Below are 57,671 nucleotides of genomic sequence, written 5' to 3'. Positions count from 1 at the left end.
CAGCGCGGCCAACGTCGGCTGGCTGAACAGCGTCCGCGCGTCGACATGCAGCCCGGCCAGACGCATACGCGCCACCAGACTGACCGCCAACAGCGAATGCCCGCCCAGCTCGAAGAAGTTGTCGTGCCGGCCCACCTGCTCGACCTTGAGCACCTGCGCCCAGATCTGCGCCAAGGCCGTTTCCACGTCACCCTCAGGTGCCTCGTAAGGACGGCTGAGCAGCGCCTCCGCCCCCGGTTCCGGCAAGGCCTTGCGGTCGATTTTGTCGTTAGGCGTCAACGGCAATGCGGCCAGCATCACGTAGGCACCGGGCACCATGAATTCCGGTAACTGCGCCAGTACATGCGCTCGCAAGGCCTCAAGCGTCGGTGCAGTCAGCCCGGTACGCACGCTGTAATACGCCACCAGTCGCTCATCGCGCACCAGCACCACGGCCTCGCGAATGGCCGGGTGTTCCAGCAGGCGCGCTTCAATCTCGCCCAGCTCAAGGCGCACCCCGCGCAGCTTGACCTGAAAGTCGTTGCGACCGAGGAATTCGAGGTTGCCATCGGCGCCGTAACGCACCAGATCACCGGTGCGATACAAGCGATCAGCGGCCACGAACGGGCTGTCGATAAAGCGTTCGGCCTGCAATTGCGGCAGTCCCAAATAGCCCCGCGCCACGCCCACCCCGCCAATGTGCAAATGCCCGCTCACGCCAAGCGGCACTGGCTGATCGCATGCATCAAGGACATACAACCGCGTGTTGCTCAGCGCCTTGCCGATCGGCACCAGTGTCGGCGGCACCGGATCGCCGGGTTGCAGCGTCCAGCCGCTGCTGTCGACCGTGGTTTCGGTCGGCCCATAGACGTTGTGCAGGCGCACCCACGGCAGGCGCTCGCGGACTTGCCGGGCCAGGGCGACGGTCAACTCGCCGCCACCGTTAAGCACGTCGGTGAGGCTGGTGCACTGGCTGACGTCGTCCTGTTCGATGAACTGCTGCAACAACGCCGGCACGAACTTGACCACGGTAATGTTCTGCTCGCGAATCACTCGCGTGACATAAGCCGAATCGCGGTTGCCATCGGCCCGCGCCAGCACCAGGCGCATGCCCGAGCAGAGCGGCCAGAAGATTTCCCATACCGAACTGTCGAAACTGTACGGGGCCTTTTGCAGCAACGCCCCGTGTTCGCCGGGTGGCGCCAACTCCGAGCCCCAGTGCACCATGTTGCAGGCGCTGCGGTGCTCGATCATCACACCCTTCGGCGTGCCGGTAGAGCCGGAGGTGTAGATCATGTAGGCCAGATTCGCCGCGCCGAGATCCGGCACCTGCAGATTGTCGTGCGACTGGTTCTGCCAGGCGCCGAGGTCGAGATCGATCAGCGGCACGCCGGGTTCGCCAAGCAGGTCGCGCGTCGCGGCGTGCACCAGCAGCGCGACCGGTGCGCTGTCCTGCAACATGTAATTCAGCCGTTGCAGCGGGTAATCCGGATCGAGCGGCACATAAGCACCGCCAGCCTTGAGTATGCCCAGCAGACCGATCACCAGTTCAGGCCCGCGCTCGACACAAATCGCTACCCGCGAATCCGGCTGCACGCCCAGCCCGCGCAGATGATGAGCCAAGCGGTTGGCCTGCTCGTTCAGCTCGCGATAAGTCAGGCGCTGTTCGGCGAATTGCACGGCGACGGCATTCGGTTTGCGCTGCACCTGTTGTTCGAACAGTGTGTGAAGCGGCTGGTCCAGCGGGCAGTCGACCATCGTATCGTTGAACTCGATCAGCAGCCGTTGCAGTTCTTCCTGCGGTAACAGCAGCAGGCTATTCAGCGGCCGCTGAGGCTCGGTCTCCAGCGCCGCGACCAAGCCATTCAGGGCCGCTTGCACGTAAGCGCCAATCCGCTGCGCGCCGATGTTCGACAAGGTTCTGGTGGTCAGACGCAAGCCTGTGCCGAAGTCATCGACACTCAGGGTAAACGGGTAATTGGTGCGCTCCTCGTTGGCCAGGGTTTCGATGCCCTGCCAGGTTTGCCGGGAGGTTTTTTGCTCGACATCATCGCTGTGCCGATAGTTGAGCAAGGCGCTGAACAGCGGCGCTGGCGCAGCAACGCCACTGCACCGCTGGGCCAGCGCCAGGGACGCGTGTTCATGGGCGAGCAAAGCGGTCAGGCGCGCATGAGTGGATTTCACCGCTGCGCGCGCGCCTTCGCCGACATCGACGCGCAGCGGCAAGGTGTTGATGAACACCCCCAACGCCCGGTCGGCACCCGCGCCGCCCTGCATGCGCCCCATCAACACTGTGCCGAACACCACGCTTTGCTGGCCGGATGTCGCCGCCAGCACCTGCGCCCAGGCGAGGTGAATCAGGCTGGCGACACTCACGCCGGCCAGGCGTGCCTGCTGCTGCAGGCGCTGATAGAGACCGGGCGCCACGGCTTGCTCGGCTTCTTCGATGTTGCTGCCGTCGCCCTGTACGTTCTGCAAAGCGAACGGCAAGGTCGGCTCGTCGATGTCGCCGAGCATCTGCCGGAAGAACGCTTCATGCTCCTGCTCGCTGACGCCGAATCGCGTCTGCGCCACATAGTTGCGGTACGGCACCGGTGCCGCCAGCGGTTCGCCGTGCCCGGACAGGCTGGCGTGAATTTCTTCGCGCATCGCCTCCAGCGCAATGTGGTCCATCGCCAAATGATGGAACAACAAGATGCCGACCACCCGGTTATGCGCCGGGTCTCGGGAATACATCAGGCGCAGCAGCGGCGCCTGACTGATGTCGAGGCGATAACGCCGCGCATCGAAGCGCTCGTGCAACTGATCGATGATTGCGCCGCCAGCAGGGTCAAGTTCGACTTCCTGCACCGGCAAAATGGCCTCGCGCCAAACGACCTGAACCGGTGACGTCAGCCCCTCCCAGACCACCGCCGTGCGCAAGATGTCATGCCGCGCCATGACCTGACGCAGCGCAGCGGCGAAGGCCTCGACCCGCTCGAAACTGTCGAACGCCAGCAGCGATTGCAGCAGGTATGGATCACCCTGCGCGGCAGTGATGTGGTGATAGAGAATGCCTTCCTGCAACGGCGCCAAGGGGTAGATATCCTGCACATTGGCGGCACCACCCGGCACCGTCGCAACGATACGCTCGATCATCGCCTGATCCAGTTGCACCAGTGGCAACAGGTCCGGCGTGATGTGCGTACAATCGGCGGCAATGCGGTTGGCCGGCACTTCGACTTCGCGGCCACTGCCCTCCGCCGCTGCCAGCGCCGCCAGGGTCGGTTGGCTGAACAGCACGCGAACATCGCTGCTCATGCCAATCTGACGCATGCGTTCGATCAGTCCGACGGCCAACAACGAATGGCCGCCCAGTTCGAAAAAGTGGTCGTGACGCCCGACCCGTTCGACTTGCAAGACCTCGGCCCAGATCTGCGCCAAAGCGATTTCGACGTCACCTTGTGGCGCCTCGTATTGACGACGGATCAACGCATCCGGCCCCGGCGCCGGCAACGCCTGGCGATCAAGCTTGCCGTTGGCCGTCAGCGGCAAACTCGCCAGACGGACGTAAGCGGCGGGCAACAGGGCGGCCGGCAAACGCGCTGTCAGGTGCGCGTGCAGTTGCAGGATGTCCAGCGCTTCGCGCTCGGTGAACCATGCCAGCAGTTGACCGTCGCGCACCAGCACCACGGCTTCCCGCACCGCATCATGGCTGGCGAGCGCGGCTTCGATTTCGCCCGGTTCAACACGCACGCCGCGAACTTTCACCTGGTCATCATTACGACCGATGTACTCAAGATTGCCGTCGGTGCGCCACCGTGCGAGATCGCCGGTGCGATACATGCGCGCATCCGGCTGCGCACTGAACGGGTCGTCGAGGAAGCGTTCTGCGGTCAATTCCGGGCGATTCAGATAGCCCCGGGCAACCCCGGCGCCGCCGACATACAACTCGCCGATGATGCCGATCGGCACCGGCCGCTGCTGATCATCGAGCAGGTAAGCGGTGGCATTGCTCACCGGTTTGCCGATGTGCAACGCCTGCCCCGGAAGGATCAAACCTGAGGTGGCGACCACCGTGGCTTCGGTCGGGCCATAGTTGTTGATCACCGCAAAACTCTGCGCACGATTGAACTGGCGCAGACGATCACCGCCGATCAGCAAGGTACGCAAGGTCGGGTGATCGAGTTGTTGGCTGAAGGCGTATTCGGCAATCGGCGTTGGCAAGAAGCTGACGTCCAGCGGCTGCGCCCGCCACCACGTCAGCAGCGCATCGATGTCTTCGTTGCCTTCGCTCGCGGGTGACAAATGCAACGTCGCTCCGGCACACAACGCCGGCCAGACCTCCCACGCCATCGCGTCAAAACCGAAGCCGGCCAGGCTCGACGTGTGCTGGCCAGGGCCGAGAGCGAATGCCGCGCAGTGCCAGTCGAGCAGATTGCCCAAGGTGCGGTGTTCAACCATCACGCCTTTGGGCAACCCGGTCGAGCCGGAGGTGTAAATCACATAGGCGAGGTGGCTGGTGTTCAACCCCGGCACGTCGGGATCGGTCACGTTGTCGAGCGACCATTCTCGGCGATCAAGCTCGATCACTGGCAGCGCTGTGGCGGGCAAGCGATCACGCAGATCACTTTGCGTCAGTATCGCCACCGGAGCGCTGTCGCCGAGCAAGTAACTCAGGCGCTCGGGCGGATGCGCCGGATCAATCGGCACATAAGCGGCGCCAGCCTTGAGAACCGCCAGCAGCCCGACCAGCGTTTCCAGGCCGCGGCGGGCAACGATTGCAACCCGGTCATCCGGCCGCACACCGAGGCCCAGCAGATGATGGGCCAACGCATTGGCTTGCCGGTTCAGCTCGGCATAACCAAGGGTTCGTCCCTGATACGTCGCGACCACGGCGTCCGGTTGTTCGGCCACTCGCGATTCGAATCGCTGATGAATCAGTTGCCCTTGCGGATAACTGACGCGAGTGTCGTTCCACTGATTGAGCCGGGCCAGTTCTGCCGGGCTATTAAGGTTGAAATCGGCGATCGCCAGTTCCGGACATTCCAGCCCTTGCTCCAGTATCAGCACCAAGCGCTCGGTCAACGCCGCGATCTCGTCAGCCGTGAAATAGGCCGGCGAATACACCAGATGCAACCAGGCCTTGTCGTTGTAACGGTTGCTGCGCAGGTGAATGGCCAGCGGTGTCGCCTCGTGCTGGTTGGAGACTTTGACCACGTGCCCCGGTGCCTCAGCGTAACGGTAGTCATGGTCGTCCTGCTCGTAGGACACCGACAGCTCGAACAGTTGCGAGCGATCTTCGCGTAACAGACCCAGCGCGCGGTTCATCTCGCTCAGCGGGTAGCGTTGGTGGCGGAAGTCCTGTTTGAGGCCATCGCCGATCGCCTTGATCAAGTCAGCGAATGACAGCTCACGGCCAAAGTCCATGCGCATCGCACTGACCTGGGTGAACAAGCCCAAGGTGCTTTTGAAACGGGCACCGGAGCGATTGAGAATCGGCAAGCCGACAACCCACTCATCACGCTGGGCGGTACGACTGAAATACACGTGCAGCGCCGCCAACAATACGTGAAAGGCCGAACCGCCGAGGTGTCGCGCGGTGTCTTTCATGCGCTCGTGCAGCAGGGCCGGAAAAGCCTCGACGTGGATGCAACTCGGCGCCGCTTCAGGGTCAAGGGGTTCGCGATGACGGGGAATCAACAAGGGTTCGGGAAGGCTGCGGTATTTGTCCAGCCAGTAGCGCTGATCGAGTTCATAGCGTGATGACTTGTGGTAGCGCGCGTCATCTTCGATAAAGGCGACATAGGACTGTGCCGCCACATCTGGACGCTCGCCACGGGACAACGCGCTGTAAATGTCGCCCACCGATTTGAACAGCAGACCAAAACCCCAACCATCGATAATCAAATGGTGGGCCTGCGCCGCAAGCCAGTGGCGGTGCTGATCGAGGCGAATGAGACAGAAGCGGAACAGCGCTTGCCCGCTCATCACATAAGCCTGGGCCATTTGCTCTTCGACCAGCGCCCGAGCTGCCGACTGGGGATCGGGGTGCCCGCTGAAATCAAACAGCGGCATGGGCACCGGCAACGTCTGTGCAAACCCTTGCAACGGCAGCCCGTCGTGACCGACGTCCGCCAGCAGCACAATGCGCAAGGCGTCGTTCGCCGCAACCAGGCATTCGAGTGCCGATTGCAGCAATGCCGGATCCAGCGGCCCGCTCAGTTCGACGTAACCGCCAATGTTGTACAGCGGCGAATCTCCGCGGCTCAGTTGGTCCAGCCAGATATCCCGCTGAGCGGCAGTCAGCGCGAATGTCTCGACAGGCACGGACAGATCGCCCGCCACGTTGGCAGAAGTAGGCTGCATAAGGTCCTTCTCATGAAATTTTGCCGGTATTCAAGCATCGGCCCCGCCACCGACATGACACCTGAAACCCGGACAACCACCACCCTGGTACGCGCTATGGGCGTGGTTATCGCAGGCACTGTCTAAAAATTCGGAGAGGAAAGACTGAAAAGTTTGTAGGAAAAAAACCACATACCAGCGCCGCCATTTACCCGAGCGCTGCCGATCAGAATTCATCATCGCCCGGTTTCCGGGGCTTGAGCGTGACTGAACAGTCACTCTCGCCGTTACAGCCGGTGTTCAACAGCGTCAGAACCCCGGCGCCAATATTCAGAAATAGTGGCACTTTGTGTCCCTGTTTTCCCCTACAGACGTAGGACAAATCCATAGGCTTAAATCCCGCTCCAGATCATGTTCAAGGAGAAATGACTGCGTGGGCGGCTTTTACAGAGACGGCAGACGATTCAGTGATGGCTCTGAACCAAGGATGAAGGATATGAATCTGACCGGCAGCATTCGTAATATGGAAAACCCGCACTTCTACTGGCAACTGGGTGAGTTGATAGCCAGCACCGGCGATGATCACTTCGCCACGAACATGTTCCAGTTGGTCGACACGCTGGTGCCGGTCAACCGGGTAGATCTCAGTGAGTGGACGCTGGATGAGCGTCAGGCCAGCGTGGTCGACATCAAACCGTTGGGCAGCGCCGGTTTGGCGCAGACCTGTGCCGCGCCCGATCCGCTGGAGAGCCCCGACGATCATCCGCTGCTGCAGAAGATGATCGAGATGAACGACTCGCTGCTGATTCAACTGAAAGCCTCGCTCCAGCCTCGCCATCCGCAACACAGCGCACATCAATGCAATCTGGTTTCGCGCACGTCCAATCGCCGTTGCGTGATCTCGTTTTACCGACCGCATACCCAACGGGTGTTTTCCCTGCCGGAACTGTCGTTTCTCAAGCGCCTGTCCGACACCTTGCTGCCACTGATCGAACGCCACGCGCAGATCAGCCGGCAAATCCTCGCCAGACAACCGCGCCAGCCCCTGGCCGAACTGGATCAGGCACCGTTGGCGCAGGTGTTCGATGAACGCCTGGCGATCAGCGACATCGCCCTGTCAGTGCGCGAAAAAGAAGTCTGTCTGGGCCTGTTGACCGGCGGCACCGTGCCGCAAATGGCCGAACAACTGCGAGTCAAAAACAGCTCGATCGAGACATATCTGAAACGCGCCACGGCCAAACTCGGGGTCAGTGGTCGCCATGGTCTGGCGAAATGGATGGCCGGGGCCTGAGCACAACGCTCTTTTAATGCATGAGGCAGTTCGATGTTGACGTTGCGACTTTCCCTGCTGTCCATGGCGATGCTGATGGGCGGTTGTTCATTGATTCCCGAGTACCAGCGCCCCGCTTCACCCACTGCCGCGCAGTATCCCGCAGCCACGCAGCCAGCCACGAGCAGCGAGGACTGGCGCACGCTGTTCACTGATCCGGCGCTGCAACAGTTGATCGAAAGCGCGCTGGTCAACAACCGCGACCTGCGCGTGGCGGCACTCAACGTCGAAGCGTTCCAGGCGCAATACCGCATTCAGCGCGCCGACCTGCTCCCGGCGGTGTCGGCCAACGCCAACGAGTTACGCCAGCGGATGCCGCCGAGCGTGACCCAGGGCAAAGCGCTGATCAATTCGACGTACTCGGTCAACCTCGGCATCAGCGCTTATGAGCTGGACTTCTTCGGTCGCGTGCGCAGCCTCAGCGAGGAGGCCTTGCAGACCTGGCTCTCGACTGAAGAAGCGCGGCGCAGTGCCGAGCTGAGCCTGGTGGCCAACGTCGCCAACGCCTACCTGACCTGGCGCGCCGATCAGGAGTTGCTGGAGCTGACCCGCGACACCCTCGCCGCCGATGAACAGAGCCTGCACCTGACCACCCGTAATCGCGAGGCCGGCAAATCGTCGGCGCTGGAACAGGCGCAAGCGAAGACCAGCGTCGACAGCTCTCGGGCCAATCTGGCGCGCTACCAGCGCCAGGTCGCCCAGGACTTGAACAGCCTGACCTTGCTGGTTGGCGCGCCGGTGCCAGTGACCCTGCCCGCCCGTCCGTTGGCCAGCGATCTGGTGCAACAACTGCCCGCCGGGTTGCCCTCGGATCTGCTGCAGCGTCGGCCGGACATCCTTCAGGCGGAGTACAAACTGAAAGCGGCCAACGCCAATATCGGTGCGGCGCGGGCGGCGTTTTTCCCCAGTGTCAGCCTGACGGCGAATGCCGGCACGTCGAGTCGCGATCTGTCCGGACTGTTCGGCGCCGGTTCCGGGGCCTGGACCTTTCAGCCGCAGATCAACCTGCCGATTTTCAACGCCGGCAGCCTGCGCGCCAGTCTTGATTATTCGAAATTACAGAAAGATGTGGCGGTGGCCGAATACGAAAAATCGATTCAAACCGCGTTTCAGGAAGTCGCCGACGGCCTCGCCGCGCGCAGCACCTATCAGCAACAATTGCAGGCGCAGCGAGATCTCGTCGCAGCCACGCAGACGTATTACAACCTGGCGCAGAACCGCTATCAGAATGGCGTCGACAGCAGCCTGACGTTCCTCGATGCGCAGCGTTCGCTGTTCAGTTCGCAGCAAGGCCTGATCACCGATCGCCTCGCGCAATTGGTCGCCGAGGTCAATCTGTACACCGCGCTGGGCGGCAGCTGGAGCGCCGCTGAATCACGCGTGCAGTAAGCTGTGGTCACTTTTTCTTACACCTTTTGTCGCTCGATCCTGCGCCGTGCGGCGATCCGTGGCCGGCCTCTGCCCTCAGTTTGGTATCATGCGCCGCTTTTACGGTTAACCCCCCGCCAGTCCTGCTGACTGACGGGCTGCAAAAGGCGGTATTAGATGACGGCTTTGTTGACTCGCCGCAAGGTGCTTGCGGGAATGGGCGTGCTCGGGCTAGGCCTGCTCGCCGGCTGCGACACCCGTGGCCAACTGTCGTACAAGTACGGCAAGGATCTGAGTAACAAGATCATGGGGCGCACCTTCAAACTGAAGAACACCGATGGCGAAACCATGACGCTGTCGAGCTTTCGCGGCATGATGCCGATGGTCTTCTTCGGCTTCACCCAGTGCCCGGCAGTCTGCCCGACCACCCTCGCCCGCGCGGCGAAAATCAAAAAGCTGATGGGCGCCGATGGCGATCGCTTGCAGGTGATTTTCATCACCCTCGATCCCGAGCGCGACACCCCGGAAATCCTCGACGCCTACATGAAAGCCTTCGACCCGACGTTCGTTGCGCTGTACGGCACGCTTGAGGAAACCGCGGCCACGGCCAAGGAATTCGACGTGTTCTACGAGAAAGTCCCGGCCGGCGACACCTATACCATCTCGCACACTGCCACCAGTTACGTTTACGACTCCAACGGCGGCTTGCGCCTGGGTCTGTCCACGTCGCTTTCGGCAGAACAATGTACGGAAGATTTGCTTACTGTTATGGAGGTTTGCTGATGCAACCTGTTCTGAACCACCTCAAACGCGCTGTCATCGGTTTTTCTCTGCTGGGTCTGGCATTCCAGGCGACCGCAGCGACCAAAGTCGACGATGCCTGGGTCCGTGCCACCGTGCCGACCCAGTCCGCCAGCGGCGCGTTCATGACCCTCACCGCCGACAGCGACAGCAAGTTGCTCAGCGTCGCGACGCCAGCGGCCAAAGACGTGCAGATCCACGAAATGACCATGAAGAACGACGTCATGAGCATGGGCCCGGTGAAGTTTGTCGAGCTGCCGGCCGGCAAAGCCGTCAAGCTTGATCCGAACGGCTACCACGTGATGCTGATGGGCCTGACCGCTCAGTTGAAGGAAGGCGAAACTGTGCCGCTGACCCTGATCGTGGAAAACGCCAAGGGTGATAAAGAAACCCTCGAGGTTAAAGTGCCGGTTCGCGCGCTGACCAACATGGAAGGTCACGATCACAGCAAAATGCATTGATCTGACTGAGCAGCAATAAAAAAGGGGCGGCCTGATCGATGATCAGGCCGCCCCTTTTTTTGTTTTTGCTGTGCGCCACATTAATGCCTGCGGGCCAATGCCTTGCGTACGCTTTCCCGTGACATCCCCGAGCCGGAACGGGGCACGGCTTTATCTACGGGCGCCTTGGCCAACTGTTTCTTGCGCTTTTCCACCTCACGCCACTGGTAACCGAGATATCCGCCTGCCACCACAATCCCCAGCCAACCGAACACCGAACTGACGAAGAACCACAACCCGAGGGTGATCCACACGGTTTTCGAGGTGAATAACTTCAAGCTGTTATCGGCAGGCACCGGTTCAACCGGTTCAACCGCTGCCTGCTGCGTCACCGGTACTCTATGCACCCCATCCAGATCAAAGCGCAAAGCGAAGTCCGCCCCGGCCACCGGAACATCTAGCTGATTGCCTTCAGCACGATGCACCCGAATTTCGCTATCGACGAGCGACGTGGAGCTGAAACTGATCCGGGTTTCATAGCGAATCTCGCCGTTGACCTGGGTCACGATCGTTCGTTTTTGGTCAATCGGGGTGTCGCGCATATCGATTCCTTGAGCGTTCCACGTCGGACGACGTGCGAAGGGATAATCCGTTGGGCTCGAATGCTACTGAGTGGCTATTACGCTGTCCAGAAAGTGTGCTTTTAAGCTACTGACCTAGGCGAAATCCTCGGGCATGAGTCTGTTCGAGGCTACCAGCCATGATGGAAAGCGTGCTTTACATCGGATAAATCTTCGGCGACCATGTAAAGGGTCTTTTACATAGGAAGTGAAGAATGAACCGGTACTACCTCGAATTGGGCGCAGCATTAATCATCTACATGCTGGTCCTGACAGCCTCATTGATTGCCTCGCAATACCTGATGGATGCCCCCATCGTGCTGCGCTCGGCCGTCGCACTGACGCCGATCGTTCCGGCGGGACTGATGTGCTGGGCCATCGTGCGCAATATGCGGCGCATGGATGAAATGCATCTGCGCATCCAGTTCGAAGCCTTGGGTTTTGCCTTTGCCGCCTCGGCACTGCTGACGTTCAGCTACGGTTTTCTGGAAAACGTCGGCGCTCCGCACATTCCGTGGACGTGCGTGTGGCCGGTGATGGGTCTGATGTGGATTGTCGGCCTGCACATTGCGCGACGCCGTTACCAATGAAAAACCGCCTCAAGGAATTGCGCGCCGAGCGCAAATGGTCGCAGGTCGATCTGGCTGAACGCCTGAGCGTGTCGCGTCAGACGATTAACGCTATAGAAAACGAACGCTACGACCCGAGTCTGCCACTGGCCTTTCAGATTGCCCGGGCATTCGGGTTATCAATCGAAAGCATTTTTGATGATGGCATGAACTGAAACGCTCCCCTCGCGTCCTCGCTACTTGCAAAAACGGACTACGCTCGGAGACACCACGGCATTGCGTGGCATCCGTTTTTCTATTGTCAGCGAGGACGACAACATGAGTCCCTTTGGCCCGGTTTTGAGCTTTCGCGGTATTCAGAATCAGAAATACTGTGTATCTGCCCTGCTGGTGCAAGACCTCAACGCGCCGGCACCCACTACGCAGGTCGCGCAGGCACACAATCCGACGATCAAACGGATTGCCCGGATTCCTTTGATCAAACCGCGCATGGCCGTCTGGCGACTGGACATGCAGATCCAGCAAAGTAAAACGCAGTTGAAGATCGACTATGACTTGGGAGATGTGTCGGGCTCATTTCACGTCCCGCCTCTGGATCAGGCGCCCCGCATCGCTTACACCTCCTGCAACGGTGTGTCGGATGTCAAATACCTCAATTCGTTGGCAGATCGTTATGCCGAACGCTGGAGTCATCTCGCGCAGACCCACAAACAAGCCGAGTACCATCTGTTGGTCATGGGAGGCGATCAGATTTACAGCGATGAACTGTTGCAGACTCAAGGCCCCTTGAATGAATGGTACAAACAGTTCTCCTGGAATCGCGATGACACTCTGTGGACTGAAGAAATGGAGATTCAGGCAGACGAGTTTTTCGCCAGTGTTTATCCGCGATACTGGGCCCGACCACAGATACTGAACATGCTCAGCTGCGTTCCGACCCTGATGATGTGGGACGATCACGACATCATTGACGGTTGGGGTTCCTATCCTCAAGCCCTGCATGAAAGTCCCGTACACCAGGGGCTGTTCCGCATTGCCAGTTATTATTTTCGACTCTACCAATTACAGGTTGACGAAACCGAGAGCCGCCCGGGAGCAATTACTCGTCAAGGGCATACCTTCGCTTTTGAAGGCCTCGGTGGCCTCGCCATTGTCGTTCCCGACCTCAGGTCTGAACGCGCGCCCGACATCAAAGGCAGAAACGGCCAGCTCAAACAGCCCACGCAAATCATGTCGCAAAAAAGCATCTCGCAGATGTTTACCTGGATCAAAAGCCTGACGGTCAGCAAACCTTCACACCTGCTGTTCATCTCCAGCGTTCCGGTATCGTTCGTTAACCTTGCGCTGCTTGAGGCCCTGATCGGATGGATTCCAGGGGAGATCGGGCCGGAGGATGATTTCCGGGACCACTGGCGCCATCAGCCGCACAAAAACGAGCGTAAGCAACTGATCAATGGATTGCTCGATTTTGCCAAGTTGGCGAAATGCAAAGTCACCATTGTCTCCGGGGATGTGCATGTAGCCGCCGCCAGCGTCATTCGTTCGGCCAACCCCCGACATATCGACAATGGTGCAGAAGTCATCCATCAGTTGATTTCAACCGGCATCGTCCATCCTCCTCTGCCTGTGCTGACGATCAGAAGCCTGGAAACGATCACCGGTACCCGGGAAAAGATCGACACCGACCTTACTGCCGAAATGCAAGCCATTGGATACGATGGAAATTGCCTGATTGCCAGTCGTAACTGGCTGTCCATCGAGCCAGATAAAAGTTCCGACGGACGCAATCGGTTGTGGGTGAAATGGCACGTCGAGGGGCACGATCACCCCATTACGCGACTGATCGAGCCTGCCGGTTGAGTTCCGGAAATCCCCTGCACCGGGCCGGGTTCTTCAGCTACCGGCCCCACCATGCGCCTCTTCAAAGAAGTAATCCTTCCAACTGTCGGCCTTGTTCTTCAGCACGCCCAGCTCCTGCAATTTCTCGGCGTAGATGAACGTACGCTGCGGCACCACAGTGAAATCGATTTCCGGATCCTTGACGATTTGCTCGACCAGAGCCAGCGGCAGTTTCGACTGCTCGACACGAATGTACGCCTGAGCCGCCGCCGGCTTATCAGCCTTGATGATCTTCTCGGCCTCGGCCAACGCGTCATAGAACGCCTTGTAGGTTTTCGGGTTTTCGTCGTGGAATTTTTCTGTGGTGTAGAGCACGTTGAACGTCGCCTGCCCACCGAGCACATCATAAGAGCTCAGCACTTTGTGCACGTTGGGATTCTGCAGGGCCTGGTACTGGAACGGCGGGCTGGAGAAGTGCGAGTTGATTTCCGAGCCGCCGGCGATCAGCGCGGCCGTCGCATCGGGGTGCGGCAGGCTGACTGAAATGTCGTCGAATTTCTTGTACTGCGCGTCACCGAACTCCTTGGCGGTTTCGATCTGCAAAGTGCGCGACTGGAAGCCGACGCCGGCGGCCGGCACGGCAATCCGGTCCTTGTCGGTGAAGTCCTTGAGCGTTTTGATGTTCGGATTGTTGGTCAGCAGATAGTTGGGCATCGAGCCCAGTGCGGCGATGGCTTTGACATTCTGTTTACCCTTGGTGCGATCCCACACGGTGAGCATTGGCGGCACGCCGGCGGAAACCACGTCGAGCGATCCGGTGAGCAACGCTTCGTTCATCGCGGTGGCGCCGGAGATGCTGTTCCAGTCGACCTTGATGTCGAGGCCCTGTTCCTTACCGTGTTTTTCGATGAGGTTCTGATCGCGCACCACATCGAGAATCAGGTAACCGATGCCGAATTGCTGGGCGATGCTGATCTTGCCTTCGGCCTGAGCGCCGGTGCTGAACAACGCACTCGCGACCAGAGAAGCGGCCAACAGAGTCAGTGCGGGACGTTTGAACGGTGTGGCCATGACAACCTCGCAGCATGGGGGTGGTTTGCTGAAAGGCCTGACTTTATCGCTATAAAAAATAGAAATTAAATATCTTTATCGCATATCGATAGCACGGGTTGTTGAGCGAAATCGGGCTGCGCGCTTTTGATTGTGAGGTTTAAAACGATCGCAGCGTTGCACAGCTCCTACATTGGATGCCGGTGATGGTTAGGCACCTTAAACAGCCTGAAACAATAAATCCGTCGGCAGCAATATCGCCAATGGTCGTGCAACACGAGGGCCGGTCAGGCCTGCGGACGCACCATCACCTTGATTAGCCCGCACGCCAGCGCATCAGCTGAGCGTTTAAAAGGGCGATCAGACAGCCCACCCTTGGTATCATCGCGCACACTTTTATGACGATTTAATGGCTGGAAGGTCTTTTTTGTGAGTGCTCTTTTTAACCGGTTGCGGCAGCCGCATGCCCGCCTCTTTTCGCTGATTGTTCTGGTGCTGGTGGTGCCGGTGTGCCTGCGTGCGGCGCTGGGCTGGTCGGCGCCGTTGGGCTATTTTTCGGATCTGGCCATTGGCAGCCTGTTGGTGGTGTTGCTGCATCGCCGGGCGTGGTGGCTGGCCTTGCCGGTGCTGCTGTTCTGGGGCTTGCTGGCGGTGGCGACCGCTGAACTGGTCAGCGCCGTCGGGCGTCTGCCGACACCTTCCGACATTCATTACCTGATCGATCCGCAGTTCGTGGAAAATTCCACCGGTGGCGGCCTGGCCCATCCTGCACTGGGCATCACTTTGCTGCTGGCTCTGGTGTTCTGGCTGTTGACCCAATTTGCCGGCCGTGGCATGCCGCGCCCGCCCCTGCCCCGCGCAGCCTGGAGCGCGCCACTGCTATTGTTCGCCGCGCACTGGGGTGCGCAAAACCTGTGGCCGAGCGAAGCCGATCCGTGGCGCCAGTACAACCTGCCACACCAGTTGCTGGCCAGCGAGGCCGCTGATCTGCAGATCCAGGCCGAGGAGTGGCTGGACGGTGACGTCGAAGAACCCGCGCCGGCCATGGCCGGACTCACCGACGTCGACCTCAACGGGCAGAAATTGCTGGCCGCGCCGGGGCAAGCGCGCAACGTACTGATCATCGCGCTGGAAGGCATTCCCGGTGCTTACATCCGCGCCAACCGCGAGGCGATCGGCAGCCATTATCAGGAAGACCTGATGCCCAACCTCAGCCGCTGGGCCGAGCGCGGCATGAACACCCCGGATTACGTGCTGCACACACACCAGACCATTCGCGGTCTGTACGCGATGCTCTGCGGCGATTACGACAAGCTCAACAACGGCACGCCCAAAGGCGTGGAAATGCTCACCCTCAACGAGCGCAATCAGGCCTGCCTGCCGGCGCAACTGCGAGATCACGGCTTCAGCACTCACTACTTGCAAGGTGCCGGGCTGCGTTTCATGGCCAAAGACAAGATCATGCCGCACATCGGTTTCGACGCGACTCATGGTCTGGAATGGTTTACCAACAGCAACTACCTGGAATTCCCGTGGGGCAAGGATGACAAGGCGTTTTTCGAAGGTGCGCTGGACTATGTCGGCCAACTGAAAAAACAGAAAAAACCGTGGATGCTGACGTTGCTGACCGTGGGCACGCATCAGCCCTACTCCGCACCCGAGGAATATCTGGAACGCTACGAAACGCCAAAACAGGCGGCCGTCGGTTATCTCGACGATGCGCTGGAGCAGTTCCTCAGCGGCCTCGAACGCCAAGACGTCCTGAAAGATACGCTGGTGGTGATCACCTCGGACGAATCCCACGGCATCGACGGTGTCCGCCTGGCTTCTTCGTGGGGCTTCAACCTGACCCTGGCACCGGAGCAGGCACAACTGCCGCGGCTGAACAAAGGCGTGTATGGCCACGTCGATCTGAGCACCTCGATTCTCGATTACTTTGACTTGCCGGTGCCTTCCGCGCTGAGCGGTCGCTCGCTGTTTCGCGACTACGACAGCGGCCGCGAAATCATGTCGTTCACCAACGGCAAGCTGCGCTATCACAACGGTCAGGGGATCTTTTCCGAGTGCGATATGCCGCGTCGCTGCCGCTACTACGAAAGCGCCGGGTTCATCGCCGACAGCGCCATCTATAAAGGCAACTACAGCGGCCACCCGGCCCGACAGATCGCCGCCCGTGCCAACGCCCTCGACCTGTCGCTGTTGCGCACGCCGCTCAATCATCGCTATCAATTCGGCAGCACCAACGTCATCCCGCTGCAAGCGCAGATCAACGATGACTGGGCCGACAATCTGATTGGCGCGCAATACCTGGAAATGCCCAAAGGCTCGCACACACGCGTGCGTCTGACCGTGCGCTCGGTCGATCCGCAGCAGGCGGCGTATATTCAGCTCAAGGCCAAGGAGTTTGAACAGGACGTGCAGATCGGCTTGCCGCAGGAGATGGTGGCAACCGCCGAGCAGCCGCTGGAAATGAACTTCAGCTTCGACAACCCGCAAGAGCGCAAAGCGTTTTCTTTCCATTTGCTGGGGTATGGGTTGGGTGCGGTTGAAGTGACGGATTTCAGTGTGATTACTGAATTGCCGGGGCAAGAGGATATTCTCGACGACGTGCCGGATGACGACACCGCCCAATCCACCTGATCACGCCCGTGTAGGAGCTGCCGCAGGCTCGGGCCGCGATCGGACGATCTTTTGCTTTTAAAATAAAGATCAAAAGATCGCAGCCTGCGGCCGCTCCTACAGTGGGAATCAGTGATTATCAGAACGTCGTGCGCAACCCGACCTGAATGCTGCGCCCTTCTGCCGGCGCAATGTCGCGCAGGATCGAACTGGCGTAACGCACGGTTTGATTGGTCAGGTTCTCGGCATTGACGAAGGCCAGCCATTTACTCTGGCCGACATCAAAGTGATACCCGACATTGGCGCCCAGCGTGGTGTAGCCGTCGGTGCCGCTTTCGTTATCCGGCACCCGATGTTGTGAGCTGGCGTGCTCTACATCGATGCGCGCCTGCCAACGATCCAGCTCCCACAACAGACCACTGTTGAGCCGCAGCGGCGCGATTCGCGGTAAATCTTCGCCGGTGTCCAGGTTCTTCGCGCGGGTGTAGTCACCGGACAACTCCAGGGCAAACTTGCCGTAGGCATTTTCGCCAAGGTTCCAGCGGTCCTGCGCCTCAATACCGCTGAAGCGCGCCCGCACGCCGGAGTAGGTGTATTCAGGGATGCCATCGGCGTCCTCCTCGCCTTCATCATTCAATGTGCGGCCCGTGCCGAGTAAACCGATGTAATTGGAGAAGTGGCTGTAGAACACACCGACACTGCCCTTGTGCGTGCCGTTATCGAAACGCAACGCCAGATCACTGGACACGGCTTTTTCTTTCGACAGCCCGGCATCACCGACTTCATAGGTGCCGGTCGCCACATGGGCACCGTTGGCGTAAAGCTCATAGAACGTCGGTGCGCGCTCGGTGTAGCCCAGCGTCGCAGCCACCGACCAGATCGGCGTCAGCGTGAACACCGCGCCAGAGGAAAGACTGCCAGCGGTGAAACTGCTGGAGCGGTCGGCGCTGGCGAAGCGTTCGTTACCCTTCGCGTCCGGGTCGACCGTGGTGTGCTCAAGGCGTCCGCCGAGGGTGAACAGCAGTCGATCGGTGGCTTGCAACTCCTCAAGAATGAACAGCGCAGCGGCATTGGTATCGGTCTGCGGCACAAACGCCTCTTCACCCAATGCCGAAAACTCGTTGCGGCTGACCTGTGCACCAATCACGCCATTGAACGGCCCCAACGGCTGATGCCGCGCCTCGACCCGTGCTTCGTAACCTTTGTTCTTGAACGTCGTGCCAACCTCGCCGCCTTCGATTTCGCGGTGCTCGTAATCGGTGTAACCGGCATCCAGTTTGATCGAGGTGAATGGCCCGTCGAGATTGCGTATCTCCGAGGCAAAGGCGTAGTGCTCCTGTTGCATGCGAATACGTACGTCTTGTTCAGCGGGCGAACCGTAATTGGAATCGTAGTTGCTGTAGGACAGACCGGCATAACCGTCATCCCAGGTGTACGACCCGCCGACCGCGCCGCCATCCTGGCGACCATCGCTGTTGGCCAGGCGATGTTTTTTCGAGTCGCCGTCGTCGTTTGCGCGTTCGCGAGCGGTTTTCGCGTAACCGGGGATTTTCAGGTCATTGAACTCGCGGGCGCTAGCGTCCAGATGCAAGGCGAATTGTCCGTTACCGGCCTCCAGTTTGCCGGCGCTGCTGCGCGTGGTGTCGGCACCGCCATAGCGCAACTCACCAGCGCCATGAATGCCATCGATGGCCTCAGTCGGGATGCGGTTATCCAAGGTGTTGACCACCCCGCCAATGGCACTGCCGCCGTACAGCAGAGCCGCCGGGCCACGGACGATTTCAACGCGCTTGACGTTGACCGGGTCCAGCGGCACGGCGTGGTCGTAAGACAGCGACGAGGCATCCAGCGCGCCGACTCCGTTGCGCAGAATACGGATGCGATCACCGTCCTGGCCACGAATAATCGGTCGGCTCGCACCCGGGCCGAAGTACGACGAGGAAACCCCGGGTTGCTTGTTCAGGGTTTCGCCGAGGCTGCCCTTCTGTTGGAACGTGAGGTCGTCGCCGCTAAGTACCGTCGAGGGCGAGGCAAGTGTCTGGCTGCCGAGCGGATTGCCGGTGATGACTTGCGGTTGCAGTTCGAGGGTGTCGGCGGCGAATACCGGCGACGCAAAAAGCAGCGCGGCGGCCAACGGATTGAGGCGTCGTTGCAGGGGGTGGGAACGGGCAGGCATTGCAAAATTTCCATGCGCTGAAATGTGAGGATCGCTGCCAGCGTTTTGCTTTAACGCTGGTAGAAACAGAATGAAACGAATTTTATGTTATACAATAACATTTCCTCCTGTCATCCCGATTTTCACATTTTGTTTTTTGCAGAGGCTCAACAACGCATGTTTCAAGCAGGCAGCCGCTATCGGCTCATCCGTGAAGTGCTCCGAAAGAAGCTGAAAGACTTTGCCTATCAGCCTCCAATAGTCGGCCTATTAGCTGACTCCTCAAGTCGGGTCTAGCCTTACTAGTCCGAAGTCGGCACGAGCCGGCCGTAGCAGACCTGATAAGGACCCGAACATGGCAAACGAATCGAAATGCCCGTTCAACCACGCCGCCGGTGGTGGTACGACGAACCGTGACTGGTGGCCGAATCAACTCAACCTGAAAATCCTGAGTCAGCACTCGCCCAAGTCCGATCCGTTGGGCAAGGACTTCGACTACGCCAAAGCCTTCAAGAGCCTCGACTTTCAAGCCCTGAAACAAGACCTCAACGCACTGATGACCGACTCCCAGGATTGGTGGCCGGCCGACTTCGGCCATTACGGCCCCCTCTTCATCCGCATGGCCTGGCACAGCGCCGGTACCTATCGCACCGCCGATGGTCGAGGTGGCGCCGGCTCCGGGCAACAACGTTTTGCGCCGCTGAACAGCTGGCCGGACAACGTCAGCCTCGACAAGGCCCGGCGGCTGTTATGGCCGATCAAGCAGAAATATGGCCGCAATATTTCCTGGGCCGACCTGATCGTTCTCACCGGGAACGTCGCGCTGGAATCCATGGGCTTCAAAACCTTTGGTTTCTCCGGTGGCCGCCCCGATGTGTGGGAGCCGGACGAAGATGTCTATTGGGGTTCCGAGCACGAATGGCTGGGCGGCGACAGCCGTTACGGCAAAGACAAGTCAGCCATGCAGGAGCCCGGTGACGGCACGCTGGTCGCCGAGCCGGATCTGCACGGCAAAGAAGAGAGCCGCACCGATCAGGGCGAACGTAATCTGGAAAACCCGCTCGCTGCGGTGCAAATGGGCCTGATTTACGTAAACCCCGAAGGCCCTGAGGGCAATCCGGACCCGGTCGCGTCGGCCCACGATATCCGCGAAACCTTTGGCCGCATGGCCATGAACGATGAAGAAACCGTCGCGTTGATCGCCGGCGGTCACGCCTTCGGTAAAACTCACGGCGCCGGCCCTGCCGATAACGTCGGGCCTGAGCCGGAAGCGGCCGGCCTCGAAGAACAGGGCCTCGGCTGGCGCAGCGCGTTCGGCACCGGCAAGGGCGGCGACACCATCACCAGTGGCCTGGAAGTCACCTGGACCACCACACCGACAAAGTGGAGTAACAACTACCTGGAAAACCTGTTCGGCTTCGAGTGGGAATTGACCAAAAGCCCGGCTGGTGCGCACCAGTGGATTCCGAAGAACGGCGCCGGCGCTGGCACCGTTCCGCATGCCCATGATCCAAACAAGAAACTCTCGCCAACCATGCTCACCTCTGACCTGGCGCTGCGTTTCGATCCGGCCTACGAGCAGATCTCGCGGCGCTTCCTCGCCAATCCAGATCAATTGGCCGACGCCTTTGCCCGTGCCTGGTACAAGTTGATCCACCGCGACATGGGTCCGCTGTCTCGCTACCTCGGCCCGGAACTGCCGAACGAAGAACTGCTGTGGCAGGATCCTATTCCTGAGGTCACTCACCCGTTGATCGACGACAGCGACGCAGCTGCGCTGAAAGGCAAAATCCTCGCGTCGGGTTTGTCGGTGTCGCAACTGGTCTCGACCACATGGGCGGCCGTCTCCACGTTCCGTGGTTCGGATAAACGCGGTGGCGCCAACGGTGGACGTCTGCGCCTGGCACCGCAAAAATTCTGGCAGGCCAACCAGCCTGAGCAATTGGACAAGGTGCTGAGCGCGCTTGAAGGGATTCAAAACGAGTTCAATAGCGGCGCCGCTGGCAAGAAAGTCTCGCTCGCGGACCTGATCGTGTTGGCCGGGAATGCCGGGGTCGAACAAGCAGCGAAAAATGCCGGCCATTCGGTCACGGTGCCATTCACTCCGGGACGTACGGATGCCAGCCAAGAGCAAACCGACGTCGACTCCTTTGGCTTCCTTGAACCGATTGCCGATGGCTTCCGCAACTACAGCAAAGGCAAGTACACCGTTTCGGCCGAGGCGCTGCTGATCGACAAGGCACAACTGCTGACCCTCACCGCACCGGAAATGACTGTGCTGCTGGGTGGTTTGCGGGTGTTGAATACCAACGTCGGGCAAACCCGGCATGGCGTATTCACCTCGCAAACTGAAGCGCTGACCAACGACTTCTTCACCAACCTGCTGGACATGGGCGTGGAGTGGAAGCCGACTTCAAGGGATGCGGATGAGTTCGAGGGGCGCGACCGTAAAACCGGCAGCGTGAAGTGGACGGCGACGCGGGTGGATCTGGTGTTTGGTTCCAATGCACAGTTGAGGGCGCTGGCTGAGGTGTATGCCAGTTCGGATGCGAAGGAGCAGTTTGTGAAGGACTTTGTGGCGGCGTGGACGAAGGTGACCAACCTCGACCGTTTCGACCTGAAGTAACTTTCAGTCAATAAAAACGCCGCATTATTAGTGCGGCGTTTTTTTATATGTACGGCTTGGGTTTTGTGGTGATGCGTGAATCCCACCCCCTCACCCCAGCCCTCTCCCCCAGGGGGGCGAGGGGGAAAGGGAGCCGATCTTCGTGCTGTTCAAAACCTGAGTTCGCCTCCGGACTTTCAGGTCGGTGTAACTCGAACATTCACCTCGATCAGTCCCCTCTCCCTTTGGGAGAGGGCTAGGGTGAGGGGCTTTTGATCTGTTTCAGAATCTGAGTTCGACTCCGGACTTTCAGGTCGGCGTATAGCGCAAAGACACCTCGGTCAGTCCCCTCTCCCACTGGGAGAGGGTTAGGGTGAGGGCCGGTCCACAGCTGAAACACCGACTCCGCTACACCATCAAGCCAGGCTCTTGCTCACCACCTCATACACATCACTCGACAACTGCCCCGACGCCCGAATCCGCTCCAGCTCGGCCTTCATCAACGCCTGACGAGCGCTGTCGTATTTGCGCCACCGAGTCAGCGGCGCCAATTGCCGAGAAGCAATCTGCGGGTTGAAGCCGTTCAGCTCGATCACCAGATCCGCGAGGAAGCGATAACCCGAGCCATCGGCCGCATGGAAGTTGATCAGGTTCTGCCCGGCAAACGCACCGACTAGCGCACGCACCTTGTTCGGGTTCTTGATGTTGAACGCCGGATGCTGCATCAACGCTTTCACGCGCTCCAGACCGCCCGGCAAGGTGCTGCCGGCCTGCACGCTGAACCACTGATCCATGACCAGCGGGTTGTCCTTGAAGTGCTCGGCGAAACTGGCCAGCGCCAATGCCTTCTGCTCTTCGAACGGCGAGTTGACCAACACGGCCAGCGCGGTCAGGCGCTCGGTCATGTTGTCGGCGCTCTCGAACTGCTCCAGCGCCGCTGCCAATACTTCCGGCTTGCCGCTGAGCATCAGGTACGACAGCGCAATATTCTGCAGCGCGCGACGAGCGAAATGCTCGGCTTCGGCCACGTACGGGGTTTTCTTCGACAGGTCACGGTTGGCCTGATAACGCAGCCACAGCGCCTCGAACAACCCTTCGGCCAATTGCTGGCGAGCGAACTCACGGGCGATATGGATCGCGTCGACGTCCGCTACTTCGCTGATTTCAGTGAGATACGCCTCACCCGGCAACGACAGCATCTCGGCGACCATGGCCTGATCCAGCGATTCATCCGACAGCACCGTACGCAACGCCGAGACCAGACGCGGATCAAGCTTCAGACTCTCGCCCTTCTGCTGCTGGCCGATCAACTCTTGCAGGACCTGCACCGACAGTTGCTGACCGGCATCCCAGCGGTTGAAGCCGTCGCTGTCGTGCTGCATCAGGAACATCAGTTGATCGCGGTTGTACGGGAAGCTCAGTTTCACCGGCGCCGAGAAGCCGCGCAGCAGCGATGGCAGCGGCTGCGCAGCGATATCAACGAAGGTGAAAGTCTGCTCGGCTTCAGTCACCGAGATCACGCGAGTAGTGCCTTGCGCCGATGATTCGCCAGCCAGACGCAGGGCAATCTCGTTGCCCTGGCTGTCGAGCAGGCCGAGTTCGACCGGAATCACGAACGGCAGTTTTTCAACTTTGTCCGGGGTTTCCGGGCAGCTCTGGCGGAAGGTCAGGCTGTAGGTTTTCGCGGCGGCGTCGTACGACTCGCTCACCGCCAGACGCGGCGTGCCAGCCTGGCTGTACCAGCGCTTGAACTGGGTCAGATCGACACCGTTGGCATCTTCCATCGCCTTGATGAAGTCGTCGCAGGTCACCGCTTGACCGTCATGGCGCTCGAAGTACAGATCGCTGCCCTTACGGAAGCCTTCGGCGCCGAGCAAGGTGTGGATCATGCCGACCACTTCCGAACCCTTCTCGTACACGGTCAGGGTGTAGAAGTTGGAAATCTCGATAAAGCTGTCCGGGCGCACAGCGTGGGCCATCGGGCCGGCATCTTCGGCGAACTGGTGGGTGCGCAGGTAAGCCACATCCTGAATGCGCTTGACCGTGGCCGAGTTCATGTCGGCGGAGAAGCCGGAATCACGGAACACCGTGAAGCCTTCTTTCAGCGACAGCTGGAACCAGTCGCGGCAGGTCACGCGGTTGCCCGACCAGTTGTGGAAGTATTCGTGAGCGACGATCGCTTCAACGCGCTGGTGCGCAGCATCGGTCGCGGTTTCGGCGCGGGCCAGTACGGCGCTGGAGTTGAAGATGTTGAGGCCTTTGTTCTCCATCGCACCCATGTTGAAGTCGTTGACGGCGACGATCATGAAGATGTCCAGGTCGTACTCGCGACCGTAAACCTCTTCGTCCCAGCGCATCGACTTCTTCAGGCTGTTCATCGCGTGCTGGCACTTGTCGATGTTTTCCGGCTCGACGTAAATGCGCAGCGCGACGTTGCGCTGGGTCATGGTGGTGAAGGTGTCTTCAACGCACCACAAATCACCGGCCACCAGCGCAAACAGGTACGCCGGTTTCATGAACGGGTCTTCCCACGTAGCCCAATGCCGGCCGTCTTCGCCCGGGCCCGAGGCAATCGGGTTGCCGTTGGAGAGCAGCACCGGGTAGCTGTGCTGTTCGGCGACCACGGTGGTGGTGAACTTGCTCATCACGTCCGGGCGGTCGAGGTAATAAGTGATCTTGCGGAAACCTTCGGCCTCGCACTGGGTGCAGAACATCGTGCCGGACTTGTACAGGCCTTCCAGTGCGGTGTTGGTTTCCGGGTGGATCTTGACGCTGGTGTCGAGCGTGAAGGTTTCGCTGGTCGGTTGCAGAGTCAGATGGTTTTCGGTCAGCTGGTAGTCGGCGTCAGACAGCGCCTGATCGGCCAGACTCACAGACAACAATTCCAGCTGCTGGCCATCGAGTACCAGCGGCGGCAGGCCCGGGCCACGCGCCGGGTTGCGGCGCATCACCAACTGCGCGTGCACCAGGCTGTGATCCTCGAACAACTCGAAGGTCAGGTGTGTTTCGTCGATCAGGTACTCGGGCGCCTGATAGTCCTTCAGGTAAATCATCTTCGGTTGTTCGGTGCGCATGCTGGCGTCCTTATTGATGCACGGCGAGCTGATAGGCCGTGTACTTGCGAATGTTGATCACGCCGGTGTCGAAGATCAGGTACTGGCCCTTGATCCCCAGCAGCGTGCCTTCGGCAATCGGGTTCTTGTCCAGGTTGAAGCTGACGATTTTGGCCGGGTATTGCTCGACCGGGTAGCGGATTTCCAGCGGTTCGACATCGGCAATGGTCTGAATCGCCTGCAGGCCGAATCGCTCCTGCAAACCTTGCAGGCCTTCGGCGCAGCTTTCGAATAACTGGTCACGTACCTGCGCCAGATCGACCGCCGCCGCATCACCCTTGAGCAACGCGCGCCAGTTGGTCTTGTCCGCCACCTGACTGCGGAACAGGTCTTCAACGAAGCCCGATTGCTGCCGTGTCGAGACGCGCATGATCGGCAATGCCTGACATGCACCCTGATCGATCCAGCGCGTCGGCAGTTGCGTAGCACGAGTGATGCCAACCTTGATGCCCGACGAATTGGACAGGTAAACCACGTGGTCGGTCATGCAGAACTGCTCGCCCCACGCTGGATCGCGACAGGTGCCGGCGTCATAGTGACAACGCTCCGGGCTCATGATGCACAGATCGCACTGCGCCAGTTTGGTCATGCACGGGTAGCAATAGCCCTGACTGAAACTGGTTTTGGTCTTGCGCCCGCAATGGGTGCAGTGGATCGCCCCCAGGTATTCCAGACGCACCGTGGTGCCGATCAACGGGTTGACCGGCACCTCGACGTCATCCAGACGAAACGCGTATTGCACGTTCGGCCCGTCCAGGCGCGCCGACATTTTGCTGATTGCACCGCGGCCAATCTCGATCAATGGATGGCATCCGACTTGAACAGGATGTTCGGCACTTCAATCGACTTCGAGGCACATTCCTGCGGGCCCATGTAACCGGTGCGCTGGTCTTCAGGCAGGTTCTGGATTTCCCAGGCGATCATCGCCTGCAACGACAGCTCGCGCTGTTCGGCGGTGAGTTTGCCACCGTCGGACCATTTGCCGATTTCCACGGCCAGCTTCAGGCTCTCGTAGATGTCCGGGGTAATGTTGTTGATCATGTCGTTAAAAGAGGACATCAGGGTCTCCGTGCTCTTTATCTACAGAAAATTTTAGGCGGCCAGTTTACGGCGGTTATACAAACCGCCCAACAAACCGGTGAAGCATCCGATGAGTAACCCGCCGACGTGGGCAGCGTTGGCGATTTCGCCGAAACCGATCATCGAGATCAGCCCGGACATGCACACCAGCAACCACACCAGCATCATCACCAGCACGCCGCGCGGGAGGCGATAGGCGGGGTTCGGCGACAGCAGCTGGAAGATCCAGCAATGCCCGAGCAAACCGTAAAGTACGCCGGACAGCCCGCCAAACAAGGTCGCGCCGCTCCAGACAAACTGTGCGTAGTTGGAAACGAGGCTGAACAACAGCGTCAAGCCGATCAGGTTAATGCTGCCCTGACGCGACTCGATACGCCGGCCCAGCTCCCAGTACCACATGCCGTTCATGGCCAGGTGGAGGATGCCGAAGTGGATCAGCATCGGCGTGACCAGCCGCCACCACTGCCCCGCCGCAAGGCTGTCGGCCAACGGTGTGAAATGGATGTACTCGCCGACCACCTGAAAATCGAGGAAGGTTAGCCAGCGCAGGGTCTGCAGATTCTCACCGAGGTACGTCAATCCACCAACGATCAGGCACAACAACAGGATGAACCCGGTGGCCTTGGCGTATTTCAGTTGCTCGGCAAAGCTCGGCCGTTTGACGGTCGGCGCGACGGGAATGTCCATTTGCTGATCGGGATCGCCAGCCGGGAAGCGTTCGTAGAGTGAACGCACGTCATCGCTGATTTCCGCCGGCGCCCACAACACTTGTTCGCCGGCCTCTTCGCTGACCCGATGCGGCACTTGCATACGTTGCAGCAGTTTGACGAAACCGCTCAAGTCCACTGCCAACGGCAGACGTAATACCGCTACCGCACTCATTGCAGCACCTCCGGCCGCTCGACATCGACCCAGACAAATTTATGCGGATCGAGGCGGGTTTCCTGATCCAGACGATAGGCGACCAGTTTGCCGTAGAGCACCGCGCTGTAATCCAGACACGCGAGGTTCGGGCGGATCGGCGCCGGTTTGCCGCTGCGCCAATAGTGGCCGACGAACAGCAACGGCTCGTCGACGCCGTAGCGCAGCAGGTTGTTTTTTTCGCTGGAGGTCAGCGGCTTCTGCGCCACCGGGTCTGGCAGTGCATCCGGCTGGAAGACGATATCGCCGTAGGTTTTCGGATCGTCTTCCCAGAACTTGGTGCGGAAGAACGAACGCACCAGACCGTCGCCGCTGGTCATGGTCAGGCCATCCGGCAGGCGCATGTCAGTGCCGCGCAGCAGACGGTCGAACACGGTGCAGGCGAAGCTGTCCGGCACGGCCGAGGCCTGCAGGAAGTGTTCGTCGATGCAGCCATTGGGGAACAGCGCTCGCAACGGTTCGATCAGTCCGGCATCCCAGCAAGCGTGGACAACACGGAAACGTCCGGCGTCGACAAACAGCGGCAGCTCGTAAAACCAGCGCTGGAAATCATGCCAGTCGCCAGGATGGTCTTCGAATTGAGTCAGGGTTTCGTGCAGCAGGCGTGCATGGCGCGGCGTGTGTTCGCGCACGAACTGCTTGCCGCTGCCCGGTAGCGCCGGCGTGCTCCAGCCCAGCGCGTTGAATTCGTGGTTGCCCATGATGCACAAGGCCTGACCGGCCTCGACCATGTCGTGGACGATGTGCAGCGCTTCGCGAATGCGTGGGCCACGGTCGATGATGTCGCCGACGAACACGGCCATGCGCGATGGATGCCGCCAGACCCCGCCCTGCTTGTGATAACCGAGTCGGTCAAGCAAGTGTTCGAGGGTCAGGGCGCATCCGTGCACGTCACCAATCAGGTCATAACTGCGCGCGGGATCGAGCATCAGTCGCCTCCACCGCCCAGCTTGCTGCCCCAGCCGAGCTTGGTGCGGCAGACTTCGTAGTAGTTATGGTCGAGCGGGTGAATCAAGCGCAGCTTCTGCGCTTTCTTGCTGACGGTGATGGTGTCGCCCGGCGCGCAGGTGAAATGGTTCTGCCCGTCACAGGAGACTTGCGGGTAAATCTGCATGTTTTTCGACACGACGATTTTCAGCTCACTGTTGCCATCGACCACAATTGGCCGGCTCGACAACATATGGGGGTACATCGGCACGATCACAATGGCATCGAGCTTGGGATGCATGATCGGCCCACCGGCGGACAGCGCGTACGCGGTGGAACCGGTTGGCGTGGCGACGATCAGGCCGTCGGCCTTCTGGCTACAGACGAACTGGCCGTCGATGTATAACTCGAACTCGATCATCCGCGTCGATTTGCCGGGGTGCAGCACGACATCGTTGAGCGCGTCGCCCTGACCAATGGCCTCGGCATGCCGGCGCACTTCGGCTTGCAGCAGGAAGCGGTTTTCCACCAGATAGTGGCCGTCGAGCACCTTGGCGACTTCGACTTCCAGCTCATCCGGGCGAATATCGGTGAGGAAGCCGAGGCTGCCACGGTTGATGCCCAGCACCGGAATATTGTGTTTGGCCAGCGCACGCGCGGCGCCGAGCAGGCTGCCGTCACCGCCGACGACGATGACCATGTCGCAGACTTCGCCGAGCATCTTGCGCGACGAGGTTTGCAAACCGTGGCCCGGCAGGACTTCGGCGATGGTGTCTTCGAGGATCACATGCAGGTGACGATCGAGCAGAAACCGTTTCAGTCGGCGGACGGTATCCAGCACCTGGGAACTGCCCAGGCGACCGATGATGCCGATATTACGAAATTGCTCCATGGGACCTCTGCGGACAATCGAAAACGCGAAAAACACGATTATGGGCGAAAGCGCCGGTTAGACAAAATCCTTTCAGCCTCAAGGGTGTGCTCGTGTTTACGGCTATGCTCGCAAGATGATCCTATTTCCCGACTTGCTGCAGTTGCCCCACCAATTACGCCATCCGGAAGTGCGCGATCTGGCGTGGGTGATCCTCGCCCCGCCGATGCTTGCCACCACACCGTGGCCGCAGCGCCATCCGCTGGCGGGCAGTGACTGGGTGCACGATCCAGAGCGACTGGAGCACTGGTTGCGCCAGCTTGATCACGACAGCTATGGCTTGCTGCATTGGTTGTCACAGGCACGTACGCGGCGGCTGGGCTTGTATTACGAGCGTCTGTGGCAGTTTGCCGTGCAGCATGCGCCGGGCATTGAATTGATCGCCGCCAACCTGCCGATCCGCCGTGAGGGCCACACCCTCGGTGAGCTGGACATGCTGCTGCGTGATCGCGATGGCGTGCATCACCTGGAACTGGCGATCAAGCTTTACCTTGGGCCGCAAAATGGTGACGGTCGTGATCCGGCGCAATGGCTGGGGCCGGGTTGTCATGATCGGCTGGACCGCAAGCTGGCGCATCTGGCGCAACATCAGTTGCCGATTTCGGCGCGCCCGGAAAGCCGTGCAGTATTGGCGAAGCTGGACATCGAGGTGTTCAGTGCGCAGCTGTGGCTGGGCGGTTATCTGTTGTACCCGTGGCCCGGGCAGGCTGAATCACCGAACGGTGCGCATCCGCAGCATTTGCGCGGCAGTTGGTTGCATCAGAAGGACTGGCCGGCGTTTGTCGCGCAACGTCCAGCCGGACGCTGGCAACCTCTGCCCCGCCATGCCTGGCTGGCACCGGCGCATTATCCGGCGGATCAGACCTGGACTTTGGAGCATTTACGGATGTGGCTGGAGGATCTTGAGCCATTGGCCCCGGCGCAGTTGATGGTGCGCCTGATCGAAAATGCGCGAGGGGAATGGGAAGAGGCGGAGCGGTTGTTTCTGGTGTCCGACCTTTGGCCGAATGTACCCGGCCAGGCCTGATTTTTTTGTGTCGCCTGTACCGGCCCCATCGCTGGCAAGCCAGCTCCCACAGGTTTTGTGGTGTGGCCCAGATAGTGAACACACCACAAAGCTAATGGGAGCTGGCTTTGTGGTGCGACTCAGGTAGTGAGCACACAGAAGATCCCTGTGGGAGCTGGCTTGCCAGCGATTGGGGTCGACTCGGTCCAAATGGATAGCCGCACAGCCAAAGCCGCCAACGTCACCAACAACACCGGCACCGTCAACACAATCCCGACCCGGAAGTAATACCCCCAGCCAATGTGAATGCCCTTGCGCTCCAGCACATGCAGCCACAACAACGTCGCCAGACTGCCGATCGGCGTGATCTTCGGCCCCAGATCGCTGCCAATCACGTTGGCATAGATCATCGCCTCCTTGACCACCCCGCTCGCCTGACTCGCATCGATCGATAACAAACCAATCAACACCGTCGGCAGGTTATTCATGATCGACGACAGCAACGCCGTCAGCACCCCCGTGCCCATTGCCGCGCCCCAGACGCCGTGACCTGCGAAGACATCCAGCCAACCGGCCAGATACCCGGTCAGCCCGGCATTGCGCAGGCCATAGACCACCAGATACATGCCCAGCGAAAAAATCACGATCTGCCACGGCGCTTCCTTCATCACCTTGCGCGTGGAAATCTTGTGGCCACGGGCGGCGATGCCCAGCAACAGCGCGGCGCACACGGCGGAAATCGCACTGATCGGAATGCCCAGCGGCTCCAGCGCAAAGCAACCGATCAGCAGAATCACCAACACCGCCCAACCGGCATAGAACGTGGCTTTATCGTGGATCGCGGTTTCGGGATGTTCGAGTTGCTCAGGGTCGTACGCCGCTGGGATGTCGCGGCGGAAGAACCACAGCAACATACCCAGCGTTGCCGCGACGCTGACGAAGTTCACCGGCACCATCACCGCTGCGTAGCGGTTGAAGCCAATGTGAAAGAAGTCCGCCGAAACAATGTTGACCAGGTTCGACACCACCAGCGGCAGGCTCGCCGTGTCCGCAATAAAACCCGCGCCCATGACAAAGGCCAAGGTCGCGGCCGGAGAAAACCGTAGCGCCAGCAACATCGAAATCACGATCGGCGTGAGGATCAGCGCCGCGCCGTCATTGGCGAACAGCGCTGAAACCAGCGCGCCGAGCAGCACCATAAAGGCAAACAGCTTGCGCCCGCTGCCCCGCCCCCAACGCGCCACGTGCAACGCGGCCCAATTGAAAAACCCGGCTTCGTCGAGCAACAGGCTGATGATGATCAGCGCGACAAAAGTGCCAGTGGCGTTCCAGATGATCTGCCACACCAGCGGGATATCGCTCAGGTGCACAACGCCGAAGATCAGCGCCAGCACGGCGCCAAGCGTCGCACTCCAGCCGACGCCGAGGCCTTTAGGTTGCCAGATGACAAGGGTAATGGTCAGCAGGAAAATCAGTGACGCAGCGAGCATCCGCAACAGCCTTACATGAAAATGGAGTTAGTGAGGGCACCACAAAACCTGTAGGAGTGAGCCTGCTCGCGATAGCGGTGTGTCAGTCGACCGATTTGTAACTGACAGTCCGCTATCGCGAGCAGGCTCACTCCTACATTGTGTTCCGTGTATGGCTTATTTTTTGTGTTGCTCTACGAATTGACCGTACGCATTGATAAAGCTTTGCAGAAAAGGTTTCACCGACTCACTCAACTTGCCCGCCTCATCAAACGCCGAGCCTGCACCGCCCAGATACGCTTCCGGCTGCTGCATGCACGGCACGTTGAGAAACACGAACGACTGGCGCAGATGCTGATTCGCCCCGAAACCACCGATGGCACCTGGCGAAACACTGATCACCGCCCCCGGTTTGCCACTCCAGACAGCCTTGCCATAAGGCCGCGAGCCGACGTCGATGGCATTCTTCAGCGGCGCTGGCACCGAACGGTTGTATTCGGGCGTGACAAACAGCACCGCGTCGGATGAACCCACTTTTTCCCGGAAAGTACTGTAGGCTGCCGGCGGTGAATCACCGTCGATGTCTTCGTTATACAGTGGCAGATCGCCAATTTCGACAATCTCAAGCTTTAGGTTCGCCGGGGCCAGTTCTGCCAGTGCCAGGGCGACTTTGCGATTGATCGATGCTTTGCGCAGGCTACCGACCACTACGGCGACGTTGTAGACATTGCTCATGGAAGACTCTCGATGGTCCGTGGGAGGAGCCAGTAGTTATAGATGATTCGGTGACGATTCCACCAGCACACAAGGGCAAATTCCTGCGTGCTGATTATTTTTTTCCTGTAGGAAAACTTACAGGCCTTGATGGCGGTCTACCAAGCCGCAAATCAAGCGTTTTATCTCCAGAGGTTCTAAGCAGATGGCAGCAGTACTCGTCGGTCAGTTCCATGCAAGAGATGCGGAAGGCCGCGTTTATTCCGTGCATGAGTTCCAGGAATCCAATCCGTCGGCAGACGGTTCCACTGGCTCGGAGCCGATTTACAAACTGGCGATTGGCGATCGCGTCAACAAGGTCAGCGAGAACGAGTTTCTCCTGGTCCAGTCAGGTATCACCCTGACGCGTGAACCCGAGCCAACCGTCGCTTCATAACTGGCCGTTATGAGCAGAAGTCATATGCGCAGACTTGGGGTAGGATTCAGCCACTGACCCCACCTGCTGAACATGGACTTCACGCATGCGTTTACGTCATATCGAAGTGATTCAGGCGCTCTTGCAGACCGGTCACCTGGGCACCGCCGCCGAATGGTTGCAGTTGCCGGTGGCCGAGGTCGAAGAGCGTTTGCGCGAAGCCGAGAGTCAGTTGGGGTTCATGCTGTTCGCCAGCGTGCGCGGACGCCTGCAATCGACACCCGAAGCGCGGGCGTTGCAGGTCGAAATCGCCCACGTTTATGAAGCGTTGGAGCCGGTGCAACGGCTGGCCAGCAGCCTCAAGCAATACCTCGCCCCACCTTTGCGCATCATCGGCACTGCGCCGCTGGCGCAACAATTACTGCCACAAAGTCTCGCCGCCCTGCGTCGTCGTCTGCCCGACGCACCGTGCAGCCTGCTCAGCGCGCCGACTCGCGACATTGTCCGCAGCCTGTTGCTGCGCGAGAGCGATCTCGGTTTAAGCCTGCACGACCCCGAACATCCCGACATTGATTGCCGGCCATTGGCCCAGGGCAAACTGCAATTGCTCGCGCCCCATGGCTGGTTGCAGCCGAAACAGAAATACATTTCCCTGCAGGATCTGGCCGGTCAGGCCATGATCGGCCTCGAAGGTCAGGACCCGTTGAGCCCGGCACTGGAAAACAAACTCCAGGCGCTGCGCCCGGCGCCGAGTGTGCAGACGCGGGTGCAAACCCATCAGATGATGCGCAGCATGGTCGAGGCCGGTGAAGGCCTGGCCATCGTCGACCCGTTCACTGCACTGGGCGCGCGCCCGGCCGGGCTGGATGTCTGCCCGCTGTCGCCGGCCGTACCGATCAGCGTCTACGCGCTGACCTTCAAGCACGTCGCGCCGTCGGCAGCGATTCAGACATTACTGGCGATCCTCACGGAACAAGCCGAGGCGATGCTGGCGAGCTGATCGGGTTCTCCAACGGGTTATCGAATAATCGATACCAGAACAGCGCCACTTCGGCGGTGTTCGGATCAATGCCGCGATAGCGCAACTGGTCGACACCACCGATCACATAGCCGCAACGCTCATACAGCCGACAGGCGCCGAGGTTGTTGTTCTGGGTTTCCAGCATGATCCCCGGCAGCTTTTTCTTGCGGCTCCAGAACTGCGCGACATCCAGCAATGCCTTGGCCACGCCATGCCGACGAGCCGGCGCATGCACCGCCAGTTCATCGATATGCGCGAAGCCGTTCCAGTTAGTACTGATCACTAGATGGCCGACCGGCTCATCGTCGAGATAGGCCATGAAAATCGCGCTGTCCGGCGCGTTGTGGAAAGCGCTGAACTCCTCCGGATCAATGCCGTAGCACTTGCGGTACGGCACGATCGGCGTCACCCGCCATTGTTCCACAGGCAGGCCAATCACGGCGGCACCATAGGCCGCGACTTCGAAGCTGAAGTCGCTGCCCCAGATATACGGCGCAAAGCCTTCATCGGCGACGCGCACCGACAGCCCTGGGTATTTTGGATTCATGACCGGTTGCATACTGGGAAAAGTCCTCATTCCTTGACGCAATCGACGGTGTATTGCCGCCCATTGCCTTCATCTTCGTGCTGCAATCCATGCACATCCGCGACAAAACCGGGGAAGCTGCTATCGAACGTGCGAGCAAATTTCAGGTAATCAATAATCGATCGGGTCGATTCGGTAAAGCGTTCGCCGGGCATGATCAGCGGAATGCCCGGCGGATACGGTACTAGCATGACCGCCGCAACCCTGCCTTCCAGCTCATCGATCGGCACCGCTTCGACTTCGCCGCGCACCAGATGATCGTAGGCGTGGGCCGGTTTCATGGCAATTTCCGGCAGCACGGTGTACATGCGTTTCAGGTGTTTGGCTGTGGCATTGCTGCGGTAGCAGGCGTGCAATTGATCGCACAAATCGCGCAGGCCCATGCCGCGATAACGCGCGGTGTCTTGCTGAGCCACACACGGCAGGCAGGTGTCGAGGCGCACATTCGCATCGTAGCTGCGCTTGAACTCCAGCAGTTCGGTGAGCAGCGTGCTCCACTTGCCTTTGGTAATACCCATCGAGAACAGCACCAGGAACGAATACAGCCCGGTCTTCTCCACCACCAGGCCGCGCTCCCAAAGAAACTTGCTGACCACCGCCGCCGGTATGCCCTTCTCGCTCAGCGCGCCACCGGCATTGAGCCCCGGCATGACGAGGGTGACCTTGATCGGATCGAGCAACACGTAATCGTCACTGACTTCGCCGAAACCATGCCAATCGGCATCCGGTTGCAGCAGCCAGTCCTCGGTCTGCACGCGATCAATGCCTTCGACACCCGGCGGCTGCCAGATCGAAAACCACCAGTCATCGGCGGCAATGTGCTGACGCAGATTGGCCAGCGCGCGACGAAAGCTCAGGGCTTCGTCGAAGGTTTCCTGCAACAGCGAACGCCCGGCCGGGCCTTCCATCATCGCCGACGCCACGTCCAGCGAAGCGATGATGCTGTACTGCGGCGAGGTCGAAATGTGCATCATGAACGCTTCATTGAAACGGTCGCGGTCGAGTTGCCGCGCGCCGCCGTCCTGCACATGAATCATCGACGCCTGACTGAACGCCGCCAGCAGTTTGTGCGTGGAATGCGTGGTGAATACCAGCGGGCTGTCTTCGCTGCGCGAGGTGGCCATGCCGTAGCGCCCGGTGAAGAATTCATGAAACGCCGCGTAGGCGTACCAGGCTTCATCGAAATGCAGCACTTCGACGCTGTTGCCGAGGCTTTGCTTGATCAACTCGGCGTTGTAACAGAGGCCATCGTAGGTCGAGTTGGTGACCACGGCGAGTTTGACTTTCGCTGTGCGGCCCTTGGTCAGCGGGCTGGCATCGATCTTCGCTTGAATCGATTCGCGGCTGAATTCGCTCAGCGGAATGGGGCCGATAATCCCCAGCTCATTGCGCTCCGGGCACAGGTACAACGGAATGGCGCCGGTCATGATGATGGCGTGCAACACCGACTTGTGGCAGTTGCGATCGACCAGCACCAGATCATCGCGCCCGACCATCGAGTGCCAGACAATCTTGTTGGCGGTCGAGGTGCCATTGATCACGAAAAAGGTGTGATCGGCGCCGAAATTGCGCGCCGCCCGCGCTTCCGCTTCGGCCAGTGGCCCGGTGTGATCGAGCAGCGAACCGAGTTCCGGCACCGACACCGACAAATCCGAACGCAGGGTGTTTTCACCGAAGAACTGATGGAACGCCTGCCCCACCGGACTCTTGTGATACGCCACGCCGCCGCCATGGCCGGGGGTGTGCCAGGAATAATTGGAGTCCGCCGTATGCTGCACCAGCGCCTTGAAAAACGGCGGCAGCAAGCCATCCAGATACTTGCGCGCCGCCCGCGCCACTTGCCGCGCCAGAAACGGCACGGTGTCCTCGAACAGATAGAGAATGCCGCGCAATTGATTGAGCTCGGCCATGGCATCGGCCGGGGCATTTTCCAGGGTGACCTGCTCACCGAGGGCGAAGATCGGCAGATCCGGCGCACGCACCCGTGCCAGACCGATCAGTTCGGCCATGTTCTGCAACAGATGCGAGTTAGTGCTGGCGTCCTCGGCGGCAATCAGCATGCACGCGAGGCCATGGTGGGTCGATGCCACCAACCGCCCTTCGGTGTAGTCGATGGCCGAAACGATATTGAAGCCTTCCTGCTCCAACTCCCGGGCGATGCCACGGATACGGTCACCCGCGACCGTGTCGGCCTTGATGTCGCGATGGACGATCAACACCGGAAACTTCAAATCTTTGTACATGAGGCTCAGTGTCCCGAGGCGGCAGAATTGGATCGGCCAATGCACTCAGGGTAGAGGGTTGCAGCGAAAGTGGCGAGGGTGGCCACTTGGCTTCATACCGCTAAAAACAAAAGATCGCAGCCTTCGGCAGCTCCTACAGGGGATCACATTTCAATGTAGGAGCTGCCGCAGGCTGCGATCTCTTGATCTTCAGGCCTGGGCGTCGGCTTCGGCGATCTGCGTCCATAACGCCGGGCCACCGGCAGACTTGGCAATGATCTCCAACCGCACCAGATGCGCCGCCAGCTCCTCTTCCGTCGCACGAATGATTCGCGCTGGCTGGCGATCCGCCGGCAAACGACGAATCTCGGTCGCCGAGTTGTCCGCACCATCGCCAGTACCATTGCCGTCAGACGCATTACCCGCCAGCGACAGACTGGTCTGGCCACCGGTCATGGTCAGGTAGACGTCGGCGAGAATCTCCGAGTCGAGCAAAGCGCCGTGCAATTCACGGCCGGAGTTGTCGACGCCATAACGTTTGCACAACGCATCGAGGCTGTTGCGCTGCCCCGGGTGACGTTCCCTGGCCATCATCAGGGTGTCGAGGATCGAGCAGTGCTGGGTGATGTCAGCGCGATCCTGCTGGCCCATCAAGGCGAATTCGTTGTTGATGAAGCCAACGTCGAACGCCGCGTTGTGGATGATCAGCTGCGCGCCTTTGATGAACTCGAAAAACTCATCGGCGACTTCGGCAAAGCGTGGCTTGCCGACCAGGAACTCGTTGGTGATGCCGTGAACGCCGATGGCGCCTTCATCACTCTCGCGATCCGGCTGCAGATAAACGTGAAAATGCCGGCCCGTCAGGCGTCGGCCGATCAGTTCGACACAGCCGATTTCAATGATCCGGTGACCATCGGTCACCGGCATGCCGGTGGTTTCGGTATCGAGTACAACGGATCTGGTGGCCATCAGTGTTCAGCTCTCAACGGGTCGATCTTGCAAAAAACGCGGATGTTAACACGCTCGGTGGGGTGTTTCAGTCAGACCGTGGCGTCCCATTCGCGAGCCTGCTCGCGAAGGCCGCGCCACGGTGTAACGGCAAAATCAGCTCTGCTTGTAACCGCGCACTTCGTCGACACCACGGTTAGCCAACTGGTCCGCCCGCTCGTTACCGTGATGACCAATGTGCCCACGCACCCATTTCCAGGTGACTTTGTGGCGGTTGACCTGCTCGTCCAGCTCTTTCCACAGATCAGCGTTCTTCACCGGCTCTTTCGCGGCGGTTTTCCAGCCACGTTTTTTCCAGTTGGCCATCCACTCGTTGATGCCCTTCATCACATACTGCGAGTCAGTCACCAGCAGCACTTCGCACGGACGCTTCAAGGCTTCGAGGCCACGGATCGCGCCGAGCAGTTCCATACGGTTGTTGGTGGTGTTGGCTTCGCCGCCCCACAGCTCCTTTTCGACGCCCTTGCACACCAGCAAGGCGCCCCAGCCGCCCGGGCCGGGGTTGCCTTTGCAGGCGCCGTCAGTGAACAGTTCTACGGTGTCGACGCTTTCAACGCTTTCGCTCATGCCACTCTATCCAGAAAAATGCCTGTCTTGCCGATCACGGATCGACAATGACCGAGGCCGGGACAAGCCCGGCCACAAATAAAAGAAGGTTTACGGTTCGATGCGGCGGCGGTTGACCTTGGCCATCGGCAGCGGAATCAGCTTGCCCATCGGCTCGCGACGTTCCTGCCGCAACGGCCTGAGCCCCACGACGATCTTGCGCGCGACCAATAAATAGAAGCCACCGCCCGACAGCTGCCAGTCACCGGCCTTGCGTTCCCAGCCGGCCAGACGGGCCTGCCACTTGGGTGACGCGAGCGGCGGACGATAGCACCCGAAGCGGCGTTTCTCCAGCGCAAAGCCCAGCAGATTGAGCCAGTCGGCCACCCGCGACGGCGAGATGCAGCGCGCCTGACGCAAGGCGTCGTGGGCGAAAACATGGCGCAGACCCCAGGTGCTCCACGGGTTGATGCCGATGATCAGCAAATGCCCGCCGGGGCGCACGCTGCTCGCGGCTTCACGCAGCAAACCATGAGGCGACAGACAGAAATCCAGGCCGTGCTGCATCACCACCACATCGGCAGCATGCTCGCTCAGCGGCCAGGCTTGCTCTTCGCAGACAATCTCGACCCCCGGCAACGGCGCACCGAGGCGCACATTGCGCTGCACTTGCGGCGCCGCCGGCGGGGTTTCGGCCGAGGGGCCGTAATGCACCAGATAACCGCCAAAGAACCGGCCCAACTCGTCTTCGAGCATGCGCCGCTCTTCATCGAGCAGAAATTGCCCGAGCGGGCCGGACAGCCATTCACGGGCTGCACCGATCAGGGCCAGCCAGTCAGGATCAGCCTGTGCGAACGCTTTATCACTCATCGCATTCTCCAAAGCGCCAGGAACTACTAAGATGCGCCAATGTTTTCCGCTTGGCGAATTCCGACGATGATACAGATCAGTGCCCTGCCCGCGTTCACCGACAACTACATCTGGTTGTTACAGGATCACCGCACCCAGCGCTGCGCGGTGGTCGATCCGGGCGATGCCGCGCCGGTACAGGCATGGCTTGCAGCGCACCCGGGCTGGGTGTTGAGCGACATTCTGATCACCCACCACCATCATGATCATGTCGGCGGCGTCGAACGCCTGAAAGCGGCGACCGGGGCGAAAGTCTACGGCCCGGCCAGCGAAAACATTCCGGCGCGCGATGTGGCGCTCAAGGACAACGACAGCGTCAGCGTGCTCGGCTGGGACTTCGACGTCTATGCGGTGCCCGGTCACACCCTGGGACACATTGCCTATTACCACCACGGCCTGCTGTTCTGCGGCGACACCCTGTTCGCCGCCGGTTGCGGTCGCCTGTTCGAGGGCACGCCGGAGCAAATGCACCATTCTCTCAGCCGCCTTGCAGCGTTACCGGAAGATACGCTGGTCTACTGCACGCATGAATACACTCTGAGCAATCTCAAGTTTGCCGCCGCCGTCGAACCGACGAACCCGGACATTACCGCCCGTCTGGAAAAAGTCACCCAGCAGCGGCAAAACGGTGTGATGACCCTGCCCTCGACGCTCGCCCTGGAAAAGCTCACAAACCCGTTTTTGCGCACCACTGAAACATTAGTTACACAAAAAGTGGACGAACGGGCAGGCGCTCAAAACCGGGCGCCGAGTGAGGTATTTGCGGCTCTGCGGGCCTGGAAAGATAAGTTCTAAGTACCCCGCCGCTTGGTACAAAAATTCTGAATGGTTGACCTAGGGGGGTGCGCTTTCTAGAATCCCCCGACATTTTTGCCCGGAACTTACTTCCAGCCAATGTCGTCATCCATACGTAAGTCCGTCAATTCAGACGCATTGACCCGCCTGGCGCAAGCTATCGCGGTGGCTGTGTCCGCCACGCTGGCGGGCTGTTCCAGCCATGCTCCGCAGACTGAAGCGACCCATACGCCGAACATTGCTGCGCGAGCCAAGCAGAAGCCGATCTGGCTGACCGAAAAGCCCAGCCCACAGGTTCCCCAGGACATCTGGGAACGCATGCGCCAGGGCTTTCAGCTGCAGGAAGGCCTCGGCGTCAACCCGCGCATCGAGCAACAGCGCCTGTGGTTCGCCAGCAATCCCTCTTTCCTCGAGAACGCCGGCGAACGCGGCAGTCTCTATATTCACTACATCGTCGAACGCCTCGAAGAACGCAACATGCCGCTGGAACTGGCCCTGCTGCCAGTGATTGAAAGCGCCTATAACCCGATGGCCTATTCGCGGGCCGATGCGGTGGGTCTGTGGCAATTCATTCCGTCCACCGGGCGTTACTTCAACCTGCGTCAGACCCGCTTCTATGATGGCCGTCGCGATATCACCGCTTCGACCACGGCAGCGATGGATTACCTGACCCGTCTGCACGACATGTTCAACGGTGACTGGTTGCTGGCCCTGGCGGCGTACAACGCCGGTGAAGGCACGGTCAGCCGCGCGATCGAACGCAACGAAAAGCTTGGCCTGCCCACCGATTACTGGAACCTGCCGCTGCCGGCGGAAACCCAGGCGTACGTGCCGAAGTTGCTGGCACTGTCGCAAGTGGTGCTGGCGCCGGAAGCTTACGGCGTGAACCTCAATCCGATTGCCAACGAACCGTACTTCCAGGTCGTCGAAATCAACCAGCGCATGGATTTGTCCAAAGTCGCCGCGGTTGCCAACATCGACGAAGACGAACTGTTCCAGCTCAACCCGGCCTTCAAGCAACGCACCACCATCGATGGCCCTCAGCATTTGCTAGTGCCAACGTCGAAGGCGCAATTGCTGACCGCCAGTTTGCAGACCATGCGGCCTGACGAACTGATCAGCCCGCGTTCGCTGAAGCCGGTGTTCGAGGGTGCTGACCCATCGGAAGTGGCCAAGCTCAAGCGGGCTTATCGCGTGAAGCGTGGTGACAACCTCGGTTCCATTGCCAAGGCCAACAAGGTCGAAGTCAAGGATCTGCAACGCTGGAACAAGCTGACCGGCAAGAACCTCAAAGTTGGCCAGACTCTGGTCATGCAGGACACCACCAAGCGTGCTCCGGCTCGCAAGTCCGGCCGTGTGAACACGGTGATTGCGGCCAACAGCAAGAGCAAAGGCAAGGACGACAGCGCGCAGCAGACTCAGTACAAGGTCAAACGCGGCGATACGCTGTACGTGGTAGCCAAGCGCTTCAACGTTGAGATGCAGCATCTCAAGCGCTGGAATCCGGGTGCGGGCAAGGCGTTGAAGCCGGGGCAGATGCTCACGGTTTATCAGCCGCACTGACAGACGAGCCCCTGAATTTTCAGGGGCTTTTTTTTGGTTCGGATTTTGTGGCGTGCTTTAGATCGATCCCCCTCACCCCAGCCCTCTCCCCCAAGGGGTAGAGGGGGAAAGGGAGCCGATCGGGGGCTTTTCAAAATCTGAGTTCAGCTCAGATATCGCACGTCGGTGCAATTCGCCTAGACACCACAGTCAGTCCCCTCTCCCTCCGGGAGAGGGTTAGGGTGAGGGGCTTTTCAAACGTGACTTCGGCTCGGCATTTTCAGGTCGGCGTAGCTCGAAGAAACAACTCGGTCAGTCCCCTCTCCCTCTGGGAGAGGGTTAGGGTGAGGGGCTCTTCGCGCAAACGATTAACCCCGCATTAACCCGCATCTTTTTCCTGTCCAGACAAGCTGTTACTGTACGGCCCACTAAGCCCAAGCCGCCTGGATCGGATCTGACTTGAAGCGTGCCCTCCTCCTGCTCCTGATCAGCCTGGCCTTGAGCTCAACCGCAAGCGCGACGATTACCGAAAGTCACGGTTATGCGCAGTTCGGCACGCTCAAGTACCCGGCCAGATTTACCCACTTCGACTGGGTCAACCCGCAAGCGCCCAAGGGCGGTACGTTGCGGGTGATGGCGTTCGGCACCTTCGATACGGTCAATCCGTACACCTTCAAGGGCACTAGCCCGGTCACCACAGCGAATTTCCTCCAGTACGGCATCAATGAGCTGAACGAGCCGTTGATGGTCGGCACCGGCCAGTATTCGCCGTCCGGCGACGAACCGGCGTCGAGTTACGGCTTGATCGCGCAATCGGTGGAGTACAGCGAAGATCGCAGCTGGGTCGTCTTCAATCTGCGTCCCGAGGCGCGTTTTCACGATGGCACGCCGATCACCGCCTACGACGTAGCGTTCTCCTATCGAACGCTGCTCAAGGACGGCCATCCGCTGTACCGCACCGCGTTGCAGGAAGTGCTGCGGGTCGACATTCTCAACAAACAGCGCATTCGCTTCGTGCTCAAGCGCTCGGGCAATCCGCTGTTGATTCTGCGCCTTGGCGAATTGCCGGTGCTGCCGCAGCATTACTGGAAAGACCGCGACTTCAAGGCCACCACCTTCGAACCGCCACTGGGCAGCGGCCCCTATCGCATCACTTCGGTGACGCCGGGCCGGCAGTTGATCTTCGAGCGGGTCAAGGATTACTGGGGCAAGGACCTGGCGGTCAATCGCGGCAAGTACAACTTCGATCGCATGGAAGTCGAGTTCTACCGCGACAGTGATGTAGCGTTCGAAGCGTTCAAGGCTGGCGAATTCGACATTTACATCGAGCATCAGGCGAAGAACTGGGCCAACGGTTACAACTTCCCCGCGATACGCCGTGGCGAGGTGATCAAGGCACAGATCCCGCATCAGATCCCGACCCAGAGTCAGGGCCTGTTCATGAACACCCGCCGCGCGACGTTCGCCGACGTAAAGACCCGCGAAGCGCTGGGCCTGATGTTCGACTTCGAGTGGACCAATCGCGCGCTGTTCAGCGATGCCTACAAACGCACCACCAGCTACTACCCCAACAGTGAATTCACAACCTCCGGCCTGCCGGTCGGGCATGAATGGCTGATGCTCAAACCGTACAAGGAACAACTGCCGGCCAAGCTGTTCACCGAGCCGTTTACCTTGCCAAAAACCGACGGTCGCGGCATCCCCCGGGAAACCATGCGCAAAGCCTTGGCATTGCTCGCTGAAGGTGGCTGGAAGCTCAACGGTCAGCGTCTGCAAAACGCTAGCGGCCAACCGCTGCGGTTCGAACTGCTGCTGGTCAATCCGAACCTCGAGCGCCTCTACCAGCCCTACATCGAGAATCTCAACAGCATCGGCATCGACGCGCGCCTGCGCACCGTGGATCGGGCGCAGTACAAGCAGCGCCTCGATCAATTTGATTTCGACATGATCTCGATGACGCTCAACCAGACCCTAAGCCCGGGCCTTGAGCAGTGGCAGTACTTCCACTCCAGTCAGGTGAGCGTCAAGGGCAGCAAGAATTACGCAGGCATCGCCAACCCGGTGGTCGATCACCTGCTCGAACAACTGCTCGCCGCGCGCACCCGCGACGAACAAGTCGCCGCCGGCAAGGCGCTCGACCGCGTGCTGCTCTGGCAGCACTACAGCATTCCCAACTGGTATCTGAATTATCACCGTCTGGCCTACCGCAACCGGTTGGCCTTTGTTACCACGCCGCCTTACACCCTGGGCCTGAGCGCGTGGTGGCTGAAGTCTTCGGAGAAAGATCGATGAACCCTATCCGCGCCCTGCTCGTCCAGGCCAGCGGCTTGCTGTTCGCCGGGCTGGCCTTGGCCGCCCCGCAACACGCCGTGACCCTGTACAACGAGCCGCCGAAATATCCGGCCGATTTCAAACAGTTTGATTACGTAAACCCGGACGCGCCGAAGGGCGGCATCTTTCGTCAGGCCGGTTTTGGTGGCTTCGACAGCCTCAACCCGTTTATCAGCAAAGGCGTGCCCGCCGATGATATCGGGCAGATCTACGACACCCTGACCAAGCACAGCCTCGATGAGCCCTTTACCGAATACGGCCTGATCGCCGGCAAAATCGAAAAGGCCCCGGACAACAGCTGGGTACGTTTCTACCTGCGCCCCGAAGCCCGTTTTCATGACGGCCACCCGGTGCGCGCCGATGACGTAGTGTTCAGCTTCAACACGCTGACCAAGGAAGGCTCGCCGATGTTTCGCGGCTACTACAGCGACGTCTCCGAAGTGATCGCCGAAGACCCGCTGAAAGTGCTGTTCAAGTTCAAACACAGCAACAACCGCGAACTGCCACTGATCCTCGGCCAATTACCGGTGCTGCCAAAACACTGGTGGGCCGATCGCGACTTCAACAAAGGCAACCTGGAAATCCCCCTCGGTAGCGGCCCGTACAAGGTCGCCGAAGTAAAGGCCGGGCGCTCGGTGCGCTACGAGCGGGTCAAGGATTACTGGGGCAAGGACCTGCCGGTCAACCGTGGTTTCTACAATTTCGACACGATGACCACCGATTACTACCGCGACAACACCGTCGCCCTCGAAGCGTTGAAGGCCGGGCAGTTCGATTACTGGCTGGAAATGACCGCGAAAAACTGGGCCAACGCTTACAACATTCCGGCGGTCACCGAGGGCCGCTTGATCAAGGAACAGATCGCCAACAGCAACCCGACCGGCATGCAGGGCTTCGTTTACAACTTGCGCCGTCCAGTGTTTCAGGACGTGCGCGTGCGCCAGGCGCTCGGCCTGTTGTTCGACTTCGAATGGACCAACAAGCAACTGTTCAACGGCGCCTATTTCCGAACCCGCAGCTATTTCGAGAACTCGGAAATGGCCGCCACCGGCCTGCCCGACGCCGATCAGCGGGCGATCCTCGAGCCGTTCCGCAGCAAGCTGCCGGCACAGGTGTTCAGTGAGGCGTTCGAAAACCCGAAGACCGACGCCAGCGGCATGATCCGCACCCAACAGCGCGAGGCCTATCAACTGCTGCAAGAGGCTGGCTGGAAGATCGTCGACGACAAAATGGTCGACGCCACCGGCAAACCGGTGGTCATCGAATTCCTCCTTGCGCAGACCGAATTCGAGCGCGTATTGCTGCCATTCAAGCGCAACCTCAGCGACCTCGGCATCGATCTGGTGATCCGCCGCGTCGACGTTTCGCAGTACATCAACCGCGTGCGTTCGCGGGATTTCGACATGATGGTCGGCAGCTTCCCGCAGTCCAACTCACCGGGTAACGAGCAGCGCGAATACTGGATGAGCGCCGCCGCCGACAAACCGAGCAGCCGCAATTCCTTGGGTTTGAAAGACCCGATCGTCGATCAACTGGTCGAGAACCTGATCAACGCCGACTCGCGCAAAAGCCTGGTGGCCCATGCCCGTGCGCTGGATCGTGTGCTGCAATGGGGTTATTACGTGATCCCCAACTGGCACATCAAGACCTGGCGCGTGGCTTACTGGAATCACATCGGTCACCCGAAAGTCTCGCCCAAGTACGACATCGGGATTAACACCTGGTGGGTCAAGCCTGACGCGAAACCTGCGATAGAAGTCGAAACCAAACTGCAAGCCGACCCTGCGGGCACGGAGTAATCAGATGCTGGCGTATATTTTTCGGCGACTGCTGCTGATCATCCCGACGCTGTTCGGCATTCTGCTGATCAACTTCGTGATCATTCAGGCCGCGCCCGGTGGCCCGGTGGAACAGATGATCGCCAAGCTCGAAGGCTTCGAAGGCGCCACCAGCCGCATTGCCGGCGGCGGTGCCGAGGTGTCCGTGGCTGGTTCGTCCTATCGCGGCGCGCAGGGCCTGGACCCGGCGCTGATCAAGGAAATCGAGCACATGTACGGGTTCGACAAATCGGCCCCGGAACGCCTGTGGATCATGGTCAAGAACTACGCGCAGCTGGATTTCGGCGACAGTTTTTTCCGCGACGCCAAGGTCATCGACCTGATCAAGGAAAAGATGCCGGTGTCGATCTCGCTGGGGCTGTGGAGCACGCTAATCATGTACCTGGTATCGATCCCGCTGGGGATCGCCAAGGCCACGCGGCACGGCAGCCACTTCGATGTGTGGACCAGTTCGGCGATCATCGTCGGTTACGCGATCCCGGCGTTCCTCTTTGCGATCCTGCTGATCGTGGTGTTTGCCGGCGGCAGTTATCTCGACTGGTTCCCGCTAAGGGGCCTGACCTCGAACAACTTCGATGAACTGAGTTTCGGCGGCAAGCTCCTCGATTACTTCTGGCACTTGGCGTTGCCGGTGACTGCGCTGGTGATCGGCAACTTCGCGACCATGACCCTGCTGACCAAAAACAGCTTCCTCGACGAGATCAACAAGCAGTACGTGGTCACCGCCAAGGCCAAAGGCCTGACCCGCCACCGTGTGCTCTACGGCCACGTGTTCCGCAACGCCATGCTGTTGGTGATTGCCGGTTTCCCGTCGGCGTTCATCGGCATCTTCTTCACAGGCTCCTTGCTGGTGGAAGTGATCTTCTCCCTCGACGGCCTCGGTCTGATGAGTTTCGAAGCGGCGATCAACCGCGATTACCCGGTGGTGTTCGGCACCCTGTTCATCTTCACCCTGCTGGGGCTGGTGGTGAAACTGATCGGCGACCTCACCTACACCTTGGTCGATCCGCGCATCGACTTCGAAAGCCGGGAGCATTGAGATGAACCTGTCCCCTCTCAACCGCCGCCGCTTCGAACTGTTCAAAGCCAACAAGCGCGGCTGGTGGTCGCTGTGGCTGTTTCTGATCCTGTTCGGCCTGAGCCTCGGTGCCGAGCTGATCGCCAACGACAAGCCGCTGGTGGTGCATTACGACAACAACTGGTACTTCCCGGCGATCAAGCGCTACCCGGAAACCGCCTTCGGCGGCGAATTCCCGCTGGAAGCCAACTACAAGAGCCCGTACATCCGCGAACTGCTCAAGGCCAAGGATGCGTGGGTGTTGTGGGCGCCGATTCCCTACAGCTATCAGAGCATCAACTACGACTTGAAAGTCCCGGCGCCCGCGCCACCGTCGGCGGACAATCTGCTGGGTACTGACGATCAGGGCCGCGATGTGTTGGCGCGGGTGATTTATGGCTTCCGCATTTCGGTGCTTTTTGCGCTGACGTTGACCGTGTTGAGTTCGATCATCGGCGTGATTGCCGGGGCCTTGCAGGGTTTCTATGGCGGCTGGGTCGATCTGGCCGGCCAACGTTTTCTGGAAATCTGGTCGGGTTTGCCGGTGCTGTATCTGCTGATCATCCTCGCCAGTTTCGTCCAGCCGAATTTCTGGTGGCTGCTGGGGATCATGCTGCTGTTCTCGTGGATGAGCCTGGTCGACGTGGTGCGCGCCGAGTTCCTCCGTGGCCGCAACCTCGAATACGTGCGCGCCGCGCGCGCGCTGGGCATGCAGAACGGCGCGATCATGTTCCGCCACATCCTGCCCAATGCGATGGTCTCGACCATGACGTTTATGCCGTTCATCCTAACCGGCGCCATCGGCACCCTCACCGCTTTGGACTTCCTCGGTTTCGGCTTGCCGGCCGGCAGTCCGTCGCTGGGTGAACTGGTCGCCCAGGGCAAATCCAACCTGCAAGCGCCGTGGCTGGGCATGAGTGCCTTCGCCGTACTCGCATTGATGTTGAGTTTGCTGGTGTTTATCGGCGAGTCCGCTCGCGATGCCTTCGACCCGAGGAAGTGAAATGAATCAGGACAATCTGATTGAAGTGCGTGACCTCGCCGTCGAGTTCGGTTTCGGCGAGCGCGTGCACCGGGTCGTCGAAGGCGTGAGTTTCGATATCAAGCGCGGCGAAACCCTCGCGCTGGTCGGCGAATCCGGCTCGGGCAAATCGGTGACCGCGCACTCGATCCTGCGCCTGCTGCCCTACCCGATGGCCCGCCATCCGGCCGGCAGCATCAACTACGCCGGGCAAAACCTGCTGGGCCTCAGTGAAAAAACCATCCGGCATATTCGCGGCAATCGTATCGCGATGATCTTTCAGGAGCCGATGACCTCGCTGAATCCGCTGCACTCGATCGAGAAGCAGATCAACGAAGTCCTCGGCATCCACAAGGGCCTGACCGGCAAAGTGGCGACCAAACGCACGCTGGAACTGCTGGAGATGGTCGGCATCCCCGAGCCGCACAAGCGTCTCAAGGCCCTGCCCCACGAATTGTCCGGTGGCCAGCGTCAGCGGGTGATGATCGCCATGGCCCTGGCCAACGAGCCGGAATTGCTGATTGCCGACGAGCCGACTACGGCGCTGGACGTGACCGTTCAGCTGAAAATCCTCGATTTGCTCAAGGAATTGCAGGCCAGATTGGGCATGTCGCTGTTACTGATCAGTCACGATTTGAACCTGGTGCGAAGAATTGCGCATCGCGTATGTGTCATGCAGCGCGGTTGCATCGTCGAACAGGCATCGTGCGCAGAGCTGTTCCGTTCGCCGCAGCATCCGTACACTCGGGAATTGCTCGGCGCGGAGCCCAGCGGAGGCCCGGCGAGCAATAAAATCGGCGCGCCGCTGCTTGAAGTCGAGGACCTGAAAGTCTGGTTCCCGATCAAGAAAGGCCTGCTCAAGCGCACGGTGGATCACGTCAAGGCAGTGGACGGCATCAATTTCAGCCTGCCTCAGGGTCAGACCCTGGGGATTGTCGGCGAAAGCGGTTCCGGCAAATCCACGCTGGGTCTGGCGATTTTGCGGCTGATCGGCAGCAAAGGCGCAATCCGCTTTGAAGGCAAGCAGCTAGACTGCCTGACGCAGAACGAGGTTCGCCCGTTGCGTCGGGAGATGCAGGTGGTGTTTCAGGACCCGTTTGGCAGCCTGAGCCCACGCATGTGTGTCAGTGACATCGTTGGCGAAGGCCTGCGGATTCACAAGATGGGCACCGCCGAGGAGCAAGAGGCGGCGATTATTGCGGCATTGAAGGAGGTAGGTCTGGATCCGGAAACCCGGCACCGCTACCCCCACGAATTTTCCGGTGGGCAACGGCAACGAATCGCCATTGCCCGGGCTTTGGTGCTGAAACCGGCGCTGATCCTGCTGGACGAGCCGACGTCGGCGCTCGACCGGACGGTGCAGCGGCAAGTGGTGGAGCTGTTGCGTTCACTGCAAGCCAAGTACAACCTGACGTATTTGTTTATCAGCCATGACCTGGCTGTGGTGAAAGCGCTGAGCCACCAGCTGATGGTGGTCAAGCATGGCCAAGTGGTCGAACAGGGAGACGCGCAAAGTATTTTTGCCGCCCCCCAACATCCGTATACACAGCAGTTGCTGGAAGCCGCTTTTTTGGCACCAGCCACTGCGCAATAACCTGAAAGAGGAGCAACACATGGGTTTTCTCGCCGGTAAGCGCGTACTGATCGTCGGTGTCGCCAGCAAGCTGTCCATCGCATCCGGCATCGCTGCCGCCATGCATCGCGAGGGCGCTGAGCTTGCCTTCACTTATCAGAACGACAAACTGAAAGGTCGTGTTGAAGAATTCGCCCAAGGCTGGGGTTCGAGCCCTGAGCTGTGCTTCCCGTGCGACGTGGCCAGCGATGAAGAAATCGCCAAGGTCTTCGAAGCACTGAGCAAGAAGTGGGACGGCCTGGATTGCATCGTCCACTCCGTTGGTTTCGCCCCGGGCGACCAACTGGACGGCGACTTCACCGAAGCCACCACCCGTGACGGATTCCGCATCGCTCACGACATCAGCGCCTACAGCTTCGTGGCCCTGGCCAAAGCCGGTCGCGAAATGATGAAAGGCCGCAACGGCAGCCTGCTGACCCTGTCGTACCTGGGCGCCGAGCGCACCATGCCGAACTACAACGTGATGGGCATGGCCAAGGCTTCGCTGGAAGCTGGCGTACGTTACCTGGCCGGCTCCCTGGGCCCGGACGGCACCCGCGTCAACTGCGTATCGGCTGGTCCGATCCGTACCCTGGCAGCCTCGGGCATCAAGAACTTCCGCAAGATGCTGGCCGCCAACGAAGCGCAAACCCCGCTGCGTCGCAACGTCACCATCGACGAAGTCGGCAACGCCGGCGCCTTCCTGTGCTCCGACCTGGCGTCGGGCATCAGCGGCGAAATCATGTACGTAGACGGCGGCTTCAACACCACCGCCATGGGCAACATCGAAGAGTGATCTTCGCTTAGCCAATAAAAAACCCGCCAATCTGGCGGGTTTTTTTATGCCTGCTATTTCTTGAACAACCCAAATCCCTTGTAGGAGTGAGCCTGCTCGCGATGGCGTCGGGTCAGCAACATTCATGTCTCTGGACCACTGCGATCGCGAGCAGGCTCACTCCTACAAGGGGATTGGGGTTATTCCAGACACTGTGCGAACAGCTTTTGGATCGGCTGATTGCGCTGACTGTAACGCTGCAGCAAAACCATCTCGCGATAGAACGTCAGTTCGCCCAGCTCGATGATCCTGACCTTGAGCGAATGGTCCAGCCACAGCCCTGCTTTTGGCAGCAGTGAAACCCCCAATCCCGACTCGACCATTTTCACGATCGCTTCCAGTTCATCCAGCTCCAGCGCTACGTTGACCTCTATGCGCTGCTCCCGCAGAAACCGCGTCACCAATCGCCCACCGAAAGAATTGCGGTCGTAGCGCACATGCGGCCGTTCGGCGAGTAACCGCAGCGGATCGTTGCCATCGACCTGCGGCGGCACGATCAACACAAACGGCTCACGCCGGATCACCTGCGCCGACAGCTCTTTGGGCAGTTCGAACGGCGGCTTGATCATGATTGCCAGATCAACTTCGCCGGCATCCACCTGACTGAGCAGGTTCAACGAAACGCCCGGCACCAGTTTTGGCTCAAGCCCCGGTGCCTGTTGACGCAAGCGCAACAACGCCTGAGGCAACAACCCGGTTTGCGCAGTGGCCACTGCACCGATTTTCAGCTCGCCGCGAAACTCACTGACGTCCTCGCTGATCGCCATCCGGCTGAAGATCGCCAGCATCTCCTGCGCCATCGGCACCGCCCGCTGCCCCGCCGGATTGAGCATTGCCTGGCGGCCAGTGCGGTCGAACAGGCGAATCCCCAACGCCTGTTCAAGATTGCGGATCTGCGCGCTGACCGCCGATTGCGTCAGGCCAATGTGCAGCCCCGCCGCAGCGAAAGTGCCATGCCGCGCCACGGCAAGAAAGGTCTTCAGTTCACGCAGCATGCGCACCTCGACTGATCGAAATAATTTGAGCTCGACGCAAAAACTATCGTCTTTCAATCACATTTCACAGCATTAAACTCAGTCAACCCAACCGATCGAGAATCCCACTATGCAGCTCAGCCCTTTTCATCTGGCCATTCCGGTGTATGACCTCGCAGCCGCACGGCACTTTTATCGCGAGGTGTTTGGTCTGGAGGAAGGTCGCTCCAGTGATCACTGGGTCGATTTCAATTTCTTTGGTCATCAACTGGTGATTCACCTGGCACCGAAAAACGCCTCGCAGGAAGCCGCGCACACCAACGCCGTCGATGGGCATGACGTACCGGTGCCGCATTTTGGTGTGGTGTTGGGTATGCAGGAATGGGAGGCGCTGGCCGAGCGTTTGCAGTCGCTCGAGACCAAGTTTGTGATTGAGCCGGGAATTCGCTTTCAGGGTTTGGTCGGGGAACAGGCGACGATGTTTTTGTTTGACCCGTGCGGCAATGCGCTGGAGTTCAAGGCGTTTAAAGACATTGGGCAGTTGTTTGCCAAATAGATATGTAGGGTTCGGGCTGACGCATTCGCTGGCAGGCTAGTTCCCACATGGATTTGTGGTGAACCGGGATTTTGAGAACACCCGACACCATTGTAGGAGTGAGCCTGCTCGCGATGGCGGTGGGTCAGCCGATGACGATGTTGGATGTGCGGACGCCATCGCTGGCAAGCCAGCTCCCACAGGTTTCTCGGGTGTTCACAAAATCCCGGTTCACTGCAGATCCCTGTGGGAGCTGCGGTGCGACGATTCGACTTGCCAGCGATGAGGCCCGAATCAACAACGCTTCAAGGCCTGCTTGTGCACGTACATCGCACTATCGGCATCCGCCAGCAGCCGATCCACGGTCTCATGGCGCTTGGCGTCGTACTCGATCTGCCCGACGCTGAAGCGAATCGCATACCCGCGATGCAACGTGGCATTGCGCTCTTCGAGAATATCCTTGAGCCGCGCCATGATCGCTGTGGTTTCGACATGGCTGGAGCCGGTCAGCAGCGCAACGAACTCATCGCCACCGAGCCGCCCGACCACGTCACTTTCGCGAAAGGCAATACGCAGCACATCGGCGAAGGTCTTCAGCGCACTGTCACCTTCGGCATGCCCATACAGATCGTTGATCTGCTTGAAGTCATTGAGGTCGAAAAACAGCAAGGTTGCCGGCCGTTCCAGGCGCGCGCAGGCGTCCAGCGCATGCTGCGCCAGTTGCTTGAAACCACGGCGATTGGACAGCAAGGTCAATTCATCCATGCTCGCGATCTGCACAGCAGCCAACTCTTGCTCGGCCATTTCCGCCAGATCACGCAACAGCGCACGCTCTTCCTGGTCGAGGTCGCGGGGCTTGGTGTCGATCAGGCACAGCGTGCCCATTTTATTGCCATTGGGCACAGTCAGCGGGTAACCGGCGTAGAAGCGAATGTTCGGCGCGCCGGTGACCAGCGGGTTGTCATGAAAGCGCACATCTTCGCGGGCGTCCGGTACCAACAACAGGCCGTCGTTAAGAATCGCATGGCCGCAGAATGAAACATCCCTCGGCGTCTCGCTGACATCAAGCCCCACACACGATTTGAACCACTGCCGGTTGGTGTCGACCAGCGTCACCAGTGCAATCGGCACATTGAACAGGCGTTTCGCCAACCGTGTCAGTCGGTCGAAACGCTCTTCAGGGGCGGAATCGAGCAGTTCAAGACCGTGCAACGCTTGAACGCGCGCCGTTTCATTCGCAGGTTTTCCTGGAACCAGCATCAGCACACTCCATTGGCAACAATGCTTTCAAGCGTAGCGCTAATTTGGCAATGGCTCACATTTGCGCCACCGGGCATGGCCCGCCCGCCTCGGCCCACAGCTTGAATTGCGCGACAAAAATATCGTGCGGCACTGGCACCGGCGCGCGCCCTGCCCCGGGATTCCAGCCCCACAGCACCAGTTTGTCTTCGCTGACATGCTTGATCAGCGCAGCAAAGTCGCGATCGCCGTTGCTCGAGCGGTCCTTGATCATCGCGCAGAGTTTGTCCGGCGGCAGGCCGATCCAGGCCATTTTGTGCGCCGCCGGCGGCAGGCTCCAGTGCGGCGCACCCGGCGGTGCATGCAGGCCGTAGCTGGCCGGCGGATTGTTTTCCGCGTGACAGGTCGCGCACGGCAGACCGGCGGCGCCCTTGCCGTCCATGCCGCGCACCACGTTCATGGCGTGGGGGATGCCAGCGTCGAACTGCAACGGCGAATCACCGGGAATATGGCAGTTCTGGCAACGCGGGCTCTGGAAAACTTTCTGCACCGTGCCGAACGCTTTCAGCGCTTCCTGATCATCGGCGAACAGGTCCGAGGCATAACCGCCCAGCCCCAGTAAAACCACCGTGCCCAACACTAGATGTCGTTTCATCTCACACCCCCGACAGTTGCAGCGGCAACTCGCGCAGGCGCTGCCCGGTCAGGGCGAACACCGCGTTGGCCACCGCCGGCGCGGTCGGCGGCACACCGGCCTCGCCGATGCCGCCGGGTTTGTCGCTGCTGGGCACGATGTGCACTTCCACCACCGGCATCTCGTTGAGCCGCAGCACCTGATAATCGTGATAGTTGGACTGCACGACCGCGCCGTCCTTGAGCGTCAGCTTGCTGTGCAGCGCCATGCCCAGACCGAAAGTGATGCACGACTCCATCTGCGCCGCGATGCTCTGCGGGTTCACCGCGATCCCGCAGTCCACCGCGCAGACCACGCGATGCACGCGAATCGCCAGATTGTCCTGCGACACCTCGGCGACCTGCGCCACGTAGCTGCCGAACGACTCGTGCACCGCCACGCCCAGCGCATGGCCGTCGGGCAACGGTGCTTTCCAGTTGGCTTTCTCCACCGCCAGATTGAGCACGCCCAAATGCCGAGGATGCTCCTTGAGCAAGGTTCGTCGGTACTCCACCGGATCTTTGCCTGCCGCCGTGGCCATCTCATCGATCAGCGATTCCATGACAAACGCCGTGTGGCTGTGACCTACCGAGCGCAGCCACAGCACATTGATCCCGGTTTGCGGTGAATGCAGATCGACCTGGTGGTTGGCCAGGCCTTTGACATAAGGGCTGTCGGAAACGCCTTCGACCGACGTTGCATCAACGCCGTTCTTGACCATGGTTTTTTCCAGCATCGTGCCGGCCATGATCGACTGCCCGACCAATACATGCTGCCAGCTCGACGGCAGGCCATCGGCACCGAGCCCGATCCGCGCCTGATGCAGGAACATCGAACGGTAGTAACCGCCACGAATATCGTCTTCCCGCGACCACACGGTTTTCACCGGCATGGCCGCGGCTTTCGCCACTTGCACGGCTTCGGCGACAAAGTCTGAAGTCGGGTTGGCCCGGCGCCCGAAACCGCCGCCCAGGAATTCGGTGTGAATCTCGACCTGCTCCGGTTTCAGCCCGGTGATCTTGCCGGCGACCATTTGATCGAGCGTCTGAAACTGCGTGCCGGTCCAGATTTCGCATTTCTCGGCGCTGATCTTCACCGTGCAATTGAGCGGCTCCATCGGCGCATGAGCCAGATACGGCACGCTGTATTCGACATCGATTTTCTTCGCCGCTTTACCAAAACTGCCCTTGGCATCACCGGCCTGACTCGCCGACGTGCCTTGTGTCGTGGCCAATTTACGGAAGCTCGCCAGCAGTTTCTCGCTGCTCAGGTCCGCATTCGGCCCCAATTCCCAATCGACTTTCAGCGCATCACGGCCCAGTTTCGCCGCCCAGTAATGATCAGCAATCACCGCGACCCCGCTCGGCACCTGCACCACTTTGTGCACGCCCGGCACCGCCAGCGCTTCAGCACCTTCGAAGGATTTAACGCTGGCACCAAATACCGGTGGGCGCGCAACCATCGCCGTCATCAGGCCTTCAAACTGCACGTCCATGCCGAACTTGGCGCGGCCGGTGATTTTCTCCGGCGTGTCGAGGCGTTTGGTCGGTTTGCCGATGACTTTCCAGTCCTTGGCTTCCTTGAAAGTTATCGACTTCGGATCCGGCACCGGTAATTGCCCGGCAGCGTCCGCCAGCTCGCCGTAAGTTGCGCGTTTGTCGCCCGCGATCACCACACCCGATTCAGTGCGAATCGCCGACGGTGCCACTTCAAAGCGCTTCGCCGCTGCCTCTACCAGCATCTGTCGCGCCGTCGCGCCTGCCAGTCGATAACGGTCGAACTCCATCCACGTCGACGTCGAGCCGCCGGTAATCTGCATGCCGCCAAACCCCGGCATGCCGTAATCCGCCGCTGACGCCGGCGAATGCTCGACGCGGATCTTCGACCAGTCCGCGTCCAGTTCTTCGGCAATCAACATGGTCAGGCCGGTCCAGATGCCCTGGCCCATCTCCGAATGGCCCAGTAAAACGGTGACGCTGTTGTCAGCGGCAATGCGCAGGAACGCATTCGGCGCGAAAACCTTGCCTTCATTCTCCGCCGCATAGGCAAATTTGTGGCCGCCGGGGACGACAAACGCCACTACCAACCCGCCGCCCAACACGGCACTGCCCTTGAGAAAACCCCGACGCGATACAGGACTGTTCATCACCTATCTCCCACAGATTGAATCAGCCGATTTCCGATGCACGCTTAACCGCTGCGCGAATCCGGGGATAGGTGCCGCAACGGCAGATATTGCCGGAGAGCGCCTGATCGATATCGCTGTCGGTGGGTTTGGGGATTTTCGCCAGCAGCGCCGCTGCCGACATGATCTGCCCCGATTGGCAGTAACCGCACTGCACCACGTCGAGTTCGGCCCAGGCTTGCTGCACCGGGTGCGAGCCGTCGGTGGACAGGCCTTCGATGGTAAGAATTTTTTGTCCATGGGCCACGGCAGTCGCGGGGGTGATGCAGGCGCGCAACGGCGCGCCGTCAACGTGCACGGTGCAGGCCCCGCACTGGGCCATGCCACAGCCGAATTTGGTGCCGGTCAGGTGCGCGACATCGCGCAGGACCCAGAGCAACGGCATGTCCGCGGGGACATCGAGCTCCTGATCCTTGCCATTGATATTCAAGGTCAGCATCGGGGAAATTCCTCAGACTCACGGTGTTCTGAAGGGGCGCCGCTGTGGCCATCAAAGCCTACGCGCGCCTCGGCTTATCCCTTTCAGCAAAGCCTAATTTGCGTACGAAGCCAGACGTTGCGACCACCGGTCATGCAGATGTCGACTTTAATCCTACAGTTGATAACGGCTCTCACCGAGCCTGCACAGTAGAAAACTCGTCATGAGCGAAACCGGTCCGCGATTACCGCGCGGGTTATCCATCAGATTGGTCTGGAGTTGCGAACATGGGATTTGTCACCAGCAAAGACGGCGTCGAGATTTTCTACAAGGACTGGGGCCCGAAAGACGCGCCAGTGATCCACTTCCACCACGGCTGGCCGCTCAGTTCCGACGATTGGGATGCGCAGATGCTGTTTTTCCTCGGCAAGGGCTTTCGGGTGGTTGCCCATGATCGCCGTGGGCATGGGCGTTCGAGCCAGGTCTGGGACGGGCACGATATGGATCATTACGCCGACGATACGCTGGCCGTGGTTAATCATCTGGGCCTGAAGAACGTGGTGCATGTCGGTCACTCGACCGGTGGCGGTGAGGTGATTCATTACATCGCCCGGCATGGTCAGGCCAACGTTGCCAAAGGTGTGCTGATCAGTGCGGTGCCACCGTTGATGGTGCAGACCGAGAGCAATCCGGGTGGGTTGCCGAAATCGGTGTTCGATGATTTTCAGGCACAACTGGCGGCGAATCGCGCGCAGTTTTATCGCGATATTCCGACCGGACCGTTTTATGGCTACAACCGGCCGGGCGCCACGCCTTCGGAGGGGATTATTGCCAACTGGTGGCGTCAAGGGATGATTGGCGGAGCGAAGGCGCATTACGACGGGATCGTGGCGTTTTCGCAGACGGACTTCACCGAGGACTTGAAGAAGGTCACGGTGCCGGTGTTGGTGATGCATGGCGAGGATGACCAGATTGTGCCGTATGCGGACTCGGGGCCGTTGTCGGCGAAGTTGCTGCCCAATGGCACGCTGAAGTCATATCCGGGGTTCCCGCACGGGATGCCGACGACGGAGGCCGAAACGATTAACGCGGATCTTTTAGCCTTTATTCGCGGCTGAAAATGGACCGGTGCCTGACACTTATCTCTGTGGCAGCCAGCCTGCTGGCTCCCCTATTAGCTATTTGTCACACCAAAAATCCTCAACCCACCTCAATTCCTGTGGGAGCTGGCTTGCCAGCGAAGGCGGCGGCACCTTCAACATCGTTGTTGCCTGACCTACCGCTATCGCTGGCAAGCCAGCTCCCACAGTGTTTTGTGCCAACCCGCAATTCTGTGATCCACACCAATCCCTTGTAGAAGCCAGCCTGCTGGCGATGGCGACGGGTCTGCCAAAGAAGGTGTTGGCTGAACTAGCGCATTCGCTAGCAGGCTAGCTGTGATCCCACAAAGGTCGGCTGAGGGTTGCAACTATTCTTCGGTACGCCCCGTGCTTTCGCGATCACGCTCGTAGTGGTGAGCCAGTGGAAGCGCCGGCAGCCACGCCTCGCGGCGAATCGTCCAGAGTTCGTAGGTGGGTTTGAACTGATTAGGCTCATCAAGTGATCCGACGTTTACCTCTACTTCATCTTCGGAACGCGCGAACACCGGAGAGCCGCAGCGGGGGCAGAAAAAGCGCCCGTTGTAGTTGCGGGTTTCGCCGGTGACTTTCAACGCATCCTCGGGAAATATGGCCGAGGTGTGAAAGAGCGTGCCGTGACGTTTGCGGCAATCGAGGCAGTGGCAGATCCCGACTCGGTAGGGCTGACCTGTCACTTCGAAACGGACATCGCCGCATAGGCAGCCGCCAGTCAATCGATTCATGTCATACCTCCTCTTCAGATTTTTATATTACCGACAGCCCTCACCCTAACCCTCTCTCTGTATGTACCGGAGACATGGTGGACACATGTTCGGAGACATAGTGGACGGTTTTAGATCTTCTTACCTGCCGTAACGGTCTGCAAGTTCAAGTCGATTCGGGCGATACGATGTCTACTCCAGTAGAC

At 59.8% G+C, this 57,671-nt stretch carries 44 protein-coding genes and 1 pseudogene (1 of these 45 running past the window's edge); 22 read left to right on the top strand and 23 right to left on the bottom strand.

Translation table 11 applies throughout. The features are described 5' to 3' along the window. Window positions 1-6,327, bottom strand: the 5' portion of a protein-coding gene (locus CKW38_RS03760) for a non-ribosomal peptide synthetase (RefSeq protein WP_095111864.1). 84 nt of this gene lie to the left of the window's left edge; 6,327 of the gene's 6,411 nt are visible here — the first part of the coding sequence; the start codon lies at window positions 6,325-6,327; the stop codon falls past the left edge of the window. A gap of 475 nt (window positions 6,328-6,802) precedes the next feature. Here CKW38_RS03760 and CKW38_RS03755 point away from each other — a divergent pair, with 475 nt between their 5' ends. The 4 genes from CKW38_RS03755 (at window position 6,803) to CKW38_RS03740 (ending at window position 10,266) form a co-directional block, all read left to right on the top strand. After that, window positions 6,803-7,597: a helix-turn-helix transcriptional regulator gene (locus CKW38_RS03755; RefSeq protein ID WP_095111863.1), complete on the top strand. Its 795-nt coding sequence runs from the start codon at window positions 6,803-6,805 to the stop codon at window positions 7,595-7,597. Between the two features lie 33 nt (window positions 7,598-7,630). Then, a complete protein-coding gene (locus CKW38_RS03750) occupies window positions 7,631-9,025 on the top strand; it encodes an efflux transporter outer membrane subunit (RefSeq protein ID WP_095111862.1) in 1,395 nt (464 codons plus the stop codon). Between the two features lie 156 nt (window positions 9,026-9,181). Continuing rightward, window positions 9,182-9,787 (top strand): SCO family protein, encoded by a 606-nt coding sequence (locus CKW38_RS03745; RefSeq protein WP_007915980.1) that lies wholly within the window; start codon window positions 9,182-9,184, stop codon window positions 9,785-9,787. Further along, on the top strand, window positions 9,787-10,266 hold the full coding sequence (locus tag CKW38_RS03740; protein ID WP_095111861.1) for a copper chaperone PCu(A)C: 480 nt from the start codon (window positions 9,787-9,789) through the stop codon (window positions 10,264-10,266). The genes CKW38_RS03745 and CKW38_RS03740 overlap by 1 nt, the downstream gene beginning before the upstream one ends. An 80-nt stretch (window positions 10,267-10,346) precedes the next feature. On the opposite strand, the gene CKW38_RS03735 is transcribed toward CKW38_RS03740, so the two are convergent. Beyond that, a complete protein-coding gene (locus CKW38_RS03735; protein WP_095111860.1) occupies window positions 10,347-10,847 on the bottom strand; it encodes a hypothetical protein in 501 nt (166 codons plus the stop codon). 233 nt (window positions 10,848-11,080) lie between these two features. Here CKW38_RS03735 and CKW38_RS03730 point away from each other — a divergent pair, with 233 nt between their 5' ends. The 3 genes from CKW38_RS03730 to CKW38_RS03720 all read left to right on the top strand — a co-directional run bounded on the left by CKW38_RS03730 (window position 11,081) and on the right by CKW38_RS03720 (window position 13,294). Further along, window positions 11,081-11,455 (top strand): hypothetical protein, encoded by a 375-nt coding sequence (locus CKW38_RS03730; RefSeq protein ID WP_095111859.1) that lies wholly within the window; start codon window positions 11,081-11,083, stop codon window positions 11,453-11,455. After that, window positions 11,452-11,649 carry a helix-turn-helix transcriptional regulator gene (locus CKW38_RS03725; protein WP_095111858.1) on the top strand — a complete coding sequence of 66 codons (198 nt, stop codon included), beginning with the start codon at window positions 11,452-11,454 and terminating at the stop codon, window positions 11,647-11,649. Before CKW38_RS03730 ends, CKW38_RS03725 begins: the two co-directional genes overlap by 4 nt. Window positions 11,650-11,710: 61 nt before the next feature. Continuing rightward, the gene (locus CKW38_RS03720) at window positions 11,711-13,294 is read left to right on the top strand and encodes an alkaline phosphatase D family protein (RefSeq protein ID WP_141232651.1); all 1,584 of its coding nucleotides are present in this window, start codon (window positions 11,711-11,713) and stop codon (window positions 13,292-13,294) included. A gap of 33 nt (window positions 13,295-13,327) precedes the next feature. Here the strand turns inward: CKW38_RS03720 and CKW38_RS03715 are convergent, their stop codons facing one another. Continuing rightward, on the bottom strand, window positions 13,328-14,344 hold the full coding sequence (locus CKW38_RS03715; protein WP_007915967.1) for an ABC transporter substrate-binding protein: 1,017 nt from the start codon (window positions 14,342-14,344) through the stop codon (window positions 13,328-13,330). Between the two features lie 408 nt (window positions 14,345-14,752). On the opposite strand from CKW38_RS03715, the gene CKW38_RS03710 reads away from it, so the two are divergent. Beyond that, on the top strand, window positions 14,753-16,963 hold the full coding sequence (locus tag CKW38_RS03710; protein ID WP_095111856.1) for an LTA synthase family protein: 2,211 nt from the start codon (window positions 14,753-14,755) through the stop codon (window positions 16,961-16,963). 118 nt (window positions 16,964-17,081) lie between these two features. Here CKW38_RS03710 and CKW38_RS03705 read toward each other — a convergent pair whose 3' ends face one another. Next, a complete protein-coding gene (locus CKW38_RS03705) occupies window positions 17,082-19,118 on the bottom strand; it encodes a TonB-dependent receptor (protein ID WP_095111855.1) in 2,037 nt (678 codons plus the stop codon). Window positions 19,119-19,452: 334 nt separating this feature from the next. Between CKW38_RS03705 and katG the strand changes: the two genes are divergently transcribed. Then, window positions 19,453-21,723 carry a catalase/peroxidase HPI gene (gene katG / locus CKW38_RS03700; RefSeq protein WP_095111854.1) on the top strand — a complete coding sequence of 757 codons (2,271 nt, stop codon included), beginning with the start codon at window positions 19,453-19,455 and terminating at the stop codon, window positions 21,721-21,723. Window positions 21,724-22,118: 395 nt separating this feature from the next. Here the strand turns inward: katG and pepN are convergent, their stop codons facing one another. Genes pepN through CKW38_RS03670 form a run of 6 tightly spaced genes read right to left on the bottom strand, consistent with a single transcriptional unit; the run spans window position 22,119 to window position 28,635 of the window. Further along, the gene (gene pepN, locus CKW38_RS03695) at window positions 22,119-24,776 is read right to left on the bottom strand and encodes an aminopeptidase N (RefSeq protein WP_095111853.1); all 2,658 of its coding nucleotides are present in this window, start codon (window positions 24,774-24,776) and stop codon (window positions 22,119-22,121) included. 10 nt (window positions 24,777-24,786) lie between these two features. After that, window positions 24,787-25,617: a DUF2797 domain-containing protein gene (locus CKW38_RS03690; RefSeq protein ID WP_007919231.1), complete on the bottom strand. Its 831-nt coding sequence runs from the start codon at window positions 25,615-25,617 to the stop codon at window positions 24,787-24,789. After that, a complete protein-coding gene (locus CKW38_RS03685; protein ID WP_007919229.1) occupies window positions 25,614-25,874 on the bottom strand; it encodes a YeaC family protein in 261 nt (86 codons plus the stop codon). Before CKW38_RS03685 ends, CKW38_RS03690 begins: the two co-directional genes overlap by 4 nt. A gap of 33 nt (window positions 25,875-25,907) precedes the next feature. After that, window positions 25,908-26,777 (bottom strand): rhomboid family intramembrane serine protease, encoded by an 870-nt coding sequence (locus CKW38_RS03680; protein WP_095111852.1) that lies wholly within the window; start codon window positions 26,775-26,777, stop codon window positions 25,908-25,910. Further along, window positions 26,774-27,745 (bottom strand): metallophosphoesterase, encoded by a 972-nt coding sequence (locus CKW38_RS03675; protein WP_007919225.1) that lies wholly within the window; start codon window positions 27,743-27,745, stop codon window positions 26,774-26,776. The genes CKW38_RS03680 and CKW38_RS03675 overlap by 4 nt, the downstream gene beginning before the upstream one ends. Further along, window positions 27,745-28,635 (bottom strand): NAD(+) kinase, encoded by an 891-nt coding sequence (locus CKW38_RS03670; protein WP_003224174.1) that lies wholly within the window; start codon window positions 28,633-28,635, stop codon window positions 27,745-27,747. Before CKW38_RS03670 ends, CKW38_RS03675 begins: the two co-directional genes overlap by 1 nt. A gap of 115 nt (window positions 28,636-28,750) precedes the next feature. Between CKW38_RS03670 and CKW38_RS03665 the strand changes: the two genes are divergently transcribed. Beyond that, complete coding sequence (locus CKW38_RS03665; RefSeq protein ID WP_095111851.1) at window positions 28,751-29,701, top strand: DUF1853 family protein; 951 nt, start codon at window positions 28,751-28,753, stop codon at window positions 29,699-29,701. 188 nt (window positions 29,702-29,889) lie between these two features. Here CKW38_RS03665 and CKW38_RS03660 read toward each other — a convergent pair. Both CKW38_RS03660 and CKW38_RS03655 read right to left on the bottom strand, forming a co-directional pair. Next, window positions 29,890-31,170: pseudogene (locus CKW38_RS03660) on the bottom strand (arsenic transporter); the annotation flags it as partial. 156 nt (window positions 31,171-31,326) lie between these two features. Then, window positions 31,327-31,884 (bottom strand): NADPH-dependent FMN reductase, encoded by a 558-nt coding sequence (locus CKW38_RS03655; RefSeq protein WP_007910565.1) that lies wholly within the window; start codon window positions 31,882-31,884, stop codon window positions 31,327-31,329. 184 nt (window positions 31,885-32,068) lie between these two features. On the opposite strand from CKW38_RS03655, the gene CKW38_RS03650 reads away from it, so the two are divergent. Together CKW38_RS03650 and CKW38_RS03645 are read left to right on the top strand one after the other, a co-directional pair. Further along, the gene (locus tag CKW38_RS03650; RefSeq protein WP_007910567.1) at window positions 32,069-32,299 is read left to right on the top strand and encodes a hypothetical protein; all 231 of its coding nucleotides are present in this window, start codon (window positions 32,069-32,071) and stop codon (window positions 32,297-32,299) included. An 85-nt stretch (window positions 32,300-32,384) separates the two neighbouring features. Then, window positions 32,385-33,278 (top strand): LysR family transcriptional regulator, encoded by an 894-nt coding sequence (locus tag CKW38_RS03645; protein ID WP_095111850.1) that lies wholly within the window; start codon window positions 32,385-32,387, stop codon window positions 33,276-33,278. Here CKW38_RS03645 and CKW38_RS03640 read toward each other — a convergent pair. From CKW38_RS03640 to CKW38_RS03620, 5 genes are all read right to left on the bottom strand, one after another. Beyond that, on the bottom strand, window positions 33,244-33,858 hold the full coding sequence (locus CKW38_RS03640) for a GNAT family N-acetyltransferase (protein WP_095111849.1): 615 nt from the start codon (window positions 33,856-33,858) through the stop codon (window positions 33,244-33,246). The genes CKW38_RS03645 and CKW38_RS03640 overlap by 35 nt on opposite strands. Window positions 33,859-33,872: 14 nt before the next feature. After that, a complete protein-coding gene (locus CKW38_RS03635) occupies window positions 33,873-36,128 on the bottom strand; it encodes an Orn/Lys/Arg decarboxylase N-terminal domain-containing protein (protein ID WP_095111848.1) in 2,256 nt (751 codons plus the stop codon). Window positions 36,129-36,317: 189 nt separating this feature from the next. Further along, window positions 36,318-37,076 carry a DNA polymerase III subunit epsilon gene (gene dnaQ, locus CKW38_RS03630; protein WP_007910571.1) on the bottom strand — a complete coding sequence of 253 codons (759 nt, stop codon included), beginning with the start codon at window positions 37,074-37,076 and terminating at the stop codon, window positions 36,318-36,320. 135 nt (window positions 37,077-37,211) lie between these two features. Then, window positions 37,212-37,682, bottom strand: a complete 471-nt coding sequence (gene rnhA, locus CKW38_RS03625; protein WP_007910572.1) for a ribonuclease HI — start codon at window positions 37,680-37,682, stop codon at window positions 37,212-37,214. A gap of 90 nt (window positions 37,683-37,772) precedes the next feature. After that, a complete protein-coding gene (locus tag CKW38_RS03620; protein ID WP_007910573.1) occupies window positions 37,773-38,531 on the bottom strand; it encodes a class I SAM-dependent methyltransferase in 759 nt (252 codons plus the stop codon). Between the two features lie 66 nt (window positions 38,532-38,597). Here CKW38_RS03620 and gloB point away from each other — a divergent pair, with 66 nt between their 5' ends. The 8 genes from gloB to fabI all read left to right on the top strand — a co-directional run bounded on the left by gloB (window position 38,598) and on the right by fabI (window position 49,562). Further along, window positions 38,598-39,365, top strand: a complete 768-nt coding sequence (gene gloB / locus CKW38_RS03615; RefSeq protein ID WP_095112191.1) for a hydroxyacylglutathione hydrolase — start codon at window positions 38,598-38,600, stop codon at window positions 39,363-39,365. A gap of 99 nt (window positions 39,366-39,464) precedes the next feature. Next, complete coding sequence (locus CKW38_RS03610; RefSeq protein ID WP_007910577.1) at window positions 39,465-40,928, top strand: transglycosylase SLT domain-containing protein; 1,464 nt, start codon at window positions 39,465-39,467, stop codon at window positions 40,926-40,928. A 438-nt stretch (window positions 40,929-41,366) separates the two neighbouring features. Then, window positions 41,367-43,199 (top strand): extracellular solute-binding protein, encoded by a 1,833-nt coding sequence (locus CKW38_RS03605; RefSeq protein WP_095111847.1) that lies wholly within the window; start codon window positions 41,367-41,369, stop codon window positions 43,197-43,199. Continuing rightward, on the top strand, window positions 43,196-45,037 hold the full coding sequence (locus CKW38_RS03600) for an extracellular solute-binding protein (protein ID WP_095111846.1): 1,842 nt from the start codon (window positions 43,196-43,198) through the stop codon (window positions 45,035-45,037). The genes CKW38_RS03605 and CKW38_RS03600 overlap by 4 nt, the downstream gene beginning before the upstream one ends. Window positions 45,038-45,041: 4 nt before the next feature. Then, window positions 45,042-46,115, top strand: a complete 1,074-nt coding sequence (locus CKW38_RS03595; protein WP_095111845.1) for a microcin C ABC transporter permease YejB — start codon at window positions 45,042-45,044, stop codon at window positions 46,113-46,115. A gap of 1 nt (window position 46,116) precedes the next feature. Then, the gene (locus CKW38_RS03590) at window positions 46,117-47,136 is read left to right on the top strand and encodes an ABC transporter permease (protein WP_007910587.1); all 1,020 of its coding nucleotides are present in this window, start codon (window positions 46,117-46,119) and stop codon (window positions 47,134-47,136) included. Window position 47,137: 1 nt separating this feature from the next. Beyond that, window positions 47,138-48,748 carry an ABC transporter ATP-binding protein gene (locus tag CKW38_RS03585; RefSeq protein ID WP_095111844.1) on the top strand — a complete coding sequence of 537 codons (1,611 nt, stop codon included), beginning with the start codon at window positions 47,138-47,140 and terminating at the stop codon, window positions 48,746-48,748. 19 nt (window positions 48,749-48,767) lie between these two features. After that, window positions 48,768-49,562 (top strand): enoyl-ACP reductase FabI, encoded by a 795-nt coding sequence (gene fabI, locus CKW38_RS03580; RefSeq protein WP_007910591.1) that lies wholly within the window; start codon window positions 48,768-48,770, stop codon window positions 49,560-49,562. Window positions 49,563-49,741: 179 nt separating this feature from the next. On the opposite strand, the gene CKW38_RS03575 is transcribed toward fabI, so the two are convergent. After that, the gene (locus CKW38_RS03575) at window positions 49,742-50,596 is read right to left on the bottom strand and encodes a LysR family transcriptional regulator (RefSeq protein WP_095111843.1); all 855 of its coding nucleotides are present in this window, start codon (window positions 50,594-50,596) and stop codon (window positions 49,742-49,744) included. 109 nt (window positions 50,597-50,705) lie between these two features. Here CKW38_RS03575 and CKW38_RS03570 point away from each other — a divergent pair, with 109 nt between their 5' ends. Further along, entirely contained in the window at window positions 50,706-51,131 is a 426-nt protein-coding gene (locus CKW38_RS03570) for a VOC family protein (protein ID WP_007910594.1), read from the top strand. Window positions 51,132-51,404: 273 nt separating this feature from the next. Here the strand turns inward: CKW38_RS03570 and CKW38_RS03565 are convergent, their stop codons facing one another. From CKW38_RS03565 to CKW38_RS03550, 4 genes are read right to left on the bottom strand one after another with little or no spacing between them, the layout of a single operon-like run. Then, entirely contained in the window at window positions 51,405-52,370 is a 966-nt protein-coding gene (locus CKW38_RS03565) for a diguanylate cyclase (protein ID WP_095111842.1), read from the bottom strand. 55 nt (window positions 52,371-52,425) lie between these two features. Beyond that, window positions 52,426-53,004, bottom strand: a complete 579-nt coding sequence (locus tag CKW38_RS03560) for a hypothetical protein (protein ID WP_007910597.1) — start codon at window positions 53,002-53,004, stop codon at window positions 52,426-52,428. 1 nt (window position 53,005) lies between these two features. Then, window positions 53,006-55,168 carry a xanthine dehydrogenase family protein molybdopterin-binding subunit gene (locus tag CKW38_RS03555; protein WP_095111841.1) on the bottom strand — a complete coding sequence of 721 codons (2,163 nt, stop codon included), beginning with the start codon at window positions 55,166-55,168 and terminating at the stop codon, window positions 53,006-53,008. A gap of 22 nt (window positions 55,169-55,190) precedes the next feature. Further along, entirely contained in the window at window positions 55,191-55,646 is a 456-nt protein-coding gene (locus CKW38_RS03550) for a (2Fe-2S)-binding protein (RefSeq protein ID WP_003224136.1), read from the bottom strand. Between the two features lie 266 nt (window positions 55,647-55,912). On the opposite strand from CKW38_RS03550, the gene CKW38_RS03545 reads away from it, so the two are divergent. Continuing rightward, window positions 55,913-56,743: an alpha/beta fold hydrolase gene (locus CKW38_RS03545; protein ID WP_095047914.1), complete on the top strand. Its 831-nt coding sequence runs from the start codon at window positions 55,913-55,915 to the stop codon at window positions 56,741-56,743. 350 nt (window positions 56,744-57,093) lie between these two features. Here CKW38_RS03545 and CKW38_RS03540 read toward each other — a convergent pair whose 3' ends face one another. Then, the gene (locus CKW38_RS03540; RefSeq protein WP_095111840.1) at window positions 57,094-57,486 is read right to left on the bottom strand and encodes a GFA family protein; all 393 of its coding nucleotides are present in this window, start codon (window positions 57,484-57,486) and stop codon (window positions 57,094-57,096) included. Between the last annotated feature and the right edge of the window lie 185 nt (window positions 57,487-57,671).

Source organism: Pseudomonas sp. Irchel 3H7 (genome assembly GCF_900187605.1).
Lineage (GTDB): Bacteria > Pseudomonadota > Gammaproteobacteria > Pseudomonadales > Pseudomonadaceae > Aquipseudomonas.
This window is presented reverse-complemented; position numbering and strand designations above follow the sequence as displayed.

Bases quoted from the DNA above. Each gene is read 5' to 3' on its own strand.
- CKW38_RS03545 (WP_095047914.1), top strand. From the start codon at position 55,913: ATGGGATTTGTCACCAGCAAAGACGGCGTCGAGATTTTCTACAAGGAC.
- CKW38_RS03675 (WP_007919225.1), bottom strand. From the start codon at position 27,745: ATGCTCGATCCCGCGCGCAGTTATGACCTGATTGGTGACGTGCACGGA.
- CKW38_RS03745 (WP_007915980.1), top strand. From the start codon at position 9,182: ATGACGGCTTTGTTGACTCGCCGCAAGGTGCTTGCGGGAATGGGCGTG.
- CKW38_RS03685 (WP_007919229.1), bottom strand. From the start codon at position 25,874: ATGTCCTCTTTTAACGACATGATCAACAACATTACCCCGGACATCTAC.
- CKW38_RS03740 (WP_095111861.1), top strand. From the start codon at position 9,787: ATGCAACCTGTTCTGAACCACCTCAAACGCGCTGTCATCGGTTTTTCT.
- CKW38_RS03655 (WP_007910565.1), bottom strand. From the start codon at position 31,884: ATGAGCAATGTCTACAACGTCGCCGTAGTGGTCGGTAGCCTGCGCAAA.
- CKW38_RS03725 (WP_095111858.1), top strand. From the start codon at position 11,452: ATGAAAAACCGCCTCAAGGAATTGCGCGCCGAGCGCAAATGGTCGCAG.
- CKW38_RS03590 (WP_007910587.1), top strand. From the start codon at position 46,117: ATGAACCTGTCCCCTCTCAACCGCCGCCGCTTCGAACTGTTCAAAGCC.
- katG (WP_095111854.1), top strand. From the start codon at position 19,453: ATGGCAAACGAATCGAAATGCCCGTTCAACCACGCCGCCGGTGGTGGT.
- CKW38_RS03595 (WP_095111845.1), top strand. From the start codon at position 45,042: ATGCTGGCGTATATTTTTCGGCGACTGCTGCTGATCATCCCGACGCTG.
- CKW38_RS03670 (WP_003224174.1), bottom strand. From the start codon at position 28,635: ATGGAGCAATTTCGTAATATCGGCATCATCGGTCGCCTGGGCAGTTCC.
- CKW38_RS03620 (WP_007910573.1), bottom strand. From the start codon at position 38,531: ATGAGTGATAAAGCGTTCGCACAGGCTGATCCTGACTGGCTGGCCCTG.
- fabI (WP_007910591.1), top strand. From the start codon at position 48,768: ATGGGTTTTCTCGCCGGTAAGCGCGTACTGATCGTCGGTGTCGCCAGC.
- CKW38_RS03730 (WP_095111859.1), top strand. From the start codon at position 11,081: ATGAACCGGTACTACCTCGAATTGGGCGCAGCATTAATCATCTACATG.
- CKW38_RS03560 (WP_007910597.1), bottom strand. From the start codon at position 53,004: ATGAAACGACATCTAGTGTTGGGCACGGTGGTTTTACTGGGGCTGGGC.
- CKW38_RS03705 (WP_095111855.1), bottom strand. From the start codon at position 19,118: ATGCCTGCCCGTTCCCACCCCCTGCAACGACGCCTCAATCCGTTGGCC.
- CKW38_RS03750 (WP_095111862.1), top strand. From the start codon at position 7,631: ATGTTGACGTTGCGACTTTCCCTGCTGTCCATGGCGATGCTGATGGGC.
- CKW38_RS03570 (WP_007910594.1), top strand. From the start codon at position 50,706: ATGCAGCTCAGCCCTTTTCATCTGGCCATTCCGGTGTATGACCTCGCA.
- CKW38_RS03645 (WP_095111850.1), top strand. From the start codon at position 32,385: ATGCGTTTACGTCATATCGAAGTGATTCAGGCGCTCTTGCAGACCGGT.
- gloB (WP_095112191.1), top strand. From the start codon at position 38,598: ATGATACAGATCAGTGCCCTGCCCGCGTTCACCGACAACTACATCTGG.
- dnaQ (WP_007910571.1), bottom strand. From the start codon at position 37,076: ATGGCCACCAGATCCGTTGTACTCGATACCGAAACCACCGGCATGCCG.
- CKW38_RS03635 (WP_095111848.1), bottom strand. From the start codon at position 36,128: ATGTACAAAGATTTGAAGTTTCCGGTGTTGATCGTCCATCGCGACATC.
- pepN (WP_095111853.1), bottom strand. From the start codon at position 24,776: ATGCGCACCGAACAACCGAAGATGATTTACCTGAAGGACTATCAGGCG.
- CKW38_RS03650 (WP_007910567.1), top strand. From the start codon at position 32,069: ATGGCAGCAGTACTCGTCGGTCAGTTCCATGCAAGAGATGCGGAAGGC.
- CKW38_RS03540 (WP_095111840.1), bottom strand. From the start codon at position 57,486: ATGAATCGATTGACTGGCGGCTGCCTATGCGGCGATGTCCGTTTCGAA.
- CKW38_RS03755 (WP_095111863.1), top strand. From the start codon at position 6,803: ATGAATCTGACCGGCAGCATTCGTAATATGGAAAACCCGCACTTCTAC.
- CKW38_RS03565 (WP_095111842.1), bottom strand. From the start codon at position 52,370: ATGCTGGTTCCAGGAAAACCTGCGAATGAAACGGCGCGCGTTCAAGCG.
- CKW38_RS03715 (WP_007915967.1), bottom strand. From the start codon at position 14,344: ATGGCCACACCGTTCAAACGTCCCGCACTGACTCTGTTGGCCGCTTCT.
- CKW38_RS03665 (WP_095111851.1), top strand. From the start codon at position 28,751: ATGATCCTATTTCCCGACTTGCTGCAGTTGCCCCACCAATTACGCCAT.
- CKW38_RS03680 (WP_095111852.1), bottom strand. From the start codon at position 26,777: ATGAGTGCGGTAGCGGTATTACGTCTGCCGTTGGCAGTGGACTTGAGC.
- CKW38_RS03735 (WP_095111860.1), bottom strand. From the start codon at position 10,847: ATGCGCGACACCCCGATTGACCAAAAACGAACGATCGTGACCCAGGTC.
- CKW38_RS03610 (WP_007910577.1), top strand. From the start codon at position 39,465: ATGTCGTCATCCATACGTAAGTCCGTCAATTCAGACGCATTGACCCGC.
- CKW38_RS03575 (WP_095111843.1), bottom strand. From the start codon at position 50,596: ATGCTGCGTGAACTGAAGACCTTTCTTGCCGTGGCGCGGCATGGCACT.
- CKW38_RS03555 (WP_095111841.1), bottom strand. From the start codon at position 55,168: ATGAACAGTCCTGTATCGCGTCGGGGTTTTCTCAAGGGCAGTGCCGTG.
- CKW38_RS03550 (WP_003224136.1), bottom strand. From the start codon at position 55,646: ATGCTGACCTTGAATATCAATGGCAAGGATCAGGAGCTCGATGTCCCC.
- CKW38_RS03585 (WP_095111844.1), top strand. From the start codon at position 47,138: ATGAATCAGGACAATCTGATTGAAGTGCGTGACCTCGCCGTCGAGTTC.
- CKW38_RS03600 (WP_095111846.1), top strand. From the start codon at position 43,196: ATGAACCCTATCCGCGCCCTGCTCGTCCAGGCCAGCGGCTTGCTGTTC.
- CKW38_RS03640 (WP_095111849.1), bottom strand. From the start codon at position 33,858: ATGCAACCGGTCATGAATCCAAAATACCCAGGGCTGTCGGTGCGCGTC.
- rnhA (WP_007910572.1), bottom strand. From the start codon at position 37,682: ATGAGCGAAAGCGTTGAAAGCGTCGACACCGTAGAACTGTTCACTGAC.